Raw genomic sequence first — 55,875 nt, forward strand, 5'->3', positions numbered from 1 at the left:
CGGCATGTGACCATGCTGTCCATCGCTGGCGTGATCGGCGCCGGCCTGTTCGTCGGCTCCGGCCACGCCATCGCCCTGGCCGGCCCGGCCGTGCTGCTCGCCTATGCTGCCGCCGGTACCCTGGTGGTGCTGGTGATGCGCATGCTTGGCGAGATGGCCATCGCCTCGCCGGACACCGGTTCCTTCTCCACCTACGCCGACCGCGCCATCGGGCGCTGGGCCGGTTTCACCATCGGCTGGCTGTACTGGTGGTTCTGGGTCCTGGTGATCCCGCTGGAGGCCAACGCCGCGGCGGCCATCCTGCACGCCTGGTTCCCTGCCGTGGACCTGTGGGCCTTCTCCTTGGTCATCACCCTGGTGCTGACCGGCACCAACCTGTTCAGCGTGAAGAACTACGGCGAGTTCGAATTCTGGTTCGCCCTGCTCAAGGTGCTGGCGATCATCGGCTTCATCGTGGTCGGTTGCGTGGCCATGTTCGGCCTGGCGCCAGGTAGCCAGGTCAGCGGCGCCAGCCACCTGTTCGATACCCAGGGCTTCATGCCCAATGGCCTGGGCGCCGTGCTGGCGGCCATGCTGACGACCATGTTCTCGTTCATGGGGACCGAGATCGTCACCATCGCGGCGGCGGAGTCGAAGGACCCGGGCAAGCAGATCACCCGCGCCACCAACTCGGTGATCTGGCGTATCTGCCTGTTCTACCTGGTGTCGATCTTCCTGGTCGTGGCCCTGGTGCCGTGGAACGATCCGGCCCTGGCCGAGACCGGCTCCTACCAGACCGTGCTGAGCCGGATCGGCGTGCCCAACGCCAAGCTGATCGTCGACATCGTCGTGCTGATCGCCGTGACCAGCTGCCTGAACTCGGCGCTGTACACCTCCTCGCGCATGCTGTTCTCCCTGAGCAAGCGCGGCGACGCCCCGGCCCTGGCCCAGCGCACCACCAAGGCCGGCACCCCGCACTGGGCGGTGCTGCTGTCCACTGCCGCGGCCTTCCTGACCGTGTTCGCCAACTTCGTCGCCCCGGCGGCGGTGTTCGAGTTCCTGCTGGCCAGCTCCGGCGCCATCGCCTTGCTGGTGTACTTGGTGATCGCCGTGTCGCAACTGCGCATGCGCAGCCAGCGTGAGGCCCGTGGCGAGACGATCGCCTTCAGGATGTGGCTGTTCCCGGGGCTGACCTGGGCGGCCATCGCCTTCATCGTCGCCGTGCTGGCGGTGATGGCCTTGCGTGAGGATCATCGCGCCGAGATCATCGCCACTGCGCTGCTGAGCATTGGCGTGGTCGCGGCTGGCTTGCTGGTGCATCGCAAGCGCAAGGCCGAAGGCCAGGCGGCCGGGCAGGTGGCCTTGGACAACTGAGGTGGGCTGCTGTGAATGAAAAGGCCGCGTCCTGTGCAGGGCGCGGCCTTTTCATTGGGACCGCTTTATGCTCCTGTCGCGACGCAAGGCCGCTCCCGCAGGGCCTCTGCAACCCCCATCGTTCTTGATCGGCCCAGACCTGCGTGGGGCTCGCCGGCGATAGGGTTTCAGCCGAACTGCTTCTGCTGTTGCTGCTGCTTGGCCACCGCTTCGGAGGCTGCCACATAGGCTTCTTGGAACTCATCGCTTTCCAGCCAGGCCATGGTGGTGTCTTCGTCGGTGCCGTCGAGCCATTTGCGGTAGGCGGTGAAGACCATGACGATGTAGTCGGTGGCGTGCTCTTCCTTGTGGCCCTTGAGTACCAGCGCCAGCAGCGGGTCGACCAGGAATACCGAGATCATCGGCACCAGGCCGTTCTCCTGGGCTTCTTTCATCTTGTCGAACAGGCTGTTGTAGCTGCCCGAGTCCATGGCCTTGGTGAACACCTGCTCGACGCTGGCGCTCTCGCCGGTGCTGGCCTTGACCGCCTGGCCGCTGCGCACCATGCGGTTCTGCTTGGCCTTGGCGGCGGCGCGCTTGGCGCGTTTCTGTTGCTTGGTGTTGGAGGCCATGGGGTAGATCCTTGGGGGTGTCTGGAAAATGCGCGTATTGAAGCGTAGTTGCCGAAGAAACCCAAGCGTTGGCCGATTGGGGCCGCTGTGCGGCCCATCGCTGGCAAGCCAGCTCCCACAGGGAGCGCGCTACTCTCAAGAGCAGCGGCGAGCCTGTGGGAGCGGCCTTGTGTCGAGAAAGGGCTGCGCAGCAGACCTGGGGTTCAACTGGCCTGCGGTGCCGGCTCATCCTCCTCGAACCCCCGCGAAGCCCGCCCCACTAGCAGTGGGTCGGGTGCATGGGCCACGCTGTGGTCCTTGCCCGGATAGTCCAGCGAATGCAGGAAGTGGCGGATGCAGTTGATCCGCGCGCGCTTCTTGTCGTCGGACTTGATCACCGTCCAGGGCGCGTCGGCGGTGTCGGTGTGGAAGAACATGGCCTCCTTGGCCGCGGTGTAGTCCTCCCACCTGTCCAGCGACTTGATGTCGATGGGCGAGAGCTTCCAGTGCTTGAGCGGGTCGTCGCGGCGGGAGATGAAGCGGCGCAGTTGCTCCTCGCGGTTCACCGAGAACCAGTACTTGAACAGCAGGATGCCGCTGTTGCACAGCATGCGCTCCAGCTCCGGGGCCTGGCGCATGAACTCCAGGTACTGCAGCGGCGTGCAGAAGTCCATCACCCGCTCGACGCCGGCGCGGTTGTACCAGGAGCGGTCGAAGAACACCATTTCGCCAGCCGTGGGCAGGTGCTGGATGTAGCGCTGGAAGTACCACTGGCCCTTTTCCTGCTCGGAGGGCTTTTCCAGGGCGACGATCCGCGCGCCACGCGGGTTCAGGTGTTCCATGAAGCGCTTGATCGTGCCGCCCTTGCCCGCCGCGTCGCGGCCTTCGAAGAGGATGACCACGCGCTGGCCGGTTTCCTTCACCCAGCTCTGCACCTTGAGCAGCTCGATCTGCAGGTTGTGCTTGGCCTTCTCGTAGTCCTGGCGGCGCAGGCGGGTGCGGTATGGGTAGTTGGCCGGCAGGCGCGCCGAGGTGCTGTCCTCGCTGCTGCCGTGGCGGGCGGTGGCCACTTCCAGGGCGGCGGGTTGCTGGCTGATGGCGCTGATGGTCGGCTCGGGCTTGATCCTGGCGGCGGGCTTGCGCGGGCGTGAGGGGCGGCGGCGAGGGATCGAGGCGATGCCTGGGCTGGCGTCCTGGGCGGGCGTGGGGGAGAGCAGGGGCGTGGAGTCGTCGCTCATGGAAGTCCCTTCGGGTCGATTCGAGTGTCCACCCGATATGCTAGGACTCGCTGATTGATGGCTTTTTGATGTCGGTCAATGCTGGGCTGATCGTCCGGGCCAGGGGCCGCTTCGCACCCCATCGCTGGCAAGCCAGCTCCCACAGAGGGCGCTTGCGCCGACTGACAGGCACAAAAAAACCCTGGATCTTTCGATCCAGGGTTTCGGTATTTGGTGCCCAGAGACGGAATCGAACCGCCGACACGGGGATTTTCAATCCCCTGCTCTACCGACTGAGCTATCTGGGCAACGGGGCGCATTAAAAGGGTTTTTCAGGATCACGTCAACGACTTTTTGAAAATTTTTTAAATTAATTCCGTCGCTTACGTTTCCGAGGCTCATTCGCTGGGGGGAACGTAGCCTTCGGCCTTGGCGTAGTCTTCGCCGGAGAAGAACTTGTCCATCTCCGCCTGGAGGAACTTGCGGTCCTCGGCGTTCATCATGTTCAGGCGCTTTTCGTTGATCAGCATGGTCTGGTGCTTCTGCCATTCGTCCCAGGCCTGCCTTGAGATGTTGTCGAAGATGTCCTGGCCCTTGGCGCCGGGGTAGGGCGGGCGCTCAAGGCCGGGCAGTTCTTCTTTGTACTTGCGGCACATCACGGTGCGGGTCATCGGGGCTCTCCTGCAATCAATTCGTCGGCCGCGCGTTTGAGCAGTTTCTTGACCGGGGCAGCCAGGCCCAGGCGCGGCGGGGTGGCCAGGTTATACCAGAGCCAGTCGGGCTCGGCCACGTGCGAGCCAGCCGGGTCGACGCGCACCAGCCAGGGCTCGATGGCCAGCTGGAAATGGCTGAAGGTGTGGGTCAGGCCTTCCAGGGCGTGGCTGGCGGTCATGCGCAGGCCATGCTGGTAGGCCAGGTCGTCGAGCTGCTCCAGGCTGTCCAGCTCCGGCAGGCTCCACAGGCCACCCCACAGGCCGCTGGAGGGGCGGCGGTAGAGCAGGATGGCGCCTTGCTGGTTGGCCAGGATCGGCATCAGCGTGCGGCGCTGGGGCAGGGCCTTGCGCGGCTTGGGCTCGGGGTAGTGGGTTTCCTGGCCGAGCAGGTGCGCCTGGCAACCTTGCTGCAGCGGGCAGATCAGGCAACTGGGCTTGCTGCGGGTGCACAGCGTCGCCCCCAGGTCCATCATCGCCTGGGTGTAGTGGTTGACCCGGGTCATCGGCGTGAAGCGCTCGGCATTGGCCCACAGGGCATTGGCCACCTTCGGCTCGCCCGGGTAGCCGGCCTGGGCGGTATAGCGGGCCAGCACGCGCTTGACGTTGCCGTCGAGGATCGGTGCACGAATGCCCATGCTGATGCTGGCGATGGCGCCAGCGGTGGAGCGGCCGATGCCGGGCAGCTCGGTGAGCTGCTCGACGCTGCGTGGGAATTCGCCGCCGTGCTTTTCGACCACGATCTTCGCCGCCTTCTGCAGGTTGCGTGCGCGGGTGTAGTAGCCCAGGCCCGTCCACAGGTGCAGTACCTCGTCCTCTGGTGCCTCGGCCAGGGCCCGTACTGTGGGCAGGGCCTGCATGAAACGGTCGAAATAGTTGAGCACGGTGCTGACCTGGGTCTGCTGCAGCATGATTTCCGAGACCCAGACACGGTAGGGGGTGATGCCCTGTTGCCAGGGCAGGTCGTGGCGGCCGTGCTGGTCGTACCAGTCCAGCACGGCGCTGGAGAACTGCTCGGGACTCATCGTTTGAACAGCCCCTTGAGTGCCTCTTTGACTTCCGGGCTCACCTTGTCACCGAGCTTTTCGTCGAGCTTGTCATCCAGTTTCTCCTTCAGGCGATTGCCGGCCAGCTTGGCGGCGACCTTGCCCAGGCCGTCCTGGTCCAGGCGGCAGGCCTTGGCACCCAGCTCCAGCGGGCCGCGACAGCGCAGCGGCAGTTCGACGCCAACGTAGCGCTCGTTGACCTGGCAGGCCGGGTCAGGCATGGCGCGCTGGTCGCCTTCGACGATCACGCCGATGTTGTAGTCCATGCCCAGCACGCGCAGGTCGACGTCACCATGGCCGTTGACGGCCAGGCCGGGGATGCGCGCCTTCAGGTCCGGGTTGCTGGCCACGCCGTTGCGTATCACCAGGCTGCCGCGCAGTTCCTGGAAGGGCGTGTCCTTGCCGCGCGGCTCGCCGCTGAGCGTCTTGCGGTTGAGGGTGGCGATGGCCTGGCACAGTTGCTGTTCCAGGTTGGCGTTGACCAGCACGCCATCGTTGATGGTGAAGCTGGCTTTGCCGTTGAGGGTATCGACCAGGGCCTTCTGGCTGTTGCCGGTGGCGGTCAGGTCGCTGGAGAGGGTCAGCAGGCCCTTGACCGGCGGGGCCTGGTCCGGGCTTTCGCGCTTGATGAAGTGCTCCACCGGCACGCGAGTGATCTTCGTGTTGACGCCGATCTGTGGTACGGCCGGGCGTACATCGACGGTGCCCTTGGCCTCGAAGCTGCCGTTGTACAGGCTGCCGCGCAGGGTCTGGAGGGTCACCAGGCCGCCCTGGCCGCTGGCCTTGAGCTGGGCGTCGGCGATCGGCAGCTTGTCCAGCGTCAGGGCGCCGAACGACAGGTCGGCCTGCAGGTCGAGTGCGCGCAGGCGGTCCACCGGCAGCAGCTTGTCGTTGCTCCAGGCCACCTGGGTCGGGGCGTTGGGTAGCGGGGTGGTGCCAGTCACCGCGCGGGCTTCCTGCTGCTTGACCTCGGCCTGGCGGGCGGCCGTGGCGCCCTTGGCCTCCTCGCTCTTGGCCGGGAAGTAGCGATCGGCGTCGAACTTGTCGGCTTTCAGGCGCAGGCGCAAGGCCTGCTTGGCGACGTCTTCGACGGCCACGCGGCCGCTGAAGGTGCTGTCGTCCAGTTTCACCGCCAGGTCTTCCAGGGCCAGGCTGTTCGGGTTGCCCTGCAGGCGGCTGACCAGCTCCAGCTTGCCGAACGCGGCCGGGTCGGCGGTGGCCGGCAGCGGGTGGCCGATGCTGTCGAGGAAGGTGCGCAGGTCGAACTGGGCCACGGACAGGCCACCGCTCAGTTGCGGGGTCTTGTCCAGGTCGCGCAGGTTCAGTTCGCCCAGGGCGCGCAGCTGGTTGGCCGACAGCTTCAGGCCGTTCCACGAGGCGACGTTGGCTGCCAGGTCGACCAGCAACTGGCCCTGGGCGGCGAAGGTCATGGTCTTGCCGGCCAGCGGCTCGCCCGAGGTCTCGCCGGAAAGGCGCATGTCCTCGAAGTTGTAGCGCTTGAGCCGACGGTCGAAGCGCAGTTCGCCGGTCAGCTCGGTGCGGGCCTTGAGGTTCGGTTGGCTGGCGCTCAGGAAGGCGCTGGCCTTGAGCGGGATGTTCACGCCCTCGCGCACCGCGCCGGTGCTCAGCTGGATGCTTTCGGCGCTGAAGCTCTGGCCGCTGCGGGCATCGGTGTACTGCACCCGGGCGTTGTTCACGGTCAGGCTGTCGATGTCCAACTTGACCTGGCGCTCGTTGGCACCTTGCTGGCTGGCCGGGGGCTCGCTGGCGGTGGGCTCGGCGGGCTTGGCGCCGCTGCTGGCGCTCTGCTCGGGCAGGGGCTTGCCGATGTCTTCCCAGTTGCCGTGGCCCTGTTCGTCGCGGGTCAACGTCAGGTTCAGGCCCTCGACGCGCACGTCGCTCATCTGCACTTCGCGGCGCAGCAGGGGCAGTACGCGCACCGACAGGCCGAGCATCTGCAGGTCGGCGAACGGCGCCTTGGGGTTGTTCAGCGTGGCGACGCTGGCGTCATGCAGCTCCAGGCCCAGCCACGGGAACAGGCTCCAGCCGATTTCACCGTTGAGGGTCAGCTCGACGTGGGCCTTGTCGCGGGCCAGCTGGCGAATCTCGTCTTTATAGTCGTTGGGATCGAAGAGGTGGGTCAGGGCGAAGCCCAGCGCCACGATGATCAGCAGCAACCCGAGAAGCCCCAGCCCCAGGATTTTGCCGAACGCTTTCATGGGCGAGTCCTTGTAGTCCGATTTTGAAATTCAAGCGGCAAAGTATAGCGCCGCGGCGATGGCTCCTGCGTATCAGACAAGCGATACAGGGCATTTCTTACGAATGTTGAAGAAGGCGCCGATGGTTTGGCCAGTACAGGTTTGACCTCATCCACTACCGCAGTTCCTTGGACGGGGCGGCGGGCGCAAAAATGGCCTGGCGCTGCCATATGTCATCCGCGTTCCAAGCCGGCGCGTTCTGGGCCTATAATGGCAGCCTTTTCGCCCAATGATTTTGCGGAGCTGGTGATGGTCGAACGTAAGGCTTCCGTCGAGCGCAATACCCTGGAAACCCAGGTAAAGGCCTCGATCAACCTCGATGGCAGTGGCAAGGCCCGATTCGATATCGGTGTGCCTTTCCTTGAACACATGCTCGACCAGATCGCCCGGCATGGGCTGATCGACCTGGACATCGAGTGCAAGGGCGACCTGCATATCGACGACCACCACACCGTGGAAGACGTCGGCATCACCCTCGGCCAGGCCTTCGCCAAGGCCATCGGCGACAAGAAGGGCATCCGCCGCTACGGCCATGCCTACGTGCCGCTGGACGAAGCGCTGTCGCGCGTGGTCATCGACTTCTCCGGCCGCCCGGGGCTGCAGATGCATGTGCCGTACACCCGTGCCAGCGTCGGTGGCTTCGACGTCGACCTGTTCCAGGAGTTCTTCCAGGGCTTTGTCAACCACGCCCTGGTGACCCTGCACATCGACAACCTGCGTGGCCACAACACCCACCACCAGATCGAGACGGTGTTCAAGGCCTTCGGCCGCGCCCTGCGCATGGCCGTCGAGCTGGACGAGCGCATGGCCGGGCAGATGCCTTCGACCAAGGGATGCCTGTAATGCAGACAGTCGCCGTTATCGACTATGGCATGGGCAACCTGCACTCGGTGGCCAAGGCCCTGGAGCATGTCGGCGCCGGCAAGGTGCTGATCACCAGCGACGCCGCGGTGATCCGCGAGGCCGACCGGGTGGTGTTCCCCGGCGTCGGCGCGATCCGTGACTGCATGGCCGAAATCCGTCGCCTGGGCTTCGATGGTCTGGTCCGCGAGGTCAGCCAGGACCGTCCATTCCTCGGCATCTGCGTCGGCATGCAGGCGCTGCTCGAGCACAGCGAGGAGAACGACGGCGTCGATTGCATCGGCCTGTTCCCCGGCCAGGTGCGCTTCTTCGGCAAAGGCCTGCAGGAAGACGGCGAGCACCTGAAGGTGCCGCACATGGGCTGGAACGAGGTCAGCCAGGCCATCGACCACCCCCTGTGGCACGATATCCCCGACCGGGCCCGTTTCTACTTCGTGCACAGCTACTACATCAATGCCGGCAAGCCGGGCCAGGTGGTCGGCCGCGGCCACTACGGCGTCGACTTCGCGGCGGCGCTGGCCGATGGCCCGCGCTTCGCCGTGCAGTTCCACCCGGAGAAGAGCCATACCCATGGCCTGCAGTTGCTGCAGAACTTCATCGCCTGGGACGGGCGCTGGTAGATGAGCAGGTCGCGGACCAAGGCGCCGGTCCTCACCCTGGCCCCCGAGCAGGAGCGCGAGGCCCTCGACACCTTGAAGCGGTTCCTGGAGGACCGCTTCGAGCTGCAACTGGGCTCATTCGAAGTGGCCGAGGTTCTCGAACTGTTCAGCAAGGAAATTGCACCCCATCACTACAACAGGGCGATTGCCGATGTTCAGCTGCACCTCAAGGAGCGGTTCGAGAGCATCGAAAGCGACCTATGGGCGTTGGAAAAAAGCTGAAAGCCGCAAGCTAAAGCCTGATCGCCTATCGAACAACCACCGCGCATTGCTTGCAGCTTGTGGCTTGCCGCTTGCCGCTTGAATTGATGAAGGAAAGAGCATGCTGATTATCCCCGCTATCGATCTCAAGGATGGTGCCTGCGTACGCTTGCGCCAAGGTCGCATGGAAGACTCCACCGTATTCTCCGACGACCCGGTGAGCATGGCCGCCAAATGGGTCGAGGGGGGCTGCCGTCGCCTGCACCTGGTCGACCTCAATGGCGCCTTCGAAGGCCAGCCGGTCAATGGCGAGGTGGTCACCGCCATCGCCAAGCGCTACCCACAGCTGCCGATCCAGATCGGCGGCGGTATCCGCTCGCTGGAAACCATCGAGCACTACGTCAAGGCCGGCGTCAGCTACGTGATCATCGGTACCAAGGCGGTCAAGCAGCCAGCGTTCGTCGCCGAAGCGTGCAAGGCCTTCCCGGGCAAGGTCATCGTCGGCCTGGACGCCAAGGACGGTTTCGTCGCCACCGACGGCTGGGCCGAGGTCAGCTCGGTGCAGGTCATCGACCTGGCCAAGCGTTTCGAGGCCGATGGCGTTTCGGCGATCGTCTACACCGACATCGCCAAGGACGGCATGATGCAGGGCTGCAACGTGCCCTTCACCAAGGCCCTGGCCGAAGCCACGTCGATCCCGGTGATCGCCTCGGGCGGCATCCACAACCTGGGCGACATCAAGGCCCTGCTGGACGCCAAGGCGCCGGGCATCATCGGCGCTATCACCGGCCGTGCCATCTACGAAGGCACCCTCGACGTCGCCGAGGCCCAGGCCTTCTGCGACAACTATTGACAGGAGCGGCAAGCTGCAAGCGGCAAGATAAAGGCAGTACGCGGTCCGGCCTTTCTCTTGCCGCTTGAAGCTTGCAGCTGCTCCCCAGGAGTCCCCCATGGCTTTAGCTAAACGCATCATCCCTTGCCTGGACGTGGACAACGGCCGGGTGGTCAAGGGCGTCAAGTTCGAGAACATCCGCGATGCCGGCGACCCGGTGGAGATCGCCCGGCGCTACGACGAGCAGGGTGCCGACGAGATCACCTTCCTCGACATCACCGCCAGCGTCGATGGCCGAGACACCACGCTGCATACCGTCGAGCGCATGGCCAGCCAGGTGTTCATCCCGCTGACCGTGGGCGGTGGCGTGCGTACCGTGCAGGACATCCGCAACCTGCTCAACGCCGGTGCCGACAAGGTCTCGATCAATACCGCCGCGGTGTTCAACCCCGAGTTCGTCGGCGAGGCGGCCGAGCGCTTCGGCTCCCAGTGCATCGTCGTCGCCATCGACGCCAAGAAGGTCAGCGGCCCCGACGAGACGCCGCGCTGGGAGATCTTCACCCACGGCGGGCGCAAGCCGACCGGCCTGGATGCGGTGGCCTGGGCGAAGAAGATGGAAGGCCTGGGGGCGGGCGAGATCCTGCTCACCAGCATGGATCAGGATGGCATGAAGAGCGGCTTCGACCTGGGCGTGACCCGCGCCATCAGCGATGCCGTGGGCATCCCGGTGATCGCCTCGGGCGGCGTGGGCAACCTGCAGCACCTGGCTGACGGGATCCTGGAAGGGCATGCCAGCGCGGTGCTGGCGGCGAGCATCTTCCACTTCGGCGAATACACCGTGCCCGAGGCCAAGGCCTACATGGCGGCGCGGGGAATCGTCGTTCGCTGATTCTGCGCGTGGGGCTTTGAACCCTGGGGCTGCAAAGCAGCCCCAGGGTTCACGATCAGCCGAGATTCTTGCCTAGCAACGCGTGATACAGCTCGCTGTCGCCAAGAATCCCCACCACCTTGTCGTTCTCTTGCAGCACCAGCTTGTTACCGGTCTGGTAGCGGATCTGCAGGGCTTCGCGCATGCCGATGTCGGCACTCACCAGGGTCGGCTTGCGCGCCAGCGTCTCCACATCCTGCCCTGGCGCCCAGTTCTGCAGGTCCAGGCCATTCTGGCCCTGGCGGGCACGTTTGATCGAACCGCCTTCGCCCAGGTCGAGCCAGGAGTCCACGCCCGGGTCCAGGCACACCGAACCGTTGATCCGCTTGCACTTGTCCAGGGTGCGCATCAGGCTGCGCCCGCACAGCACGTTGAGCGGGTTGGTGTGGGCAACGAAGGTGCGCACGTAGTCGTCCGCCGGGTTCAGGACGATGTCTTCGGGCTTGCTGTACTGGATGATGCGGCCGTCCTTCATGATGGCGATGCGGCTGCCCAGCTTGAGTGCCTCGTCCAGGTCGTGGCTGACGAACACGATGGTCTTGCTCAGCTTGCGCTGCAGCTCCAGCAGCTCGTCCTGCAGGCCCTGACGGATCAGCGGGTCGAGGGCCGAGAAGGGTTCGTCCATCAGCAGGATGTCGGCATCCATGGCCAGCGCCCGGGCCAGGCCCACGCGCTGCTGCATGCCGCCGGAGAGCTCGTCGGGCTTCTTGTTGCGCCACTGGGTCAGACCCACCAGCTCGAGCTTCTCGTCCACCAGCTTGCGCCGTTCCTTTTCCGGGCGCCCCTGCATCTCCAGGCCAAAGCTGATGTTCTCGCGCACGGTCAGCCAGGGCATCAGGGCGAACTTCTGGAACACCATGGCGATGCGCTTGGTGCGCATCATCTTCAGCTCGGCCGGGGTGCAGTGTGCGATGTCGATATGGTTGCCTTCATGCTCGACGAACAACTTGCCACGGCTGACGGTGTTCAGGCCGTTGATGCAACGCAGCAGGCTCGACTTGCCCGAGCCGGACAGGCCCATGAGCACGCAGATCTCGCCCTTGTCGATGTCCAGGTTGGCCTTTTCCACACCGACCACCAGGCCGGTCTTCTTGAGGATCTGCTCGCGGGTCTGGCCTTGGTCGAGCAGGGCGAGGGCCTCGCGAGGCTTGTTGGAGAAGATGACGTCGACGTCTTCGAAACGAATGATGCTCATGCTTCACCCCTTGCCGGCAGCTCCGGTTGCTTGCAGATACGGTCGAGCATGATCGCCAGCAGTACGATCGCCAGGCCCGCTTCGAAGCCCAGCGAGATATCGGCGGTGTTCAATGCGTTGACCACGGGTTTGCCCAGGCCGTCCGCGCCCACCAGGGCGGCGATCACCACCATCGACAGCGACAGCATGATGCACTGGGTGACGCCAGCGGCGATGCTCGGCATCGCGTGTGGCAGTTCGATGCGGGTCAGCAACTGGCGCCGGGAGCAGCCGAAGGCCTTGCCGGCGTCCATCAGCTCCTGGGGTACGTCGCAGATCCCCAGGTAGGTCAGGCGGATCGGCGCGGCGATGGCGAACACCACCGTGGAGATCAGCCCCGGTACCACGCCCAGGCCGAACAGGGTCAGGGTCGGGATCAGGTAGACGAAGGTGGGCACCGTCTGCATCAGGTCGAGGATCGGCCGCATGCCGGTGTAGAACCACGGCTTGTGCGCCGCGAGGATGCCCAGCGGCACGCCGATGGCCACGCAGACCACGGTGGCGAAGGTCACCTGCGCCAGGGTCTCCATGGTTTCCTGCCAGTAGCCCAGGTTGAAGATCAGCAGGAACGAGAAGGCAACGAACGCGGTGAGGGCCCATTTGCGCTGGATCAGGTGCGCCAGGGCGGCGAACAGGGCGATGAGAACGTAGGGGTTGAACCAGGTCAGGGCACTGGTGACGCCATGGATCATGAACTCCAGGCCTTGGGCGATGGCGTCGAAGTAATCTGCGCCGTTCTGGGTCAGCCATTCGACGAACGACGCGATGTATTGTCCCAGGGGTATTTTCTGTTCGATAAGCATGATAGCGAGCTTCCACCTGCAAAGATTGAAATCAGTCCGGGGCGGGCACGGTCCTGCCCCGAGGTAGTGCCTACTGCTATTGCATCCATTACTGCTACTGCGTCAGCTTGGCCTTTACCGCCTCCAGCCCCGGTTCGCCGTCCACGGTCGTCACCCCGGCCAGCCAGGTGTCGAGCACTTGCGGGTTGTTCTTCAGCCACGCCTTGGCGGCCGCCTCGGGTTTCATCTTGTCGTCCAGGACGTTGCCCATCAGCGTGCTTTCCATGTCCAAGGTGAACGACAGGTTCTTCAGCAACTGGCCAACGTTGCTGCATTCTTGCGCGTAGCCCTTGCGGGTATTGGTCAGCACCGTCGCCTTGCCGTACTCGGGGCCGAAGAAATCGTCGCCGCCGGAGAGGTACTGCATCTTGAAGCGCTTGTTCATCGGGTGCGGTTCCCAGCCGAGGAACACCACGGCATCACCGCGCTTCTGCGCCCGGTCGACCTGCGACAGCATGCCGGCCTCGCTGGACTGCACCAGCTTGAAACCGGCGTCCTTCAGGCCGAAGGCGTTCTGGTCGATCATGTTCTGGATGGTGCGGTTGCCGTCGTTGCCCGGCTCGATGCCATAGATCTTGCCGCCCAGTTCGCGCTTGAACTTGACGATGTCGGCGAAATCCTTGAGGCCTTTGTCGTACAGCGCCTGGGGCACCGCCAGGGTGTACTTGGCGTTCTCCAGGTTGGCGCGCAGCGTCTCGACGGTGCCGGCGTCGCGGTACTGCTTGATGTCGTTCTCCATGGTCGGCATCCAGTTGCCGAGGAACACGTCGAGGTCCTTGCCGGCGGCCAGCGACTTGTAGGTCACCGGTACCGAGATCATCGTGGTGTGGGTCTTGTAGCCCAGGGCTTCGAGCACGACGCTGGTCACCGCGGTGGTCACGGTGATGTCGGTCCAGCCGACATCGGAGAACCTTACCGTTCGGCACTGCTCGGGTTCGGCGGCCTGGGCCAGCAGCGGAGCGGACAGCAACGCGGCCAGCAACAGCGAGGGTGAAGCTTTCATGAATGGACTCCTGTGATTTTATCTTCGGGTTCGCGCGGGGCGCCGGACGTTCTCGGGGTCCGGTCGACCAGGCCTGCAGAGGGCAGGTTGCGAGGCCGTGCAATACGAGTCGCTTTCGATAATCCCCCAGTGCTCGGCAATCGCCTACTGGTGGGGTCGTAACCAGTACAGGACGGGTCGCATCCAGTAAGGGCGATGTCGCATATGGGGTCTTCCACCCGTTCCCCCGTCTTTTTGCGTCATCCGAGCGCCTGGAAGCGTCGGTCGGTGACCGGGCCAGGGCGGCGCTGCCGGACAAAATGGCGTCGGTTGCAGACGCCGGGAGGTGGGGCAAAAGCCCGATGATGCGAGCATTCACGGCGTTCAGCCTAGCAGCTGTGCGACCTCACGCCTGGCGTGGGGAGACAAGCCCATCAAGAGGTGATTCGACAATGGCCATCAGCGTGTTCGACCTGTTCAAGATCGGTGTCGGGCCTTCCAGCTCCCACACCGTCGGCCCCATGCGCGCCGCCGCCCTGTTCGTCCAGGGCCTGCGCGAGCGCGGCGAGCTGGAGCGGGTAAGGCGGGTCGAGGTGCGGCTGTACGGCTCGCTGTCGGCCACCGGCACCGGCCACGGCACCGACAACGCCACCATCATGGGCCTGATGGGCGAATGGCCCGACGCCATCGACCCCACGGTGATCGCCCCGCGTATCGCCGAGCTGCGCGAAACCAGCACGCTGCTGCTGGATGGCCGCCTGCCCATCGCGTTCGTCTGGGCCCGCGACATGCTGCTGCTCGACGAGAACCTGCCCTATCACCCGAACGCCATGACCCTGGTCGCCGAAGGCGAGCAGGGCGAGCTGCACCGTGACACTTACTACTCGGTCGGCGGCGGCTTCGTGGTCGATGCCGCCCAGGCCGCCAGCGGCGTGCTGGATGCCGACCAGACGGTGCTGCCCTACGATTTCAACAGTGCCGCCGAGCTGCTGCGGCTGTGCAAGCAAAACGACATGCGCGTGTCGCAATTGATGATGGAGAACGAAAAGGCCTGGCGCAGCGAGCAAGAGATCCGCGCCGGCCTGCTCAAGCTCTGGCACGCCATGCAGGAATGCGTGAACAACGGCCTCAAGTACGAGGGTACGCTGCCCGGCGGGCTCAATGTGCGCCGGCGCGCGGCCAAGCTGCACCGCAGCCTGCAGGAGCTGGGCAAGCCCAACGTGATCGGCTCGACCATGAGTGCCATGGAGTGGGTCAACCTGTTCGCCCTGGCGGTCAACGAAGAGAACGCCGCCGGCGGGCGCATGGTCACCGCGCCCACCAATGGCGCGGCCGGCATCATCCCGGCGGTGTTGCACTACTACATGCGCTTCTCCGATGCGGTGGACGAATCCAACGTGGTGGAGTTCTTCCTCGGCGCGGCGGCGGTGGGCATCCTGTGCAAGAAGAACGCCTCGATCTCCGGCGCCGAAGTCGGTTGCCAGGGCGAGGTCGGTTCGGCCTGCGCCATGGCCGCCGCGGGCCTGGCCGAGGTGCTCGGGGCGACCCCGGCGCAGTTGGAGAACGCCGCCGAGATCGCCCTGGAACACAACCTGGGGCTGACCTGCGACCCGGTCGGCGGCCTGGTCCAGGTGCCGTGCATCGAGCGCAACGCCATCGCCGCGGTCAAGGCGATCAACGCGGTGCAGATGGCCCTGCGTGGCGACGGCGAGCACTTCATCTCCCTCGACCAGGTGATTCGCACCATGCGCGACACCGGTGCCGACATGCACGACAAGTACAAGGAAACCTCGCGCGGTGGCCTGGCGGTCAGCGCCATCGAGTGCTGATGCGCCGTTTTCGCCCGTTCCAGGCCGCTGTGCCACCTGTTGGCGCAGCGGCCGACACCCACCGGCCGTCGGCTGTCGCTACCAGAGGTGTCGTTGTCGGTGACACTCAAGTATGTCGCTTCTGGGCATCTTTCCCACAAGTGCTACCGAATTGCTCAGCAGTTACACGCAAAGGCGCTGGCGCGCCTGTTTGCGTTTACCTACCACCTCGCCAGAAAAGCTCTACACGTCGCATGACGACGTCGTTTTTGAGTTTTTTTGGATAGCCGTTCAATTTCAGGCACGGCGTTTGCGTCGAGATTGGCAAAGCCCCTGCATCCGAATCGGGGCCATTACAAGAAACAGTGCCCGCCTGAGGCACACCCTGCATTTGTGTGAGGAGAAATCGCGATGACGTCGTACACCTCCGGGAATCCAACCCAGAACCGCACAGCCCCCCAGTCCATCGGCTTTCTCCTGCTGGACAACTTCACCCTCATTTCCCTGGCGTCCGCGGTCGAGCCCCTGCGTATGGCCAACCAGTTGTCCGGCCGCGAGCTGTACCGCTGGCACACCCTGACGGTCGATGGCGGCCAGGTCTGGGCCAGCGATGGCCTGCAGATCACCCCCGATGCGGCCATGCACAGCGCGCCGCCGATGGATACCGTGATCGTCTGCGGTGGCGTCGGCATCCAGCGCTCGGTGACCCGTGAGCACGTCACCTGGCTGCAGGCCCAGGCCCGCCAGTCGCGCCGCCTGGGTGCGGTGTGCACCGGCAGCTGGGCGCTGGCCTGTGCAGGCCTGCTCGACGGTTTCGACTGCAGCGTGCACTGGGAATGCCTGGCGGCCATGCAGGAGGCCTTCCCGCGGGTCAACATGAGCACCCGTCTGTTCACCCTCGACCGCAACCGCTTCACCAGTTCCGGCGGTACCGCGCCGCTGGACATGATGCTGCACCTGATCAGCCGCGACCATGGCCGCGAACTGTCGGCGGCGATCTCCGAGATGTTCGTCTACGAGCGCATCCGCAACGAACAGGATCATCAGCGCGTACCGCTCAAGCACATGCTCGGCACCAACCAGCCGAAGCTGCAGGAGATCGTTGCGCTGATGGAGGCCAACCTGGAGGAGCCGATCGACCTGGACGAGCTGGCCGTGTACGTCTCGGTGTCGCGGCGCCAGCTCGAGCGCCTGTTCCAGAAGTACCTGCACTGCTCGCCGTCGCGCTACTACCTGAAGCTGCGGCTGATCCGTGCGCGTCAGTTGCTCAAGCAGACGCCCATGTCGATCATCGAGGTGGCGTCGGTGTGTGGGTTCGTGTCCACGCCGCACTTCTCCAAGTGCTACCGCGAATACTTCGGCATTCCGCCGCGTGACGAGCGTGTCGGCTCCAATACCGCGCAACAGGTGGCGATGATGCCGATCCCGCAGGCCATGGCCCTGTCGCCCCATGGTGGGCCGCTGGGGGCACTGAGCCAGGCGCGCAACGAGTCGACGTTTGCCAGTGTGAGGCTCTGAGCTGTTGGGGCCGCCAATCAGGCTAATGCTGTTCACTTAAGCAATTGGGGCCGCCTTGCGGCCCTTCGCGGGCAAGCCCGCTCCCACAAGTACGCTGCAAATGCACGACCCTGTGGGAGCGGGCTTGCCCGCGAAGGGCTGCAAGGCAGCCCCAATCGGTGTCACATCGGACTTAAGTGAACAGCATTAGCCAATCAGGCGCGTTTGTTGAACTGCGCCAACGCCGGCAACAGCTGCTTGTCGATGGCCTGGCGCACGGCCGGGAGGATGGTGGCGCTGCCGGTGTACATCTGCTCGACCATGCCGCGCAGGGCCCGGGCATTGGGTTCGGTCAGGCCGCGCACGGCGACCTCGCAGGCCTGTTCGGCACTGGCCCCGGCCGGCATCTCGAAGCCCAGGGCGCGCAGTTGGCCCAGCAGGTCGTCCTGATCGATCAAATCCGCATGCATCATGGCTGTTGTCCCTTTTATCGCTAAGAGAGTGCTGCTGTGATTCACGACCGATTCTGTGTCCACGGCGACATGCCCGCAAGGGCAGTGTGTCGCAATGGCTGCTTTGGCTAAGAACAGGTCGTTCCCGGCTAAATCGACGGCCCGCAGAGGCCGCACACTGGCGTCATTCACGGCAACGGAGGGTTTGGTCACCCTCGCTCATGCAAAGTGGATGTTGCTCGCTCTTGGCCCCGGATGCTCACGGCTTTCCGGGGTTATTTTTTTCTGCGGTACATACCTTCGGGGCCGCTGTGCGCGCCTTTCGCGACACAGCGGCCCCAACTGGCATCGGTCAACCAGGCAAGCGCATCACGCGCCCGACGAACTCGGCAGGCGGCAGGTCTCGTTGTGCCTCCCGCAACCCTTGCAGCAACGCCACGCTGCGCTCGCCAAACGGCGCCGACTTCGGCCCCGCCAGGTCCACATGCAGCAGCATCTGCTCGCTGGCCGCCAACGCCTCGTCGAACCCTGCCCGGTGCAGGCTGTGGTACACATGCAGGCGCTTCTTGTCGAAGCCGACGATCTGCGTCTGCACCCACACCTCGGTGCCGAGCTTCACCTCATGCAGGTAGTTGATGTGCGCCTCCAGGGTGAACAGCGAATGGCCGCTCTGCCCACGGCTGTCGGCATCCAGGCCGATGCGCTCCATCAGCGCATCGGTGGCGTAGCTGAAGATCAGCAGGTAATAGGCATCGCGCAGATGGCCGTTGTAGTCGACCCAGCCCTCTTGGACTGGAGTGCGGTAGGTGGTCAGTGCTGGCATCAGGTGCTCCTCAATCGCCGAAGGCCATGCCGTGCTGGGCCTTGCTGTGCTTCACCGCCTCCAGTACCGCCAGCAGGGTGTCGTCACGGTAGCGCTCCAGCGCGGCGATGCTGTGCTCGCCCAACTGCTCGGCGGTGCCCTCGACCACATCGTCGATCAGCTTGTCGGTCAGTTCCGGGGCCGGCAGGTAGGTCCAGGGCAGCTTGAGCGCCGGGCCGAACTGCGACATGAAGTGACGCATGCCAGCATCGCCACCGGCGAGGGTGTAGGTCAGGAAGGTGCCCATGAACGACCAGCGCAGGCCGGCGCCGAAGCGGATCGCGTCGTCGATCTCGCCCGTGCTGGCCACACCATCGTTGACCAGGTGCAGGGCCTCGCGCCACAGCGCTTCGAGCAGGCGGTCGGCGATGAAGCCGGGAACCTCCTTGCGCACGTGCAGCGGGCGCATGCCCAGCGCGGTGTAGATGGTCTTCGCGGCTTCGATGGCCTCGGGGGCGGTGCGCTGGCCGCCGACGATCTCCACCAGCGGCAGCAGGTACACCGGGTTGAACGGGTGGCCTACCACGCAGCGCTCGGGGTGGGTGGACGACTCGTAGAACTCGCTCGGCAGCAGCCCCGAGGTGCTGGAACCGATGATCGCGTTGGGTTTGGCCGCGGCACTGATCCTGGCATGCAGGTCGAGCTTGAGGTCCAGGCGCTCCGGGGCGCTTTCCTGGATGAAGTCAGCGTCGCGCACGCACGCCTCGATGGTGCTGACGAACGTCAGCCGGTCCTGCGCCGCGCCGGGCGCCAGGCCTTGTTTCTCAAGGGCTGGCCAGGCATTGGCGATGCGCTTGCGCAGGGCCTGCTCGGCGCCGGGGGCCGGGTCCCAGGCGACCACGTCCAGGCCGTGGGCCAGGGCGCGGGCGACCCAGCCGCTGCCGATGACGCCGCTACCCAGGGCGGCGAAGGTCTTGATCTCGGTGATGTAAGGCATGTCGAACGGCTCCTGAATTAGCGGCGCTTGAGGTTCATCTTTTCCCGGCCTTCTGCCGGGCTGAGGACACGGCCGCCCATGCGGGTGATGATTTCCGCCGCGCGTTCGACCAACTGGCCGTTGCTGGCCAGCACGCCACGGTCCAGGTACAGGTTGTCTTCCAGCCCCACCCGTACGTTGCCGCCGAGCAGCACGGCCTGGGCCGCCATGGGCATCTGCATGCGGCCGATGCCGAAGCCGGCCCAGGTCACACCGGCGGGCAGGTTGTCGACCATGGCCTTCATGGTGGTGGTGTCCGCCGGCGCGCCCCACGGGATGCCCAGGCACAGCTGGAACAGCGGGTCGTCCAGCAGGCCTTCCTTCATCATCTGCTTGGCGAACCACAGGTGGCCGGTGTCGAAGATTTCCAGCTCGGCCTTCACGCCCAGCTCGGTGATGCGCTTGGCGCCGGCACGCAGTTGGCTCGGGGTGGAGACGTAGATGGCGTTGCCGTCGCCGAAGTTGAGGGTGCCGCAGTCGAGGGTGCAGATCTCTGGCAGCAGCGCCTCCACGTGGGCCAGGCGCTCCAGTGGGCCGATCAGGTCGGTGCCTGGGCCGAAGGCCATGGGTGTTTCGCCAGGGCCGATCTCCAGATCGCCGCCCATGCCGGCGGTGAGGTTGACGATCACGTCCACGTCGGCCTCGCGGATGCGCTCCATCACTTCGCGGTACAGCGCCACGTCGCGGCTGAAACGGCCGGTCTCGGGGTCGCGGACGTGGCAATGGACCACGGTGGCGCCGGCCTTGGCGGCTTCCACGGCGGATTCGGCGATCTGCTTGGGCGTGACAGGGACGAGGTGGCTCTTGGCGACCGTGTCGCCGGCGCCGGTGAGGGCACAGGTGATGATGACGTCGTGGTTCATGGTGTGTTCCTTGTGGTGTCGGTGGTGGCCCAATCGCCGGCAAGCCGGCTCCCACAGGGCGTGGTGAGCCCTGGTGCGTGGAGCGCCTGGGGGAGCTGGCTTGCCGGCGATGAGGCCGGGTCAGTTGGCGGTGAGCTTGAGGTTCTCAGCCGCGGGCTTGCCATCGAAGGTGGTCACGCCTTGCAGCCAGCGCGCCTTGTCCTCGGGGTGGTCCTTGAGCCACTGGCGGGCCGACTCCAGCGGGTCCTTGTGGTCGAGCAGCGGCTGCATCATGCGGCTCTCGTCCTCGGCGCTGAAGCTCAGGTTGGCCAGCAGGCGGTGGGCGTTGGGGCAACGTTCGGCATAGTCCGGCGCGGTGACGGTCCACACCGTGGCACGGCCTTCGTCGGGGCCCAGGGCATCCTGGCTGCCATCGAGGTAGGTCATGTCGATGTTGACGTTCATCGGGTGCGGCGCCCAACCGAAGAACACCACCGCCTGCTTGCGCCGTACGGCCCGGTCGACCGCGGCGAGCATGCCGGCCTCGCTGGACTCGACCAGCTGGAACTTGCCCAGGCCGAACTGGTTCTTGGCGATCATGGCCTTGATCTGGGTGTTGGCCCCGGAGCCAGGCTCGATGCCGTAGATCTTGCGGCCCAGTTCCTTCTCGAACTTGTGGATGTCGGCGAAGCTCTTCAGGCCCTTGTCGGCGAGGTACTTCGGCACCGCCAGGGTGGCCCGGGCGTCGTCCAGGCTGGGTTTGTCGAGGACCTTGACCTGCCCGGCCTGGATGAACGGGGTGATGGTCTGGGTCATGATCGGGTTCCAGTAGCCCAGGAACATGTCCAGGCGCTTGTCGCGGATCCCGGCGAAGATGATCTGCTGCGAGGCGCTGGTCTGCTTGGTCTGGTAACCCAGGCCATCGAGCAGGACCTGGGCCATGGCGCTGGTGGCGATGACATCGGTCCAGTTGACCACGCCCAGGCGTACGTTCTTGCAAACGGCGGGCTCGGCGGCGAACAGGGGCGTGGCAAGGGTGCTGCTCAGGGCGAGGGACAACAGGCTGCGGCGGATCAAGCTGTGCATGGTGGCTCTCCAACGGCAGTGCATATTGTTATGGGATCGGCCTCTGTGGGCCGTGTGAACACGCTACGCTGCTGGCAGGGTGGAAAATCGCACCCTGACGACCAACAATTGCACACAAGCGACCACTTCTGCCGTGGAACATATCAATGCCGCAAACCATCCACTTCCTGCTGTTGCCGGGCTTCTCGGCCATGGGCTTCATTTCGGCGCTGGAGCCCTTGCGCGTGGCCAACCGTTTTCGCGGGCCGCTGTACCGCTGGCGAGTGCTGAGCCTGGAGGGTGACGCGGTGCAGGCGAGCAATGGCATGTCGGTGAACGTCGACGGCGCCCTGGGCGAGGGCGAGCGGGGCAGTATGCTGCTGGTGGTGGCCGGCTTCGAGCCGTTGGCCTGCTACGGCCCTGTGCTGCAACAGGCGCTGCGCCGTCTCGACCATGAGGGGGTGATCCTTGGCGGTATCGATACCGGCGCGGTGGTGCTGGCCGAGGCCGGCCTGCTCGACGGGTATCGGGCGACCCTGCACTGGGAGGCGCTGGAGGCTTTCAAGGAGCGCTACCCGCGCCTGCAGGCGACCCAGGAGCTGTTCGAGATCGACCGCCGGCGCATCACCTGCGCCGGCGGCACCGCCTCCATCGACCTGATGCTCGACCTGATCGCCCAGGGCCATGGCAGCGAACTGGCGGTGCAAGTGTCGGAGCAGTTCGTGCTCGGGCGCATCCGCCCGCGCCAGGACCACCAGCGCATGCAAATCGCCTCGCGCTACGGCATCAGCAACAAGAAGCTGGTGCGGGTGATCGGCGAGATGGAGCGCAACACCGAGCAGCCGCTCAATACCCAGGTGCTGGCCGAGGCCGTGCAGGTCACCCGGCGGCAACTGGAGCGGCTGTTCCGCCTGCATCTGGACGACACGCCCAGCGGCTTCTATCTGCGCCTGCGGTTGGACAAGGCGCGGCAGTTGCTGCGCCAGACCGACATGAGCGTGCTGGAGGTGGGGGTGGCCTGTGGGTTCGAGTCGGCGTCGTATTTCACCCGTTGCTACCGGGCACGCTTCGAGCGCTGTCCCAGGGAGGATCGGCGGCAAGCCGGCGATGGGGCGCGAAGCGGCCCCAAATGACAGTTGGGCGCGCCGTCGAGATCATGGCTGGCCAATGGACTGCAGGTACTCCGATCGCTCATCGCTACGCTGGGCGATACAGGTGTTCCAGGCCGCCTCGAACGCCTGGCTGCCAGGCTTCCCTGCAAAGGTCTCGACTTTGCAGTCGGCATCGCGCAGCTGCACCCAGAGTTTTTCGGCAGCGTCCATTCGCTCGATCAGCGCCGTGGCCTGGCCGACTTCGTCCGCATACTGGTCGCGGATGCGCTGGACCAGTTCGTCATAGGCCGCCTTCAGCTCCCGCTCGGCGGTGTGCTTGTTGAAGGCGGCGCAGGCATAGCCCTGCTGATCGGTCTCGACGTTGTCGCAGGGCGTGCTTTCCTCCTCGCCGGCCTGGGCACCCAGGGCCACGCTCAGCAACACCAGCCATGCCATTGATTTCATCCGTTTTCTCCTTAAACAGGCTGACGAATCGCAGGCGATTCTCGCTCAGCCTGCGACGCTGCGGTAGCTCCCGACGCAAATGTTCATGAATGGCCAAAAACGACGGTTGTCGAGAGTCGCTCTCATCGCCACACGCCGTGCCAGAGCGCGCCCTGTCGCCCATTGACGCTTTCGGCAAACCCCCTGTCGTTTTTGCACCGGGGCGCCTCGGGCGGCAGGCATATGCTGGCCCCAAAGCGCCGGCACAAGGTTCGGCGTGGCCCAAGTCAATAAAAGGGGACAGCCTGATGAGCCCAGCCGAACTTCACGCCGACAGCATCGTCATCGATGGCCTGATCATCGCCAAATGGAACCGCGAGCTGTTCGAGGACATGCGCAAGGGTGGCCTGACCGCGGCCAACTGCACGGTATCGGTCTGGGAGGGCTTCAAGGCCACCGTCGACAACATCGCCGCCAGCCAGAAGCTGATCCGCGAGAACAGCGACCTGGTCATGCCGGTGCGCACCACCGCCGACATCCGCAAGGCCAAGGAGCTGGGCAAGACCGGCATCCTCTTCGGCTTCCAGAACGCCCACGCCTTCGAAGACCAGATCGGCTACGTCGACGTGTTCAAGCAGCTGGGCGTGGGCATCGTGCAGATGTGCTACAACACCCAGAACCTGGTGGGCACCGGCTGCTACGAGCGCGACGGCGGCCTGTCGGGCTTCGGTCGCGAGATCGTCGCCGAGATGAACCGCGTCGGCATCATGTGCGACCTGTCCCACGTCGGCTCCAAGACCAGCGAGGAAGTCATCCTCGAGTCGAAGAAGCCGGTCTGCTATTCCCATTGCCTGCCCTCGGGCCTGAAGGAGCACCCGCGCAACAAGTCGGACGAAGAGCTGAAGTTCATCGCCGACCACGGCGGCTTCGTCGGCGTGACCATGTTCGCGCCGTTCCTGGCCAAGGGCATCGACTCGACCATCGACGACTACGCCGAGGCCATCGAGTACACCATGAACATCGTCGGTGAGGACGCCATCGGCATCGGCACCGACTTCACCCAGGGCCACGGCCAGGACTTCTTCGAGTACCTGACCCACGACAAGGGTTACGCCCGTCGCCTGACCAATTTCGGGAAGATCATCAACCCGCTGGGGATCCGCACTGTCGGCGAGTTCCCCAACCTCACCGAGACCCTGCTCAAGCGCGGCCACTCCGAACGGGTGGTGCGCAAGATCATGGGTGAGAACTGGGTGAATGTCCTCAAGGACGTCTGGGGCGAGTAAGCCGCTCTCCAAGCCTGAAAAGCCCCGGCCAGCAACGCCGGGGCATCCAACAAAAATTTTTATGGAGTTGAGTTTCCATGGCCAAGATCGCCCCGCAATTGCCAATCGAAGTCGACAGCGAGACCGGTGTCTGGACCACCGATGCCCTGCCGATGCTCTACGTGCCACGGCATTTCTTCGTCAACAACCACATGGGCATCGAGGAAGTGCTGGGCGCTGACGCCTACGCCGAGATCCTCTACAAGGCCGGCTACAAGTCGGCCTGGCACTGGTGCGAAAAAGAAGCCGAATGCCATGGCCTGGAAGGCGTGGCGGTGTTCGAGCACTACATGAAGCGCCTGTCCCAGCGCGGCTGGGGCCTGTTCGAGATCCAGGACATCGACCTGGACAAGGGCACCGCCAGCGTCAAGCTCAAGCATTCGGCGTTCGTCTACGTCTACGGCAAGGTCGGCCGCAAGGTCGACTACATGTTCACCGGCTGGTTCGCCGGTGCCATGGACCAGATCCTGGCTGCCCGTGGCAGTTCCATCCGCACCGTGGCCGAACAGGTCTACGGCGGGTCGGAAGAAGGCCACGACGACGGCCTGTTCATCGTCAAGCCGCTGTAAGCCGGAGAGAGCGTCATGGCATTCGAAGCAATGTTCCAGCCGATCCAGATCGGCAAGCTGACCATCCGCAACCGCGTGCTCAGCACCGCGCACGCCGAGGTCTACGCCACCGACGGCGGCATGACCACCGAGCGCTACGTCAAGTACTACGAAGAGAAGGCCAAGGGCGGCATCGGCCTGGCCATCTGCGGCGGTTCGTCGGTGGTGGCCATCGACAGCCCACAGGAGTGGTGGTCGTCGGTGAACCTGTCGACCGACCGGATCATCCCGCACTTCCAGAACCTGGCCGACGCCATGCACAAGCATGGCGCCAAGATCATGATCCAGATTACCCACATGGGCCGGCGCTCGCGCTGGGACGGCTTCAACTGGCCGACCCTGATGTCGCCGTCGGGCATCCGCGAACCCGTGCACCGTGCCACCTGCAAGACCATCGAGGTGGAGGAGATCTGGCGGGTCATCGGCAACTACGCCCAGGCCGCGCGCCGGGCGAAGGAAGGCGGCCTGGACGGCGTCGAGCTGTCGGCGGTGCACCAGCACATGATCGACCAGTTCTGGAGCCCACGGGTCAACAAGCGTACCGACGAATGGGGCGGCAGCTTCGAAGGCCGCATGAAGTTCGGCCTGGAAGTGCTCAAGGCGGTGCGCGCCGAGGTCGGTGACGACTTCTGCGTGGGCATGCGCATCTGCGGCGACGAATTCCACCCCGATGGCCTGAGCCACGAGGACATGAAGGAGATCGCCAAGTACTACGACGCCACCGGCATGCTCGACTTCATCGGCGTGGTCGGCTCGGGCTGCGACACCCACAACACCCTGGCCAACGTCATCCCCAACATGAGCTACCCGCCGGAGCCGTTCCTGCACCTGGCTGCCGGCATCAAGGAAGTGGTCAAGGTCCCGGTGCTGCACGCGCAGAACATCAAGGACCCGAACCAGGCCACGCGCATCCTCGAAGGCGGCTACGTGGACATGGTCGGCATGACCCGCGCGCACATGGCCGACCCGCACCTGATCGCCAAGATCAAGATGGGCCAGGTCGACCAGATCAAGCAATGCGTCGGTGCCAACTACTGCATCGACCGCCAGTACCAGGGCCTGGATGTGCTGTGCATCCAGAACGCCGCGACCTCCCGTGAATACATGGGCGTGCCGCACATCATCGAGAAGTCCACCGGGCCCAAGCGCAAGGTGGTGGTGGTCGGCGCCGGCCCTGCCGGCATGGAGGCGGCCCGCGTGGCGGCCGAGCGCGGCCACGACGTCACCGTGTTCGAGAAGAAGGAGCAGATCGGCGGGCAGATCACCATCGCCGCCAAGGCACCGCAGCGTGACCAGATCGCCGGCATCACCCGCTGGTACCAGCTGGAGTTCGCCCGCCTGAAGGTCGACCTGCGCCTGGGCACCGCGGCGGATGCGCAGACCATCATGGACCTGCGCCCGGACATCGTCGTGCTGGCGGTGGGCGGCCATCCGTTCGTCGAGCAGAACGAGCACTGGGGCGCCGCCGAAGGGCTGGTGGTCAGCAGCTGGGACATCCTCGACGGCAAGGTCGCGCCGGGCAAGAGCGTGCTGGTGTACGACACCATCTGCGAGTTCACCGGCATGTCCACGGCGGACTTTCTGGCCGACAAGGGCTGCCAGGTGGAGATCGTCACCGACGACATCAAGCCGGGTGTGGCCATGGGCGGCACCACCTTCCCGACCTACTACCGCAGCCTCTATCCGAAAGAGGTGATCATGACCGGCGACATGATGCTGGAAAAGGTCTACCGCGAGGGCGACAAGGTGATCGCGGTGCTGGAGAACGAGTACACCGGCGCCAAGGAAGAGCGCGTGCTCGACCAGGTGGTGGTGGAAAACGGCGTGCGGCCGGACGAGGAACTCTACTACGCGCTCAAGGACGGCTCGCGCAACAAGGGCCAGATCGACATCGAGGCGTTGTTCGCCATCCAGCCGCAGCCGATCCTCAGCCAGCCGGGCGAGGGCTACCTGCTGTACCGCATCGGCGACTGCGTGGCCCAGCGTAACGTGCATGCGGCGATCTATGACGCCTTGCGCCTGTGCAAGGATTTCTAGGCTAGCTGCAAGTTTCGAGCGGCAAGCGGCAAGCAGAAGCAGTCCTCATCGCTTCTGCTTGCGGCCATCGCTCCGAGAGTTGCTTGGAAACGATTCTGCGTAACAGCGATGAGCCAGCCGTTGTAAGCAGCCAGCAAGAGCGACTCGGCTTTTTCTTGCGGCTTGCAGCTTGCAGCTCGCAGCTCAAAGGTGCCTAGCGATGTTGAACACCCTTCTACCCATCCTGCTGTTCGCCGCCCTTGGCCTGGCGGTGCTCGGCGCCCTGCGCCGGGTGCGCATGTGGCGGCGTGGCCGGCCGTCCAAGGTCAACCTGATCGGCGGCCTGCTGGCCATGCCGCGACGCTACCTGGTGGACCTGCACCATGTGGTCGAGCGCGACAAGTACATGTCCAAGACCCACGTGGCCACGGCGGGCGGCTTCGTCCTGTCGGCGGTGCTGGCGATCCTGGTGCACGGCTTCGGCCTGCAGAGCAAGATCCTCGGTTACGCCCTGCTGGTGGCCACGGTGATCATGTTCAGTGGCGCCATCTTCGTCTTCAAGCGGCGCCTGGACCCGCCTTCGCGGCTGTCCAAGGGCCCCTGGATGCGCCTGCCCAAGAGCCTGCTGGTGTTCGCCGCGAGCTTCTTCGTCGCCACCTTGCCGGTGGCCGGCATCCTGCCCGAGGGCACGGGCGGCTGGCTGCTGGTGGCGCTGCTCGGCGTGGGCGTGCTGTGGGGCGTGTCGGAGCTGTTCTTCGGCATGACCTGGGGTGGGCCGATGAAGCACGCCTTCGCCGGCGCCCTGCACCTGGCCTGGCACCGCCGCGCCGAGCGCTTCGGCGGTGGCCGCTCCACCGGCCTCAAACCGCTGGACCTGGAAGACCCGAATGCGCCCCTGGGCGTGGAAAAACCGGTGGACTTCACCTGGAACCAGCTGCTGGGCTTCGACGCCTGCGTGCAGTGCGGCAAGTGCGAGGCCATGTGCCCGGCGTTCGCCGCCGGCCAGCCGCTGAACCCGAAGAAGCTGATCCAGGACATGGTCATCGGCCTGGCCGGTGGCACCGACGCCACCTTCGCCGGCAGCCCCTACCCGGGCAAGCCGATCGGCGAGCATGGCGGCCATCCGCACCAGCCGATCGTCAATGGCCTGGTCGATGCCGAGACCCTGTGGTCGTGCACCACCTGCCGCGCCTGCGTCGAGGAGTGCCCGATGATGATCGAGCACGTCGATGCCATCGTCGACATGCGCCGCCACCTCACCCTGGAGAAGGGCGCGACCCCGAACAAGGGCGCCGAGGTGCTGGACAACCTGATCGCCACCGACAACCCCGGCGGTTTCAACCCTGGCGGGCGGATGAACTGGGCGGCCGACCTCAACCTCCAGCTGCTGTCCGAGGTGAAGAACACCGAGGTACTGTTCTGGGTCGGCGATGGTGCCTTCGACATGCGCAACCAGCGCACCCTGCGCGCCTTCGTCAAGGTGCTCAAGGCCTCTGGCGTGGACTTCGCCGTGCTCGGCCTGGAGGAGCGCGACAGCGGTGACGTGGCGCGCCGTCTGGGCGATGAGGCGACCTTCCAGCAATTGGCCCGGCGCAACATCCAGACGCTGAGCAAGTACCGCTTCCAGCGCATCGTCACCTGCGACCCGCACAGCTTCCATGTGCTGAAGAACGAATACGGCGCCCTGGGCGGCGAGTACCAGGTGCAGCACCACAGCACCTACATCGCCGAGCTGATCGCCGCCAACAAGCTCAACCTGGGCCAGCACAAGGGGGGCAGCGTCACCTACCACGACCCGTGCTACCTGGGCCGCTACAACGGCGAATACGAAGCCCCGCGCGAGGTGCTCAAGGCCTTGGGCATCGAGGTCCGCGAGATGCAGCGCTCGGGCTTGCGCTCCCGCTGCTGCGGCGGTGGCGGCGGTGCGCCGATCACCGACATACCGGGCAAGCAGCGTATCCCCGACATGCGCATGGACGACATCCGCGAGACCGAGGCAGAGCTGGTGGCGGTGGGTTGCCCGCAATGCACGGCGATGCTCGAAGGCGTGGTCGAACCCCGCCCGCAGATCAAGGACCTGGCCGAGTTGGTGGCCGACGTGCTGATCGAAGACGACACCCCGGCGACCAAGCCCCAGGTGGCCAAACGTGAACCTGCGGAGGTGCACTGATGAGCGACATCATCCGCCGCGACCCTCGTGCCGAGTGGATCGCACGTAACCGCCTGCACCCGCTGCATGCGGCGATGCAGACCCAGCAGACTAGCTGGATGGGGCCCAACGGCCTCATCCGCAAGAACCCTCATGCGATCGCCGCTGGCTTCATCGGCCCCAGCGGCATCAAGCGCATCGACCGCAGCGGCGCCCAGCAGGGCACCAGCGGTGGGGCGCGGCGCAGTGCTGGTGCCCAGGTGCAACTGCCATTGCACCAGGTCGCGGAGCCGGCGTTCTACATCGCCGTGGTGCCGGACATGGTCGGCGGCCGTCTGGGCAGCCACGACCGCGACCTGCTCGGGCTTGCCCACAGCCTGGCGGGCAGCGACGGCGCGGTGCTGGCTATCGTCTTCGGCGAGCACAAGGAGAGCAACTTTTCCACAGCCGGTGTCGATCGCCTGCTGGTCATCGAGGGCGAGGCGTTCGAAGGTTATGCACCGGAGCAACTGGTGCAGGGCCTGCGCGCTGTGGATAACCAGTTCTCGCCACGTCACTGGCTGTTGCCCGACAGCCGCACCGGTGGTGGCGAACTCGGTCGGCGCCTGGCCGCCGCGCTCGGCGAGCGCCCGGCGACGCGGGTCTGGCAGGTCAAGGACGGCCAGTGCATCGGCCGCGCCGGGGCCGGCCAGCAAGACCTGCAACGTGGCTTGGCGCGGTTGATCCTGGCCGCCGCCGAGTGCGCCGAGCCGGTCAGCGAAACCCGCCACGAGGCACTGCCGGTGGAGTTGTCCACAAGCGTGGCCCGCAGCCTGTCGCGCATCGAGGACCTTGGCCCGGTGGCCGTGGACCCGGCAGCCATCGCCATGGCCGAGGCCGAGTTCATCGTCTCCGGCGGCAACGGGGTCAAGGACTGGGCGCTTTTCCACAAGGCAACCGCTGCGCTCGGCGCCACCGAGGGGGCGTCGCGGGTGGCGGTGGACGACGGTTTCATGCCGCGTAACCGCCAGGTCGGCGCCACGGGTACCTGGGTGACCGCACGGGTCTACGTGGCTGTGGGTATCTCTGGCGCGATCCAGCACCTGCAAGGTATCGGCGCCTGCGACAAGGTGGTGGCAGTGAACATGGACCCAGGCTGCGACATGATCAAACGGGCCGACCTGTCGGTGATTGGCGACAGCTCGGCGATTCTCCAGGCGCTGATCGAGGCTGTGGACAACTACCGCAGCGCCAGCCAGCGCGACGCGGCATAAGGGCACGAGCATGAGTACGAAAGTCATCAGCCTGGTCTCCATCGGCGCCCACCCCAGCTCCGGCCGCACCCGCCGTGCCGAGCAGGATGCCCGTGCGGTGGAGCTGGGCCTGCAACTGGCTGGGGATAACCTGCAGGTGGTACATGCCGGCGATCCCCGGGAAGAGGCCCTGCGTGCCTACCTGGGCATGGGGCTGGATCACCTGGACGTGCTGGAGCAGCCAGCGGGCGCCGATGTGCTGGGCGTGCTCGGTGATTACCTGCGCGAGGCGGGCGCCCAGTTGGTACTGACCGGCAGCCAGGCGGAAACTGGCGAAGGGTCGGGCATGCTGCCGTTCCTCCTGGCCGAGAAGCTGGGTTGGCCACTGGTGGTCGGGCTGGCGGAGGTGGAATCCATCGACAACGGCACTGCGCAGGTATTGCAGGCGCTGCCCCGTGGCCAGCGGCGCCGGTTGAAGGTACGCCTGCCCTTGCTGGCGACTGTGGATAACGCCGCGCCCAAGCCGCGCCAGAGCGCCTTCGGCCCAGCCCGGCGCGGCGTGCTGGCGGCGCGCAATGTCGAGGTGGTGGAGGACGAGCTGCTGGCTGACGCCGAGCTGCAACCGGCCCGGCCACGGCCCAAGCGGCTCAAGGTGATCAAGGCCAAGAGCGGTGCCGACCGCATGAAGGCTGCCACGGCCAAGGCCAGTGGCGGGGGCGGCAAGGTGCTCAAGGACGTTTCTCCACAGGAGGGCGCCGAGGCCATCCTGAAGTTGCTGGTGGAGGAGGGGGTGTTGCGCTAGCCATCCATCCGAACGACCCGAAGCCCGCCCTGCAGGTTATGCAGGGCGGGCTTTTTTACACACCGAATCTGTTCGCCAACCTGTTGATAAAATGTTTGCGCTTCGCTGTAGGCCGCGTGGTTACTGGATTTCAGAGGTTTGTTCAAAATATGATCAGGCCTTGGCTGGGGCGCTCCGTGTCGTTTTGATGTCGACCCGGGGAATATTCCAGGATGTTGCCCACAATCGCTGTTGGTCGCTCTGTGGATAATCTGTTTGGTATACGCTGTAGCCCGCGAATTCATTGGTCTGTATGAAAATGATCAATAAATGATCAATTGACCCTGGAATACCCTTCGGGTGGCCTGCGACAAGGCCTTTGGAGGATTATCCACAAGTCTCGGCGAAGGCTGCCTTATCTTGCTCACAAAGTCTGTTGGTCGGTCTGTGGACAAGATGTTCGGTAATCGCTGTAGGCCAAGTAATCAAAGGCTTACAGCGTTTTGGTCAAAAAGTGATCGACACTTGGCAGTGGCAAGCTGGAGGTTTTTTCACAAATACTGTGCGTCAGCTTGTGGATAAAATGTTGGCCCTTGCCTGCAGGCCTTGGCAGCTCTGGGCTGTATTGAACCTGATCAATAAATGATCGGTCTGGTGAGGCCATGATGCCCGAGGCAAAAAAAAGAGCAGCCTCCCGACTGCCCTCTTTCACTATCCGGCGCCTTACTGCGTCTTCACTTCCTTCAGGTACGGTGCCGGCTCCGCGCCGAGGTTGTTGAGCATCTGCTGGCTGTACCAGTCGATGAAGTTGACCACCCCGAACTCATAGGTCTTGGAGTACGGCCCCGGCTGGTAGGCGGTGGAATTGATGCCACGCTGGTTTTCCTCGGCCAGGCGACGGTCCTGGTCGTTGGTGGCGTCCCACACCTGGCGCATGCGCTCGGGGTCGTAGTCGACACCTTCGACCGCATCCTTGTGCACCAGCCACTTGGTGGTGACCATCGACTCCTGGGCACTGATCGGCCACACGGTGAAGACGATCATGTGGTCGCCCATGCAGTGGTTCCACGAGTGCGGCAGGTGCAGGATGCGCATCGAGCCCAGGTCCGGGTTCTTGATGCGGCCCATCAGCTTCTGGCAGGCCTGCTTGCCGTCCATGGTCATCGACACCGTGCCCTTGAGCAGCGGCATGCGTACGATGCGGTTGCGCAGACCATGGCTCTTGTGCAGGTACGGGATCTTCTCGGCTTCCCAGGCAGCGGCGCAGGCGGCGACGTGGTCCTTGAACGCCTGGTCGGCGCGGGGGTCGTTGGTGTCGTCCCACTCCAGCAGGGTCTTGAGCAGCTCAGGGTGCGAGCCGTTGCAGTGGTAGCACTCGCGGTTGTTCTCCAGCACCAGCTTCCAGTTGGCTTTTTCCATCAAGGTGGTCTGCACCGCCACCTTGGCGTTCTCCATGTCGTACGGCTCCATGTAGTGCTCGAGGGTGGCGAGGAAGTCGTCGATGGGTGGCGGGTTCTCCGACAGGCTGATGAAGATGTAGCCGCCGGCAGTCTTCACGTTGACCGGCTTGAGGCCGTACTGGGACATGTCGAAGTCGACACCCATCTCGGTGCCGGCGAACAGCAGGCGGCCGTCGAGCTCGTAGGTCCACTGGTGGTACGGGCAGACCAGTTTGGCCACCTTGCCCTTGTCGCTGACGCACAGGCGCGAGCCCCGGTGGCGGCAGACGTTGTGGAAGGCATGCACTTTGCCCTCGGCACCCCGCACCACGATGATCGGGTTCTTGCCGATCTGCAGGGTCAGGTAATTGCCCTTGGCGGGAATCTCGCAGGTCATGCCGGCGATCAGCCACTCCTTGTGGAAGATCTCCTGCATGTCGATCTGGAACAGACGCTCGTCGGTGTAGAAAGGCTGGGGGAGCGAGAAGGTGCGCTCGCGGGTCTGCAGCATCTCGGCGGTGGCCTTGCGTGCTGCTTCCAGTGGATCGCCCAGGCTCAGGGTTGCGGTGACGTCCATCGTTTGGTCCTCAGGGCCGAGTACGGCCGGCGAAAGGTGGCTAATCGTTGTTGTTGTGCCGCAAGGCTGTCGTGCAAGAACAGCAGGTTCATTTGCGGTGGAGTGTGCGTTCGAAGCGGTGGGCAACCATATCCATGGGCGACATGGCCGAATCGAATTCCGACGCGCCAGCCCTTGTATCGCGGGGCTGGTCGCGATAAGCACGCCGATGTCGCTGATGGGAATGTACTTCGTCACCGGCTTGCGCATTATCGGAGCCATGAAGGCCGGTAGTCGGCCGCTGGAGATGAACATGTCCGATACCTTCCTCAATCCGGTCACCACCCAGACCTGGGCCAATGGCCGCCACGTCGTGCGCTGCGTCAAGGTCATCCAGGAGACCTGGGACGTGCGCACCTTCTGCTTCATGGCCGACCAGCCGATCATGTTCTTCTTCAAGCCGGGGCAGTTCGTCACTCTGGAGCTGGAGATCGATGGCCGGCAGGTGATGCGCTCCTACACCATCTCCAGTGCGCCCTCGGTGCCCTACAGCTTCTCCATCACGGTCAAGCGCGTGCCGGGCGGCCAGGTCTCCAACTGGCTGCACGAAAACATGCACGAAGGTTTCGAACTGGCGGTGCACGGGCCGGTGGGCCTGTTCAACGCCATCGACTTCCCGGCGCCGAAGGTGCTGTACCTGTCCGGCGGTGTCGGCATCACCCCGGTGATGTCGATGGCCCGCTGGTTCTACGACACCAACGGCAACGTCGACATGGTCTTCGTGCATAGCGCCCGTTCGCCGAAAGACATCATCTATCACCGCGAGCTGGAGCAGATGGCGTCGCGGATCCCCAATTTCAGCCTGCACATCATCTGCGAGAAGCACGGCCTGGGCGAGCCTTGGGCGGGCTACCGTGGCTACCTCAACCAGCGGCTGATGGAACTGATCGCCCCGGACTACCTGGAGCGCGAGATCTTCTGCTGTGGCCCGACGCCCTACATGAATGCCGTCAAGCGCATGCTCGAGGGCGTGGGCTTCGACATGCGCAACTACCACGAGGAGTCGTTCGGCGCGACCCCGCCAGAAGCCAAGGCCGACGCGGTGGAGCATGCCGAGCAGGCCGCCGAGGCGGCCGAGGAGATGGATGTCGCCGACCTCAACCTGGTGGAGTTCATCGGCAGCGAGAAGAGCATCCGCGTCGCGCCGGGCGAGACGGTGCATGCGGCGGCGGCGAAGGTCGGGTTGATGATTCCCAAGGCATGCGGCATGGGCATCTGCGGTACCTGCAAGGTGCTCAAGCTCGGCGGCGAGGTGGAGATGGAGCACAACGGCGGCATCACCGAGGAGGACGAAGCCGAAGGCTACATCCTGTCGTGCTGCAGTGTGCCTAAGGGGGATGTGCGGATCGACTATTGAGCGGCAAGCTACAAGCTGCAAGAGAAAAGCAGGCCGGTGCAGGGCCTAATGCTGTTCACTTAAGTCTGATGTGGCATCGATTGGGGCTGCCTTGCAGCCCTTCGCGGGCAAGCCCGCTCCCACAAGTACGCTGCAAACCTCAAGGAATGCACGATCCTGTGGGAGCGGGCTTGCCCGCGAAGGGCCGCAAGGCGGCCCCAATTGCTTAAGTGAACGGCATTAGGCGCAGGGCCTGCTTTTTTCTTGCAGCTTGCCGCTGCTTTTCCTGACGGGCGGTTGACTCAGGTCGGAACAAGGCGGGGCAGGACCTGTCAATCTGCCCAGGCTAAAGCCTTTCATTTCCGATATTTAATGGCGGGGGTGCGCAGTTTTCTTTATCGTGTGCGCCCTTTGCAACAACCTGAGACAAACCCCCATGTTGGAAGCCTCCCTGAATCAACTCGAGCAACTGGTCAACGACCTGGTGCACAAGAACGCCCAACTGGCCGAGCAGAACGCCGCGCTCAGCCAGGAACTGGCCCAGGCCAAGGAAGAGAACGACAGCCTGCAGCTGTCGCTGATGGAGCAGGAAGAGAAGCACGGCGCCACCGCCGCGCGTATCCAGGCCCTGGTGGAGCGCGCCAGCGCAGGTGTCGTCAACGCATGAGACTGCAAGCGCAGCCGATCAATGTCGTGTCGATCCTCGGCAACGACTATTCGATCAAGGCGCCAGAAGGCCAGGAAGAGACCCTGGCGCAAGCCGTGCGGATGCTCAACGTTTCGCTGGCCGAAACCAAGCGTCAATACCCCACCCTGATCGGTGACAAGCTGCTGGTGCTGGCAGCCCTGAACCTGTGCTCCCGGCAGATCGAACTGCAGCGCGAGCACCAGCAGACCCTCGAACGCACCCAGGCGCAGATCGACGCCACGGTCGATGCCATCGCCCGAACCATCGGCGACCAATAAGCCTTTTGGGGCTGCTTTGCAGCCCATCGCCGGCAAGCCGGCTCCCAGACCGCGCCGCTCTTGAGATCGGCGCCGATACCCCTGTGGGAGCGGCCTTGCGTGGCGAAAGGGGCGCGCAGCGCCCCCAATAGGTTTCAATGCATTGTCCAGGATCACTGGAATAATTGAATACGTAAGTGTATACACTTTTCCCCAGGCGTATTGCGCCACGCTTATTTTCCTGGGGAGGAAGGGCATGCGGATCTGGCGGCGGAGTATCCAGTGGCAGTTGATTGCGAGCATGGGCGCGGCCTTGCTGGCGAGCATCCTGGTGGTAGTGGCGGTGTATACCGCGGCGGTGAATCGCCTGACCGAGCGTTACCTGGTCGATACGGCCCTGCCGGCCAGCATCGAGGCGATTCGCAACGACATCGAGCGCATGCTCGGCCAGCCACTGGTGGCGGCGGCGGACATCGCCGGCAACACCTTGCTGCGCGACTGGCTGGCCGCTGGCGAGAACCCGGCCGAGCTACCCCGCTTCATCGAGTACCTCGAGGCCGCCAGGCAGCGTAACCAGGCTTTCACCGCGCTGTTCGCCGCCACCGGCACTGGTCACTACTACAGCGAGAAGGGCCTGGACCGTACCCTGAGCCGCGACAACCCCAAGGACAGCTGGTTCTACGGCTACATCGACAGTGGCGCCGAGCGGCTGATCAACATCGATGTCGATGGCGCCACGGGTGAAGTGGCGCTGTTCATCGACTACCGCGTGGAAAAGGACGGCCAACTGGTCGGTGTGGCCGGCATGGGGCTGCGCCTGACCGAGCTGTCGCAACTGATCCGCGACTTCAGTTTCGGCGAACACGGCCGGGTGCTCCTGGTGCGCAACGATGGTCTGATCCAGGTCCATCCCCAGCATGAATTCAGCGGCAAGCGCCAGTTGCGCGAACAGCTTGGCGCGGAAGCGGCCAAGGCCGTCCTTGCGGGCGGCGAGGGCCTGCGCAGCGCCCGGTTCAGCCGCGATGGCGAAGACTACCTGGCCCTGGCCCTGCCCCTGCGCGACCTGAACTGGACTTTGGTGGCCGAGGTGCCAGAGGCGCAGATCTACGCCCAGATGCGCGAAGCGGTGTGGTTGACCAGCCTGATCGGCGGGGCCGTGGCCCTGGTCTCGCTGCTGCTGGTGGTGCTGCTGGCGCGCGGGTTGGTGCGGCCGATCCGCCAGGTGACGGCGGCACTGGTGCAGATCGGTAGCGGGGCGGGTGACCTCAGCCACCGCCTGGACGATTCGCGCCAGGATGAACTGGGCGACCTGGCCCGTGGTTTCAACCGTTTCCTCGACAGCCAGCGGGCCTTGATCGGCGAGGTGCTGCGCACCACCGAACGCTTGCACCGCTCGGTGGAGCAGGTGACCTTGGTGGTGGACAACACCGCCGAGCGCTCCGGTCGCCAGCAGGCAATGACCGAGATGGTCGCCACCGCCGTGCACGAGATGGGCCTGACCGTGCAGGACATCGCGCAGAACGCCGGCAATGCCGCCCAGGCCTCGCAGGCGGCGCGCGACGAGGCGTTGCAGGCCCGTGAGGTGGTGAGCCGCTCGATCGACAACATCGAGGGTATGTCCGGGGAGATCGGCCGGGCAGCAGCGGCGGTTGGCCAGTTGGCCGACGAAGTCGCCTCGATCGATGAGGTCTTGGCGGTGATCCGCAGTATTTCAGAGCAAACCAACCTGCTGGCGCTCAACGCTGCCATCGAGGCGGCGCGGGCCGGGGAGATGGGGCGCGGTTTCGCGGTGGTGGCCGATGAGGTGCGCACGCTGGCGCGGCGTACCCAGGTGTCTACCGATGAAGTGCAGCAGATGATCCAGCGGCTCAAGCAGGGCGCCGGCAGCGCGGTGGCCTCGATGCAGGCCGGGCAGCAGGCCACCGGCAGTGGCGTGGAGGCCAGCCAGCGTACCGGAGCCTCACTCGGGGCGATCACCGATCAGGTCGAGCACATCAGCGACATGAACGACCAGGTGGCCACGGCGACCGAGGAGCAGTCGGCGGTGACCGAGGAGATCAACCGTACCGTGCAGGGGATTTCCGACCTGGCGCGGGAGACGGCGGCCGAAGTGCAAGCGTGCCGGGAACAGTGCCAGGCGTTGCGCGGGCTGGCCGATGACCTGGCGCGGCAGATGGGTGGGTTCAGGCTCTGAGGCCCTGGGGCCGCTTTGCGGCCTTGTGTCGCGAAAGGAGTGCGAAGCCCTCCCGGCCATTGATCAGGCGCCGAAGACCGCGCGGATATCCGCCGCCAGCTCCCGCACCCGCGCCTCCTGGGTATCCCACGAGCACATGAACCGCGCCCCACCGCTGCCGATGAAGGTATAGAAGCGCCAGCCCTTGGCCCGCAGGGCCTCCAGCGCCGGCTCCGGCATTTGCAGGAACACCCCGTTGGCTTCCACCGGGAACATCAGCTCCACATCCGGCAGGTCACTCACCAGCGCGGCGAGCAACTGCGCGCAATGATTGGCATGCACGCCATGGCGCAACCAGGCGCCATCCTCCAGCAGCCCGACCCAGGGCGCGGAGAGGAAACGCATCTTCGACGCCAGTTGCCCCGCCTGCTTGCAGCGGTAGTCGAAATCGTCGGCCAGGGCACGGTTGAAGAACAGGATCGCCTCGCCCACCGCCATGCCGTTCTTGGTGCCGCCGAAGCACAGCACGTCGACGCCGGCCTTCCAGGTCAGCTCCGCCGGCGAGCAGCCCAGGAAGGCGCAGGCATTGGAGAAGCGCGCACCGTCCATGTGCAGGTTCAGGCCCAGCGCCTTGCAGGTGCTGCTGATCGCCTTGAGCTCGTCGGGGCGGTAGACCGTGCCCACCTCGGTGGCCTGGGTGATGGTCACCACGCGCGGCTTGGGGTAGTGGATGTCCTGGCGCTTGAGCGCCACCTCGCGAATCGAGTCCGGGATCAGCTTGCCCTCGACGCTGCGCGCGGTGAGCAGCTTGGAGCCGTTGGAGAAGAACTCCGGCGCGCCGCATTCGTCGGTCTCGACGTGGGCCGTCTCGGAGCAGATCACGCTGTGGTAGCTCTGGCACAGGGAGGCCAGGGCCAGGGAGTTGGCTGCCGTGCCGTTGAAGGCGAAGAACACCTCGCAGTCGGTTTCGAACAGTTGGCGGAAATGGTCGGCGGCGCGCTCGGTCCATTGGTCGTCGCCATAGGCGCGCTCGTGGCCGCGGTTGGCCTTTTCCATCGCGGCCCAGGCTTCGGGGCAGATGCCGGAATAGTTGTCGCTGGCGAATTGTTGGCTGTTGTCTGTCATGACACCTGTCCTGTGAACGACGCAGACCAGCACTCTAAACCATCGCTTCGGAAGATGCCTATACAAGCTGGTCCCTGGTGGTGCCAGGCCTGCCCGCGAAGAAGATTGCACGGGGCGGGGCCATCGCACAGGCCGGTGGCGAATGTCGTAAACGCGCCATTGCAAGGCGTGCGCAGGCATCTGGGTCCCCCGTCCCGGTCATAACATCGCCGCAAAGGGTGAGAAGACCCTCATCAGACAAGAAACGATCGCTGCCAGGAGACAACAAGATGTTCAGCAAGCAAGACCAGATCCAGGGTTACGACGACGCACTGCTGGCGGCGATGAATGCCGAAGAACAGCGCCAGGAAGATCACATCGAGCTGATCGCCTCGGAGAACTACACCAGCAAGCGCGTGATGCAGGCCCAGGGCAGCGGCCTGACCAACAAATACGCCGAAGGCTACCCGGGCAAGCGCTACTACGGTGGCTGCGAGCACGTCGACAAGGTCGAGCAACTGGCCATCGACCGCGCCAAGCAACTGTTCGGTGCCGACTACGCCAACGTCCAGCCGCACTCCGGCTCCTCGGCCAACGCCGCGGTGTACCTGGCCCTGCTGCAGGCCGGCGACACCATCCTGGGCATGAGCCTGGCCCACGGCGGCCACCTGACCCACGGCGCCAAGGTGTCTTCCTCGGGCAAGCTGTACAACGCCGTGCAGTACGGTATCGATACCAACACCGGCCTGATCGACTACGACGAAGTCGAGCGCCTGGCCGTCGAGCACAAGCCGAAGATGATCGTCGCCGGCTTCTCCGCCTACTCCAAGACCCTCGACTTCCCGCGCTTCCGTGAAATCGCCGACAAGGTCGGGGCGCTGCTGTTCGTCGACATGGCCCACGTCGCCGGCCTGGTCGCCGCTGGCCTGTACCCCAACCCGATCCCGTTCGCCGACGTGGTCACCACCACCACCCACAAGACCCTGCGTGGCCCGCGAGGCGGCCTGATCCTGGCGCGCAAGAACGAAGAGATCGAGAAGAAGCTCAACGCTGCCGTGTTCCCGGGCGCCCAGGGCGGCCCGCTGATGCACGTCATCGCCGCCAAGGCCGTGTGCTTCAAGGAAGCCCTGGAGCCTGAATTCAAGGCCTACCAGCAGCAGGTCATCGACAACGCCCAGGCCATGGCCCAGGTCTTCGTCGAGCGCGGCTACGACGTGGTTTCCGGCGGCACCGACAACCACCTGTTCCTGGTCAGCCTGATCCGCCAGGGCCTGACCGGTAAGGACGCCGACGCCGCCCTCGGCCGCGCCCACATCACCGTCAACAAGAACGCCGTGCCCAACGACCCGCAGTCGCCGTTCGTCACCTCGGGCCTGCGCATCGGCACCCCGGCCGTCACCACCCGTGGCTTCAAGGTCGCCCAGTGCGTGGCCCTGGCCGGCTGGATCTGCGACGTGCTGGACAACCTGGGCGACGCCGACGTCGAAGCCGATGTCGCCAAGAACGTCGCGGCCCTGTGCGCCGACTTCCCGGTCTACCGCTGAGTGGAGTAACCAACCATGCAACGTTATTCAGGCTTCGGCCTCTTCAAGCACTCCCTCAGCCACCACGAGAACTGGCAGCGCATGTGGCGCACGCCAACGCCTAAGAAGGTCTACGACGTGGTCATCGTCGGCGGTGGCGGCCATGGCCTGGCCACGGCCTACTACCTGGCCAAGGAGCACGGCATCACCAACGTGGCCGTGGTCGAGAAAGGCTGGCTGGGCGGCGGCAACACCGCCCGCAACACCACCATCGTGCGTTCCAACTACCTGTGGGACGAGTCGGCGCACCTGTACGAGCACGCCATGAAGCTGTGGGAGGGCCTGTCCCAGGACCTCAACTACAACGTGATGTTCTCCCAGCGTGGGGTCTACAACCTGTGCCACACCCTGCAGGACATGCGTGACTCCGAGCGCCGGGTCAGTGCCAACCGCCTCAACGGCGTGGACGGCGAACTGCTGAACACCGCCCAGGTGGCGGCAGAGATCCCGTACCTGGATTGCTCGAAGAACACCCGCTACCCGATCCTCGGCGCCACCGTGCAGCGCCGTGGCGGCGTGGCCCGCCACGACGCCGTGGCCTGGGGCTTCGCCCGTGCCGCCGACGCCCTGGGCGTGGACCTGATCCAGCAGACCGAGGTCATTGGTTTCCGTAAGGAAAACGGCGCGGTGATCGGCGTGGAAACCAACAAGGGCTTCATCGGCGCCAAGCGCGTCGGTGTGGTCACCGCCGGTAACTCCGGGCACATGGCGCGCCTGGCAGGCTTTCGCCTGCCGCTCGAATCGCACCCGCTGCAGGCGCTGGTGTCCGAGCCGATCAAGCCGATCATCGACAGCGTGATCATGTCCAACGCCGTCCACGGCTACATCAGCCAGTCGGACAAGGGCGACCTGGTCATCGGCGCCGGTATCGACGGCTGGGTCGGCTACGGCCAGCGCGGCTCCTACCCGATCATCGAGCACACCCTGCAGGCGATCGTCGAGATGTTCCCGAACCTCTCGCGCGTACGCATGAACCGGCAGTGGGGCGGCATCGTCGACACCACCCCGGACGCCTGCCCAATCATCTCCAAGACCCCGGTCAAGAACATGTTCTTCAACTGCGGTTGGGGCACGGGCGGCTTCAAGGCCACCCCGGGCTCGGGCAACGTCTTCGCCGCGAGCCTGGCCAAGGGCGAGATGCACCCGCTGGCCGCACCTTTCTCCATCGACCGTTTCTACAACGGCGCGCTGATCGACGAACACGGCGCTGCGGCCGTCGCCCACTAATCGGAGACAATCGTCATGTTGCAAATCTTCTGTCCCCACTGCGGCGAGCTGCGCTCCGAAGAAGAGTTCCACGCCTCTGGCCAGGCGCACATCGCCCGCCCGCTGGACCCGGCCGCTTGCTCCGACGAGGAGTGGGGCACCTACATGTTCTTCCGTGACAACCCGCGCGGCATCCACCACGAGCTGTGGGACCACGTCGCCGGTTGCCGCCAGTACTTCAACGTCACCCGTGACACCGTGACCTACGAGATCCTGGAAACCTACAAGATCGGCGAGCAGCCGCAGGTGACCGCCAGCGGCAAGCCGAGCAACGCACCGTCGACCGTCAAAGGCCAAGGGGAAAAAGTATGAGCCAGACCTATCGCCTCGCCAGCGGCGGTCGCATCGATCGCAGCAAGGTCCTGAACTTCACCTTCAACGGCAAGACCTACCAGGGCTATGCCGGTGACACCTTGGCCGCCGCATTGCTGGCCAACGGTGTCGACATCGTCGGCCGCAGCTTCAAGTACTCGCGTCCGCGCGGCATCATCGCCGCCGGTACCGAAGAGCCGAACGCCATCCTGCAGGTCGGCTCCAGCGAAGCCACCCAGATCCCCAACGTGCGTGCCACCCAACAGGCACTGTACGCAGGCCTGGTGGCCACCAGCACCAACGGCTGGCCGAACGTCAACAACGACGTCATGGGCATCATCGGCAAGGTCGGCGGCAGCATGATGCCGCCCGGGTTCTACTACAAGACCTTCATGTATCCCAAGTCGTTCTGGATGACCTACGAGAAGTACATCCGCAAGGCGGCAGGCCTGGGCCGTGCGCCGCTGCAGAACGATCCGGACAGCTACGACTACATGAACCAGCACTGCGACGTGCTGATCGTCGGTGCTGGCCCTGCCGGCCTGGCTGCCGCCCTGGCCGCGGCACGCAGCGGTGCCCGCGTGATCCTCGCCGACGAACAGGAAGAGTTCGGTGGCAGCCTGCTCGACAGCCGCGAGACCCTCGACGGCAAGCCTGCGGCCGAATGGGTGGCTGCGGTGGTCGCCGAGCTGGAAGGCCTGCCGGAAGTGACCCTGCTGCCGCGTGCCACGGTCAACGGTTACCACGACCACAACTTCCTGACCATCCACGAGCGCCTGACCGACCACCTCGGCGACCGCGCCCCGATCGGCCAGGTACGCCACCGTGTGCATCGCGTTCGCGCCAAGCGCGTGGTGCTGGCCGCCGGCGCCCACGAGCGTCCGCTGGTGTATGGCAACAACGATGTGCCGGGCAACATGCTGGCAGGCGCCGTTTCCACCTACGTGCGCCGCTATGGCGTGGCCCCGGGCCGCAAGCTGGTGCTGTCGACCAACAACGACCACGCCTACCGCGCCGCCCTGGACTGGCACGACGCCGGCCTGCAGGTGGTCGCCATCGCCGACGCCCGCCATAACCCACGTGGCTCGCTGGTCGAGGAAGCGCGTGCCAAGGGTATCCGCATCCTGACCTCCAGTGCGGTGATCGAGGCCCGTGGCAGCAAGCACGTGACCGGCGCCCGCGTGGCCGCCATCGACGTGCAGGCGCACAAGGTCACAAGCCCAGGCGAAGTGCTCGAGTGCGACCTGATCGCCACCTCCGGCGGCTACAGCCCTATTGTCCACCTGGCTTCGCACCTGGGCGGCCGCCCGGTGTGGCGTGAAGACATCCTCGGCTTCGTGCCGGGCGATGCACCGCAGAAACGTGTGTGTGTCGGCGGCGTCAATGGCGTCTACGCACTCGGCGACGTGATCGCCGATGGTTTCGAGGGTGGTGTCCAGGCGGCGACCGAGGCCGGCTTCAAGGCCACCGTCGGCACCCTGCCAAAAACCGTGGCGCGCAAGGAAGAGGCCACCGTGGCGCTGTTCCAGGTGCCCCACGACAAGGGCACCAACCGTGCGCCCAAGCAGTTCGTCGACCAGCAGAACGACGTTACCGCCGCCGGTATCGAGCTGGCCACCCGCGAAGGCTTCGAGTCGGTCGAGCACGTCAAGCGCTACACCGCGCTGGGCTTCGGTACCGACCAGGGCAAGCTGGGCAACATCAACGGCCTGGCCATCGCCGCCCGTTCGCTGGGCATCAGCATCCCGGAAATGGGTACCACCATGTTCCGCCCCAACTACACGCCGGTGACCTTCGGCGCGGTAGCGGGCCGGCACTGCGGCCACCTGTTCGAGCCTGTGCGCTTCACCGCCCTGCATGCCTGGCACGTGAAAAACGGCGCCGAGTTCGAGGACGTCGGCCAGTGGAAGCGTCCGTGGTACTTCCCCAAGCCGGGCGAGGACATCCACGCCGCCGTGGCCCGCGAGTGCAAGGCCGTGCGTGACAGCGTCGGCCTGCTCGACGCCTCGACCCTGGGCAAGATCGACATCCAGGGCCCGGATGCCCGCGAGTTCCTCAACCGCGTGTACACCAACGCCTGGACCAAGCTCGACGTGGGCAAGGCCCGCTACGGCCTGATGTGCAAGGAAGACGGCATGGTCTTCGACGACGGCGTGACCGCCTGCGTCGGCGACAACCACTTCATCATGACCACCACCACCGGCGGCGCGGCTCGCGTGCTGCAGTGGCTGGAGCTGTACCACCAGACCGAATGGCCGGAACTGAAGGTGTACTTCACCTCGGTCACCGACCACTGGGCGACCATGACCCTGTCCGGCCCCAACAGCCGCAAGCTGCTGGCCGAGCTGACCGACATCGACCTGGACAAGGAAGCCTTCCCGTTCATGAGCTGGAAGGAAGGCCTGGTCGGCGGCGTGCCGGCGCGGGTGTTCCGTATCTCGTTCACCGGTGAGCTGTCGTACGAGATCAACGTGCAAGCCAACTACGCCATGGGCGTGCTGGAGCAGATCGTCGAGGCGGGCAAACAGTACAACCTGACCCCGTACGGCACCGAGACCATGCACGTGCTGCGGGCCGAGAAGGGCTTCATCATCGTTGGCCAGGACACCGACGGCTCGATGACCCCGGACGACCTCAACATGAGCTGGTGCGTCGGGCGCAACAAGCCGTTCTCCTGGATCGGCCTGCGCGGCATGAACCGCGAGGACTGCGTGCGCGAGAACCGCAAGCAACTGGTGGGCCTCAAGCCGGTCGACCCGAACGTGTGGCTGCCCGAGGGTGCCCAGTTGGTGTTCGATCCGAAGCAGCCGATCCCGATGGACATGGTCGGCCACGTCACCTCCAGCTACAAGGCCAACTCCCTGGGCTATTCGTTCGCCATGGGCGTGGTCAAGGGCGGCCTCAAGCGCATGGGCGAGCGGGTGTACTCGCCGCAGGCAGACGGCAGCGTGATCGAGGCGGAGATCGTGTCTTCGGTGTTCTTCGATCCGAAGGGTGAGCGGCAGAACGTTTGACTCCGAGCCCTGTGGTGAGCCTGCTGGCCCCATCGCCGGCAAGCCGGCTCCCACAGGATCGATGCAGGCCGAGGGGCGATGCTGTACCTGTGGGCGCTGGCGTGCCAGCGATAGGGCCAGAACATCCACCTCAGAGGCTCATCGTTTCGACGAACAAGAATTCAAGGCAGGTAAGAAATGAGCGCTATCAACGTCTTCCAGCAAAACCCCGGCGCCGACGCGCGGGCCGAGTCGCCACTGCACCACGCCGACCTGGCCAGCCTGGTCGGCAAGGGCCGCAAGAACGCAGGCGTGACCCTGCGCGAGAAGAAATTCCTCGGCCACCTGACCATTCGTGGCGATGGCCACGACCCGGCCTTCGCCAGCGGTGTGCACAAGGCCCTGGGCCTGGAGCTGCCGGTGGCCCTGACCGTGGTCGCCAACGAGCAGATGTCGTTGCAGTGGATGGGCCCGGACGAGTGGCTGCTGATCGTTCCCGGCGGCCAGGAGTTCGCCGTCGAGCAGAAACTGCGCGCAGCCCTCGAGGGCCAGCATGTCCAGGTGGTCAACGTCAGCGGCGGGCAGACCCTGCTCGAGCTGCGCGGTCCCAATGTGCGCGAGGTGCTGATGAAGTCCACCAGCTATGATGTGCACCCGAACAACTTCCCGGTCGGCAAGGCCGTCGGCACCGTGTTCGCCAAGTCGCAACTGGTGATCCGCCGCACAGCCGAAGACACCTGGGAGCTGGTGATCCGCCGCAGCTTCGCCGACTACTGGTGGCTGTGGCTGCAGGACGCTTCGGCCGAGTACGGCCTGGCGATCGAGGCATAAGGAGAATACGCATGAGTCGGGCACCGGACACCTGGATCCTCACCGCCGACTGCCCGAGCATGCTCGGCACCGTCGACGTGGTCACCCGCTACCTCTTCGAGCAGCGTTGCTACGTCACGGAGCATCACTCCTTCGACGACCGGCTGTCGGGGCGGTTCTTCATCCGCGTCGAGTTCCGCCAGCCGGACGACTTCGACGAGGCCGGTTTCCGTGCAGGCCTTGCCGAGCGCAGCGATGCGTTCGGCATGACGTTCGAGCTGACCGCGCCGAATCACCGCCCCAAGGTGGTGATCATGGTGTCCAAGGCTGACCATTGCCTGAACGACCTGCTGTACCGCCAGCGCATCGGCCAGCTGGCCATGGACGTGGTCGCGGTGATCTCCAACCACCCCGACCTCGAGCCCCTGGCCCACTGGCACAAGATTCCCTATTACCACTTCGCCCTCGACCCCAAGGACAAGCCCGCCCAGGAGCGCAAGGTGCTCCAGGTGATCGAGGAGACTGGCGCCGAGCTGGTGATCCTCGCCCGCTACATGCAGGTGCTTTCGCCCGAGCTGTGCCGGCGCCTGGATGGCTGGGCGATCAACATCCACCACTCCCTGCTGCCGGGCTTCAAGGGTGCCAAGCCCTACCACCAGGCTTACAACAAGGGCGTGAAGATGGTCGGCGCCACCGCCCACTACATCAACAACGACCTCGACGAAGGGCCGATCATCGCCCAGGGCGTCGAGACCGTGGACCACAGCCACTACCCCGAGGATTTGATCGCCAAGGGGCGGGACATCGAATGCCTGACCCTGGCGCGGGCGGTGGGCTATCACATCGAGCGGCGGGTGTTCCTGAACGCCAATCGGACCGTGGTGCTGTAGTGGGAGGTGGGGTCAATTACCAGCTTCGCCATATCCTCGGCTACGCGCCGGCGTGTTACTGACGGATATTGTCCCGGGACTGATTTGGCGGGGGCGTGATCTTACGCTCCGCCAGATTGAACGTGTTCAGATAAGCGCGCACAGGATCGGGTGCTGTTTCGATTCTCGCGGCTATCTGGCTTTCCAACCGCTGACGTGCTTCCAGCGGCCGGATGCCAGGCGTGGTCCCTTCGGTGAGGGGGGCCAGCCCCTCGAATTCTTTCGAATTCATGAACCGACCAAGATTGCGCATGGACCTTTGAGCAATGAGCGGTTCCAGCTCTGGTATGGCGACCGCCAAGCGTTGAATGTCATTCCCGGGGAGGCGGTCCATTACATTGAAGAATAAGTTTTCTTCATGTGAGGCTAGCTGTTGAGGAATGTTTATTTTTCTTTGTTGGCTGCGAGGTCTTGGCGATGGCCTGGGTGGCGTCCGGTGTCCGCGATTCCGAATGGGGACGCCCACGTGCCCAGTTGGATCATTCCTGTTCACGGGGTCGCCATTGCAGTAGCTATATGAATTTACACCCCCTTTGCCGAAAGGGCTGTATGTATCGGCGGAGAGGAAACGCATCAATCTTGGGCTGTAGGCCCGATGTCCATTGCCCAGTAAATACGTTTCTGACCAACGGTCCAACCACTCGCCATTGAAAGCAGCCAATCTTGGTTCGGCTCTAGAAAATGCACAGTGTCCGTGGGGTGCATAGACCATCGTCGTTGTGGCGTGTGGCCCTAGGTATTGCAACACGGAAGTACTGGCATCTATTGCCAGCAGCGCTGTCTCTTGCGTCACGTTAGGGTGTCGAAGCGCTAATGGAAAATCGGGCGTTCTGAAAAATGAGTATTGATGCACCTGGCTGAGGATGAGTGCAAGCGAGTTCCTCTGATAAAAAATGAGTTCGGTTACTTCAGCGCTCATTCCTCAGGCCTCCGGCAAAGCACGATGTACGTTAGCACCAGTATTCGATCTGGCACCTTGCCCGACAACTGGTAGAAATGATGGGTATGCCCACTGATGAGCCGCTTGTCATCGTCCCATGGGCTCAACTCCCCTGTCGAAATCGCCAAAAGACCGGTGAGAACGCCAAGCGCCTGTGGCTTTCCAAAACCTGGCCCGAGGGAGGCTTGCCCTGCAATCCGGCGCGTCCGCATCGTCGATCAAGCGCTGCGGGGGTTCAGTCTCGGTCGATGAGCAGAGGAACTCCACACGCTTGTGGTGCGCAGATGACGGCATCTCCTTGAATGCCAGGCTCTGCATGCGTCAGCGTCAACGAGCTGTGACCAAGCTTAGAGGCGCCTCCATGACATGCTGCGATGCGCTGCCGTAAACAGGCAAACCCCTGTCGCTTCCAGTCACCGCGATACTCCCTATCAGGCCCACAATTCCTCCATTCCAGTAACACATGCCGCCCAAGGATGGCGGCGCTTTCCACCACCGCTGCATAAATACAAATCAAGCGAGGTAAGAGCATGTCTGGTAATCGTGGAGTGGTGTATCTCGGCGCCGGCAAGGTCGAGGTACAGAAGATCGACTACCCCAAAATGCAGGACCCACGCGGCAAGAAGATCGAGCACGGCGTGATCCTCAAGGTGGTCTCCACCAATATCTGCGGCTCCGACCAGCACATGGTCCGTGGCCGCACCACCGCCCAGGTCGGCCTGGTCCTCGGCCACGAGATCACTGGTGAGGTGATCGAGAAGGGCCGTGACGTGGAACACTTGCAGATCGGCGACCTGGTCTCCGTGCCATTCAACGTGGCCTGCGGCCGTTGCCGCTCCTGCAAGGAAATGCACACCGGCGTTTGCCTGACTGTCAACCCGGCCCGCGCTGGCGGCGCCTACGGCTATGTCGACATGGGCGACTGGACCGGTGGCCAGGCCGAGTACGTGCTGGTGCCGTACGCCGACTTCAACCTGCTGAAGCTGCCAAACCGCGACAAGGCCATGGAGAAGATCCGTGACCTGACCTGCCTCTCCGACATCCTGCCCACTGGCTACCACGGCGCCGTCACGGCGGGCGTTGGCCCGGGCAGCACCGTGTACGTCGCCGGTGCCGGCCCGGTCGGCCTGGCGGCCGCTGCCTCGGCTCGCCTGCTGGGCGCGGCCTGCGTCATCGTTGGCGACCTGAACCCGGCCCGCCTGGCCCATGCCAAGGCCCAGGGGTTCGAGGTGGTCGACCTGTCCAAGGACACCCCGCTGCACGAGCAGATCGCCGACCTGCTGGGCGAGCCGGAAGTGGACTGCGCGGTCGATGCCGTGGGCTTCGAAGCTCGTGGCCATGGCCATGAAGGTGCCAAGCACGAGGCGCCGGCTACCGTGCTCAACTCGCTGATGCAGGTGACCCGCGTGGCCGGCAAGATCGGTATTCCGGGGCTGTACGTCACCGAAGACCCGGGCGCGGTGGATGCGGCGGCCAAGATCGGCTCGCTGAGCATTCGCTTTGGTCTGGGTTGGGCGAAGTCGCATAGCTTCCACACTGGGCAAACCCCGGTGATGAAGTACAACCGCCAGCTGATGCAGGCGATCATGTGGGATCGCATCAATATCGCCGAGGTGGTCGGGGTGCAGGTGATCAGCCTGGATCAGGCACCGGAAGGGTATGGCGAGTTCGATGCGGGTGTGCCGAAGAAGTTTGTGATCGATCCGCACAAGACGTTCAGCGCGGCTTGATCACAACAAGCATGAAGGAGCCCCGTTTCGGGGCTCTTTTGCATCCGAGCCATAGGAAGCATCTCGAATGCAAGGGATTATCGAGGCCGCGGTACGATCTGCCTTGAGAACGTCCGCTCTCTCAGGGTGGGTTTCAAACTCTCCGGATTAGCTTTTGCATTTTTTGCTGCAGGGTAAGGGTTTCTTCATTAGCGTTCATATAAAGAACTCTAGGATGGTGTCTAGCCATAAAATCGGTCATTTTTTTGTCGATCCGTTTACCGGCACGCTGCACCCCAAGGCGCTTGGCATTCAGCAGGTCGGTACGTGAAAGCGGGCGTATAGCGCTAAACATCGACTCATGCTCAGCATCAGGGGGGATGTTCGAAATCCAGCGAGCGATGTCCGGGTCGGACTGACCAGTCGCTAATCGTTCGGGGTTGTTTGTTGAGAAGCGGCTTCCTGTTCTAGAAGGCGAATGTTGAGGTAATGATGGGGGAGTCGTACTGGAGGTAGTGGTGTTTGATTCTAGGCTGGCGTTATAGCCGGAACTGCCGCCACCGAGGCTGTTTGAGCTTCTTGAGTGTATTAAGGTTTGTCTGTTTTCAGGGAAAGACGAGCGATTCGTGTTAGCTGTGGCCGGTCTTGGCGTTCTCATTCCAAGTCTGTTACCGATGCCTTTGAAAAACCTTATCAGTACACCTGAATGGCCACTCGGGTCGCTCCGATTAATCGGGTCCCCCTGACAATAAGCATACGTATTCAGGTCGCCCTGGCCAAAAGGGCTCCAACTGTCAGGGCTATAAAATCGCATCAAAATGGGGCTGAACGCTCGATACCCTGAACCTAGAAAATAATTTTGCGTTTGAAGCTCCAGGCTCTCGCCGTTGAAGCCAATCAGCGTTCGAAGCGACGGTAGAGACGAGGCGTAACCATAGGCGGAATAGGCATGGGTTTCGTTAGTGTCGGCGTTTTCCACCTGAAGCACGGAGCCCTTATCGTCAGTTATCAGAAGGCCTGTGTTTGTGAGGGTGTCTGTGTGCTGCTCCGCAAGTGGTACGGAGCCACGCAATATGGTGCGGCTTGTTGCACCTTGCTTCACGCTCATTAGCTCGCCTCCCCGATAGAAATACAGGGAGCTACTAGTGTTGTTTTCGGCCACTGGTCAATCCCTCCATGTGGATGAGTCGTTTGATAATCGGTAGGCACATGTCGAGACCTCAGTTTCTGGGTTCTAGGCTAGCCGTCACAACTGACAAAATTGCTAGGTTTGCTTGGTGAGTACTCTGATTTCTGGTGTCAGATTGCGAAAGTTCTGATGCGTAGCTGCTGGTCATTCTCTTTCCTGGGAAATACCCTACGCATCCTGTCGATGCTCATCTGATTGCCCCGGGTAATCCTGCCCTCTACGCTCGCCGGGTCGCTGAAAGGTTCAGCGATCGGGGTGTGGAAACCCTGGTAATCATCGATCGACATGCCGTTATGGCAGTTGTGCGCGGGAGGCCGTTTGGCCTGCCGGGTTGCTCGATGACCGGTTTTCCACCCCGCGTACAGCTGCCGCCTTTCGTGTGGAAACGATGGTGGTGGCGTTCACCCATCCATTCATCGAGTCCGACTATGAAAAAACTCGTCCCCGACCCACCCCACACCTTCGATCTGCCCAAGGGCACATCCCTCTCCCGCGCCATCAACGACGGTATCGTTCCGATGGAGTTCGTGCTGATGAACGTCAGCCACTACTTGATGTTCGCCTACAGCGACAGCCGTCGTGCCCTTGAGCGCATCGAGGATGAAGAAACCCGGCAGTTATTGGCGCACGGCTTGCGGGCCATGCAGATTGCCTGGGGGCAGGCGGAGGCGCTGGCATTGGCGGTCGAGGGGCGCAGCAGTCCTCGATAGCTGGCCTGGAACAAAGCCCGATGTCGCCAGTCGAATGCCTCGTTTCCCGGCCATTCCGGCCGACGAGGTCCTTCCCGATGAAAGCATTCACCCTGGCAACCCTGATGACCCTGGCCGCAAGCCCGGCGTTCGCCTTCAACCTCAGCGATGCGGCCAATGCCGTGTCGGCGATGCAGAGCCAGCAGCAGGGCCAGGTGCAGGCGCCCGAGGCGTCGGCCAACCTGCTCAATACCCTGGGCAGCGAACTGAAGATCACCCCCGAACAGGCGGTGGGCGGGGCGGGTGCCATGCTGGGCCTGGCGCGCAACAACCTGAGCGACGCCGACTACGGCCAACTGACCAAGGCCGTGCCCGGTCTGGACCTGCTCGCTGGCGCCAACGCCCTGGGTGGGCTGAACGGCCTGGGTGAGTTGCTGGGCAAGAACAGCGAGAGCCAACCGGCGCTGAGCAATGCCTTGGGCAATGTCGAGAACCGCAACGACCTGGACAATGCCTTCAAGGCGCTGGGCATGGATACCGGCATGATCGGCCAGTTCGCCCCGCTGATCCTCCAGTACCTGGGCCAGCAGGGCATCGCCGGGTCGTTGTTGCAGAACCTGGGCAGCCTGTGGGCGACCCCGGCACCGTTGGCTCAACCCTCGGTCTGAAGGCCCCACACGCGCACCCTGTAAGCGCGTGTGCGGCGTTGGATCACGCGCTTTCCGAGAAGTCCACCAAGCGTACTGGGCGGCGGAAGCCGGCGGTCAGTACGGCCAGGTAAGCCAACCCCAGGGCGAACCAGCACAGGCCGATCACCAGGGTCAGCGCCGACAGGCTGGTCCACAGCCACAAGGTCAGGCTCAGGCCGACCAGCGGTACCAGGCCATAGCGCAGCAGGCCCTTGAGGTTGCGCTGGCTGGCATCGTGCATCAGGTGGGTTTTCACCACCGCCAGGTTCACCGCCGAGAACGCCACCAGCGCGCCGAAGCTGATCAGCGAGGCCAGGGTGGCCAGGTCGATCACCAGCGCCAGCAGGGAGAACGCCGACACCAGCAGGATGGCGAACACCGGCGTACCGAAGCGTGGCGACAGATAGCCGAAGCTGCGCTTGGGCAGCACCTTGTCGCGGCCCATGGTGAACAGGATGCGCGACACCGCCGCTTGAGAGGCCAGTGCCGAGCCCAGGCTGCCAGCGACGAACGCGGCGGTGAAGAAGTTGGCCAGGAACTGCCCGCCTGCCTTGAACATCACCTCGTTGGCCGCCGCATCGGTATTGGCGAAGGTGCTGCCTGGCAGCACCAGCTGGCTGATGTAGGCCAGCACGGTGAACAGCAAGCCGGCAAACAGGGTGGTGAGGATGATCGCCCGCGGTACATCGCGGCGGGCGTCGCGGCACTCTTCGGCCAGGGTCGAGACCGCGTCGAAGCCCAGGAACGACAGGCACAGCACCGCTGCACCGGCCATCAGGGAACCGAAGCCTCGTGCGCTGCCATCGCCCACCAGCGGCGCGAGGAAGTCGACGGGCTGGCCGCTGCCCAGCGTCTGCCAGGACAGCGCCACGAACACCCCGATGAACACGATCTGCGCGCCGACGATCAGGTTGCTGGCCTTGGCCACCGAGTGGATGCCGATCACGTTGAGCACCGTCACCAGGGCGATCGAGGCCAGGACGATCGTCCATGCCGGGATGGCCGGGAAGGCGATGTTGAGGAACAGGCCGATGAGCAGGTAGTTGATCATCGGGATGAACAGGTAGTCGAGCAGCAACGACCAGCCTGCGAGAAAGCCGACATTGGGGCCGAAGGCGAGGTTGGTGTAGGAGTACGCCGAGCCCGCGACGGGGAAGCGCTTGACCATGAAGCTGTAGGACGTGGCGGTGAACAGCATCGCCAGCAGGGTGACGAGGTAGGCGCCGGCCGTGCGGCCGCCGGTGATTTCGGTGACGATGCCGTAGGTGGTGAAGATGGTCAGCGGGACCATGTACACCAGGCCGAAGAACACCAGGGCGGGCAGGCCCAGGACACGGCGGAGTTGGGCGGGTGCTGCCTCGGCAGCATTGCAAGGTTGATTTGCCATCGATCGATCCGGGCGTTTTGTAGTTGTTGATCGATTTTTATCCAGGTTGGAGGGTGATGACAAACAAAGATTTGTTTATCTCAATTATTAATGTGGATTTTAATCGGGCATCCGTGATGTTTTTTTGCGGGCCCATTCGCGCCGAACCGCCGCGAATGGGCCGTGCCAGGCAACGAAGACCTCAGCCCATCTGCGCCCGCAATGCCTCGATCCGCTGGTCCTTGTCCAGCCACAGCTGGTTCACCCAGTCCTGCACGGTCTGGCGAAACGCCGGGTCGTTCTCATAGTCGCCATTGCACAGCGCCGGATCCAGCTCGCGCACGCGGATGTCGATGATTACCCGGCTGATGTTGCCGCAGAGCAGGTCCCAGAACCCGGGGGCCTTGTCGCCGGGGTAGACGATGGTGACGTCCAGCAGGGCATCGAGCTGTTCGCCCAGCGCCGCCAGCACGAAGGCCACGCCGCCGGCCTTGGGCTTGAGCAGGTGGCGGTAGGGCGATTGCTGTGCTTCGCGCTTGGCTTCGGTGAAGCGGGTGCCTTCCAGGTAGTTGACCACGGTCACCGGCTGGCGCTTGAACAGCTCGCAGGCAGCCTTGGTGATCTCCAGGTCCTTGCCCTTGAGCTCCGGGTGCTTGTCCAGGAAGGCCTTGCTGTAGCGCTTCATGAACGGGTAGTCCAGCGCCCACCAGGCCAGGCCCAGCAGCGGCACCCAGATCAGTTCCTTCTTGAGGAAGAACTTGAAGAACGGCACCCGGCGGTTGAGGCTCTCGATCAAGGCGGGGATGTCGACCCAGCTCTGGTGGTTGCTCACGCACAGGTAGGAGGTGTCCTGGCGCAGTGTCTCGATGCCACGGATATCCCATTGGGTGGGGATGCACAGGGCGAAGATCGCCTTGTCGATTTCCGACCAGGTTTCGGCGATCCACATCACCGCCCAGGAGGCGTAGTCGCGGCCACGGCCCGGCAGTACCAGTTTGAGCAGGGCGAAGACCATCAGCGGGCCGATCAGCACCAGGGTGTTGAGCAGCAGCAGCAGGGTCGTGAGGATGCCGGTCAGCAGGCGACGCATAAGGGAACTCTTGTTGTGGGAATTAAGCGGGTGGCAATGATAAGCACGGCTTGGTCCTACGCCAAATTCGTTATGTAGCGGCAAGCTTCAAGCTGCAAGAAAAAGCGGGGCGGTGGGGGCTAATGCCGTTCACTTAAGCAATTGGGGCCGCTTTGCGGCCCTTCGCGGGCAAGCCCGCTCCCACAAGTACGCTGCAAGCCTCAAGGAATGCACGATCCTGTGGGAGCGGGCTTGCCCGCGAAGGGCTGCAAGGCAGCCCCTATCGATGTCACATCAGACTTAAGTGAACAGCATTAGGCGGTGGGGGCTGTGCTATCTGCCTTTACTTGCACTTCGTAGCTGGAGGAAACCTATCCTGCCCGAGTAGTCTAACCACTGTCCTCACTCAAGGAAGCGTAATCCGTGAAACCATTGCTTGCCCTGTTGTCACTGCTTGCACTGCCGGTCATGGCGGCTGAGCCGACTCTTTACGGCCGCTATGAGTACATCACCCTGCCGGAGATTGGCGAAACATTGAAGGCCAAGATGGATACTGGCGCCCTGACGGCTTCGTTGTCGGCCAGGGATATCGAGCGCTTTACCCGTGATGGCGAGCAATGGGTGCGTTTTCGCCTGGCGACCAAGGATGCCGATGGCAAGGTCTACGAGCACAAGCTGGCGCGTATCAGCAAGATCAAGGCCCGCTCCGACGAAGAGGACGACGAAGGCGAGACGCTGGAGGCTGCGCGCCGGCCGGTGGTCGAGCTGGAGCTGTGCCTGGGCGAGGTGAAGCGCACGGTGGAGGTCAACCTGGCTGACCGGAGTAACTTCAACTATCCACTGCTGATTGGCGCCAAGGCGCTGCGTGAGTTCAAGGCGGCGGTGAACCCGGCACGCAAGTTCACCGCAGGCAAGCCGGACTGCTGATTGGCCATTTGGGCCGCTTCGCGCCCCTTTCCGACCGGTATCGGGCCTGCCTGCGACAGCGCCTGTCAGGCCATCGGCACGGTAGCGACCATCGACGGTCGCTTGGCCACCTCGGCATACCAAGCTGCCAGCCCCGGTTGCCGCTCGCGCCAGCCGAACTGCGGCTGGCGCAGGTCCAGGTAGCCCAGCGCGCAGGCCACGCCGATAGCCGCGATATCGAAGGTCGAGGCCAGCTCGGCCAGGTGCGCCTGTTCCAGGTCGGCCAGGCTGCGGCGGATCTTGCCGGCCTGGGCCTGGACCCAGCCGTCCCAGCGCTTGTCCTCGGGGCGCAGGAAGGTCTCGTAGCGGGTCGAGACCGCCGCATCCATGATCGCATCGGCCTGCGACGCCAGCGTCAGCCGGCGCCAGCGCGCCGAACCCTCGCGGGGGACCAGCGGGTTGCCGACGTGCTGCAGGTCGAGGTACTCGCAAATCACCCGGCTATCATGCAGCACGGTGCCGTCCTCCAGGCGCAGGGCCGGGATCTTGCCGATCGGGTTGCCCTGGTTGAGCTGCTCGTCGCCGTTCACCGGGCTGATGTTGACCGCCTGCAAGGTCACGCGGTCGAGCTGCCCGGTTTCGTGCAGCACGACCATCACCTTGCGTACGAACGGCGAGAGCGGCGAGTGGAACAGGGTCATGGTCGCCATATGGCTGCCCTCAGTTGCCTTGCAGGCTGGGTGGCAGGCATACGCCAGTGCCACCGATGCCGCAGTAGCCGTCGGGGTTCTTGGCCAGGTACTGCTGGTGGTAGGCCTCGGCGAAGTACACGGTCGGCGCCTCGGCGATCTCGGTGGTGATCTCGCCGAAACCGGCCTTGGTCAGCTCGGCCTGGAACGCCTCGCGGCTGGCCTTGGCCTGCTCCAACTGCTCGGGGCTGGTGCAGTAGAT

Annotated in this window: 51 protein-coding genes, 1 tRNA gene and 1 pseudogene (2 of these 53 cut by a window edge); 30 read left to right on the forward strand and 23 right to left on the reverse strand. The window is 64.4% G+C overall.

Annotation, left to right across the window (positions count from 1 at the left end):
- Window positions 1–1,353, forward strand: the 3' portion of a protein-coding gene (gene gabP / locus ABFA30_RS06095) for a GABA permease (protein WP_225786558.1). Its footprint begins 48 nt before the window's first position; the window shows 1,353 of its 1,401 coding nt (coding positions 49–1,401); its start codon lies beyond the left edge, outside the window; the stop codon is at window positions 1,351–1,353.
- A 167-nt stretch (window positions 1,354–1,520) separates the two neighbouring features.
- On the opposite strand, the gene ABFA30_RS06100 is transcribed toward gabP, so the two are convergent.
- From ABFA30_RS06100 to ABFA30_RS06125, 6 genes are all read right to left on the reverse strand, one after another.
- Window positions 1,521–1,964 (reverse strand): hypothetical protein, encoded by a 444-nt coding sequence (locus tag ABFA30_RS06100; protein ID WP_225786557.1) that lies wholly within the window; start codon window positions 1,962–1,964, stop codon window positions 1,521–1,523.
- 203 nt (window positions 1,965–2,167) lie between these two features.
- A complete protein-coding gene (gene ppk2, locus ABFA30_RS06105) occupies window positions 2,168–3,181 on the reverse strand; it encodes a polyphosphate kinase 2 (RefSeq protein ID WP_253081640.1) in 1,014 nt (337 codons plus the stop codon).
- A gap of 211 nt (window positions 3,182–3,392) precedes the next feature.
- Window positions 3,393–3,468, reverse strand: a tRNA-Phe gene (locus ABFA30_RS06110).
- 90 nt (window positions 3,469–3,558) lie between these two features.
- Entirely contained in the window at window positions 3,559–3,831 is a 273-nt protein-coding gene (locus ABFA30_RS06115) for an oxidative damage protection protein (protein WP_225786555.1), read from the reverse strand.
- Entirely contained in the window at window positions 3,828–4,895 is a 1,068-nt protein-coding gene (mutY, locus tag ABFA30_RS06120; protein ID WP_253090699.1) for an A/G-specific adenine glycosylase, read from the reverse strand. Before mutY ends, ABFA30_RS06115 begins: the two co-directional genes overlap by 4 nt.
- Complete coding sequence (locus ABFA30_RS06125) at window positions 4,892–7,135, reverse strand: AsmA family protein (protein ID WP_225786553.1); 2,244 nt, start codon at window positions 7,133–7,135, stop codon at window positions 4,892–4,894. Before ABFA30_RS06125 ends, mutY begins: the two co-directional genes overlap by 4 nt.
- Window positions 7,136–7,423: 288 nt before the next feature.
- Between ABFA30_RS06125 and hisB the strand changes: the two genes are divergently transcribed.
- The 5 genes from hisB (at window position 7,424) to hisF (ending at window position 10,616) form a co-directional block, all read left to right on the forward strand.
- Window positions 7,424–8,017, forward strand: a complete 594-nt coding sequence (hisB, locus tag ABFA30_RS06130; protein ID WP_225786552.1) for an imidazoleglycerol-phosphate dehydratase HisB — start codon at window positions 7,424–7,426, stop codon at window positions 8,015–8,017.
- Complete coding sequence (gene hisH / locus ABFA30_RS06135; RefSeq protein WP_225786551.1) at window positions 8,017–8,655, forward strand: imidazole glycerol phosphate synthase subunit HisH; 639 nt, start codon at window positions 8,017–8,019, stop codon at window positions 8,653–8,655. Before hisB ends, hisH begins: the two co-directional genes overlap by 1 nt.
- Complete coding sequence (locus tag ABFA30_RS06140; RefSeq protein WP_410045238.1) at window positions 8,656–8,916, forward strand: DUF2164 domain-containing protein; 261 nt, start codon at window positions 8,656–8,658, stop codon at window positions 8,914–8,916.
- Between the two features lie 100 nt (window positions 8,917–9,016).
- Window positions 9,017–9,748, forward strand: coding sequence for a 1-(5-phosphoribosyl)-5-[(5-phosphoribosylamino)methylideneamino]imidazole-4-carboxamide isomerase (hisA, locus tag ABFA30_RS06145; protein ID WP_253081642.1), 732 nt, complete (start codon window positions 9,017–9,019; stop codon window positions 9,746–9,748).
- Between the two features lie 97 nt (window positions 9,749–9,845).
- Window positions 9,846–10,616 carry an imidazole glycerol phosphate synthase subunit HisF gene (gene hisF, locus ABFA30_RS06150; RefSeq protein ID WP_225786548.1) on the forward strand — a complete coding sequence of 257 codons (771 nt, stop codon included), beginning with the start codon at window positions 9,846–9,848 and terminating at the stop codon, window positions 10,614–10,616.
- A 55-nt stretch (window positions 10,617–10,671) separates the two neighbouring features.
- On the opposite strand, the gene choV is transcribed toward hisF, so the two are convergent.
- The 3 genes from choV to ABFA30_RS06165 form a co-directional block, all read right to left on the reverse strand.
- Window positions 10,672–11,850 (reverse strand): choline ABC transporter ATP-binding protein, encoded by a 1,179-nt coding sequence (gene choV, locus ABFA30_RS06155; RefSeq protein WP_225786547.1) that lies wholly within the window; start codon window positions 11,848–11,850, stop codon window positions 10,672–10,674.
- Complete coding sequence (gene choW, locus ABFA30_RS06160) at window positions 11,847–12,692, reverse strand: choline ABC transporter permease subunit (RefSeq protein ID WP_262923779.1); 846 nt, start codon at window positions 12,690–12,692, stop codon at window positions 11,847–11,849. Before choW ends, choV begins: the two co-directional genes overlap by 4 nt.
- Window positions 12,693–12,786: 94 nt before the next feature.
- Window positions 12,787–13,734 carry a choline ABC transporter substrate-binding protein gene (locus ABFA30_RS06165; RefSeq protein WP_253090701.1) on the reverse strand — a complete coding sequence of 316 codons (948 nt, stop codon included), beginning with the start codon at window positions 13,732–13,734 and terminating at the stop codon, window positions 12,787–12,789.
- A gap of 431 nt (window positions 13,735–14,165) precedes the next feature.
- Here ABFA30_RS06165 and ABFA30_RS06170 point away from each other — a divergent pair, with 431 nt between their 5' ends.
- Both ABFA30_RS06170 and ABFA30_RS06175 read left to right on the forward strand, forming a co-directional pair.
- On the forward strand, window positions 14,166–15,542 hold the full coding sequence (locus tag ABFA30_RS06170; RefSeq protein ID WP_410045239.1) for an L-serine ammonia-lyase: 1,377 nt from the start codon (window positions 14,166–14,168) through the stop codon (window positions 15,540–15,542).
- A gap of 390 nt (window positions 15,543–15,932) precedes the next feature.
- Window positions 15,933–17,039, forward strand: a complete 1,107-nt coding sequence (locus ABFA30_RS06175; protein WP_225786544.1) for a GlxA family transcriptional regulator — start codon at window positions 15,933–15,935, stop codon at window positions 17,037–17,039.
- Between the two features lie 194 nt (window positions 17,040–17,233).
- Here ABFA30_RS06175 and ABFA30_RS06180 read toward each other — a convergent pair whose 3' ends face one another.
- The 5 genes from ABFA30_RS06180 to ABFA30_RS06200 all read right to left on the reverse strand — a co-directional run bounded on the left by ABFA30_RS06180 (window position 17,234) and on the right by ABFA30_RS06200 (window position 21,236).
- The gene (locus tag ABFA30_RS06180; RefSeq protein WP_225786543.1) at window positions 17,234–17,491 is read right to left on the reverse strand and encodes a hypothetical protein; all 258 of its coding nucleotides are present in this window, start codon (window positions 17,489–17,491) and stop codon (window positions 17,234–17,236) included.
- A 331-nt stretch (window positions 17,492–17,822) separates the two neighbouring features.
- The gene (locus ABFA30_RS06185; protein ID WP_225786542.1) at window positions 17,823–18,293 is read right to left on the reverse strand and encodes a thioesterase family protein; all 471 of its coding nucleotides are present in this window, start codon (window positions 18,291–18,293) and stop codon (window positions 17,823–17,825) included.
- A 10-nt stretch (window positions 18,294–18,303) separates the two neighbouring features.
- Window positions 18,304–19,269 (reverse strand): L-carnitine dehydrogenase, encoded by a 966-nt coding sequence (locus ABFA30_RS06190; protein WP_253081698.1) that lies wholly within the window; start codon window positions 19,267–19,269, stop codon window positions 18,304–18,306.
- A 17-nt stretch (window positions 19,270–19,286) separates the two neighbouring features.
- Entirely contained in the window at window positions 19,287–20,171 is an 885-nt protein-coding gene (locus ABFA30_RS06195; RefSeq protein WP_225786540.1) for a 3-keto-5-aminohexanoate cleavage protein, read from the reverse strand.
- Window positions 20,172–20,291: 120 nt separating this feature from the next.
- The gene (locus ABFA30_RS06200) at window positions 20,292–21,236 is read right to left on the reverse strand and encodes a choline ABC transporter substrate-binding protein (protein WP_225786539.1); all 945 of its coding nucleotides are present in this window, start codon (window positions 21,234–21,236) and stop codon (window positions 20,292–20,294) included.
- A 146-nt stretch (window positions 21,237–21,382) separates the two neighbouring features.
- Between ABFA30_RS06200 and ABFA30_RS06205 the strand changes: the two genes are divergently transcribed.
- On the forward strand, window positions 21,383–22,348 hold the full coding sequence (locus tag ABFA30_RS06205) for a GlxA family transcriptional regulator (RefSeq protein WP_253081699.1): 966 nt from the start codon (window positions 21,383–21,385) through the stop codon (window positions 22,346–22,348).
- A gap of 21 nt (window positions 22,349–22,369) precedes the next feature.
- Here ABFA30_RS06205 and ABFA30_RS06210 read toward each other — a convergent pair whose 3' ends face one another.
- Entirely contained in the window at window positions 22,370–22,771 is a 402-nt protein-coding gene (locus ABFA30_RS06210; protein ID WP_253081700.1) for a lysozyme inhibitor LprI family protein, read from the reverse strand.
- A gap of 287 nt (window positions 22,772–23,058) precedes the next feature.
- Here ABFA30_RS06210 and ABFA30_RS06215 point away from each other — a divergent pair, with 287 nt between their 5' ends.
- From ABFA30_RS06215 to ABFA30_RS06240, 6 genes are all read left to right on the forward strand, one after another.
- Complete coding sequence (locus ABFA30_RS06215) at window positions 23,059–24,036, forward strand: dipeptidase (RefSeq protein WP_087501964.1); 978 nt, start codon at window positions 23,059–23,061, stop codon at window positions 24,034–24,036.
- Window positions 24,037–24,113: 77 nt separating this feature from the next.
- A complete protein-coding gene (locus ABFA30_RS06220; RefSeq protein WP_225786536.1) occupies window positions 24,114–24,644 on the forward strand; it encodes a DUF5943 domain-containing protein in 531 nt (176 codons plus the stop codon).
- A gap of 15 nt (window positions 24,645–24,659) precedes the next feature.
- Window positions 24,660–26,720, forward strand: coding sequence for a dimethylglycine demethylation protein DgcA (dgcA, locus tag ABFA30_RS06225; RefSeq protein ID WP_410045240.1), 2,061 nt, complete (start codon window positions 24,660–24,662; stop codon window positions 26,718–26,720).
- Between the two features lie 199 nt (window positions 26,721–26,919).
- On the forward strand, window positions 26,920–28,869 hold the full coding sequence (gene dgcB, locus ABFA30_RS06230) for a dimethylglycine demethylation protein DgcB (RefSeq protein ID WP_225786534.1): 1,950 nt from the start codon (window positions 26,920–26,922) through the stop codon (window positions 28,867–28,869).
- Complete coding sequence (locus tag ABFA30_RS06235) at window positions 28,869–30,101, forward strand: electron transfer flavoprotein subunit alpha/FixB family protein (RefSeq protein ID WP_253081701.1); 1,233 nt, start codon at window positions 28,869–28,871, stop codon at window positions 30,099–30,101. Before dgcB ends, ABFA30_RS06235 begins: the two co-directional genes overlap by 1 nt.
- Before the next feature lie 10 nt (window positions 30,102–30,111).
- Window positions 30,112–30,882 carry an electron transfer flavoprotein subunit beta/FixA family protein gene (locus ABFA30_RS06240; protein ID WP_225786532.1) on the forward strand — a complete coding sequence of 257 codons (771 nt, stop codon included), beginning with the start codon at window positions 30,112–30,114 and terminating at the stop codon, window positions 30,880–30,882.
- A gap of 702 nt (window positions 30,883–31,584) precedes the next feature.
- Here ABFA30_RS06240 and gbcA read toward each other — a convergent pair.
- Entirely contained in the window at window positions 31,585–32,877 is a 1,293-nt protein-coding gene (gene gbcA, locus ABFA30_RS06245; protein WP_368816518.1) for a glycine-betaine demethylase subunit GbcA, read from the reverse strand.
- A 292-nt stretch (window positions 32,878–33,169) separates the two neighbouring features.
- Here gbcA and gbcB point away from each other — a divergent pair, with 292 nt between their 5' ends.
- From gbcB to ABFA30_RS06270, 5 genes and pseudogenes are all read left to right on the forward strand, one after another.
- Window positions 33,170–34,273 (forward strand): glycine-betaine demethylase subunit GbcB, encoded by a 1,104-nt coding sequence (gene gbcB, locus ABFA30_RS06250; protein WP_225786530.1) that lies wholly within the window; start codon window positions 33,170–33,172, stop codon window positions 34,271–34,273.
- Window positions 34,274–34,688: 415 nt separating this feature from the next.
- On the forward strand, window positions 34,689–34,919 hold the full coding sequence (locus ABFA30_RS06255) for a hypothetical protein (protein ID WP_225786529.1): 231 nt from the start codon (window positions 34,689–34,691) through the stop codon (window positions 34,917–34,919).
- Complete coding sequence (locus ABFA30_RS06260) at window positions 34,916–35,218, forward strand: cell division protein ZapA (protein ID WP_225786528.1); 303 nt, start codon at window positions 34,916–34,918, stop codon at window positions 35,216–35,218. The genes ABFA30_RS06255 and ABFA30_RS06260 overlap by 4 nt, the downstream gene beginning before the upstream one ends.
- A gap of 280 nt (window positions 35,219–35,498) precedes the next feature.
- A pseudogene (locus ABFA30_RS06265) lies at window positions 35,499–36,527 on the forward strand (cache domain-containing protein); the annotation flags it as partial.
- A gap of 135 nt (window positions 36,528–36,662) precedes the next feature.
- Window positions 36,663–37,391 (forward strand): methyl-accepting chemotaxis protein, encoded by a 729-nt coding sequence (locus ABFA30_RS06270; RefSeq protein ID WP_410046031.1) that lies wholly within the window; start codon window positions 36,663–36,665, stop codon window positions 37,389–37,391.
- Window positions 37,392–37,454: 63 nt separating this feature from the next.
- Here the strand turns inward: ABFA30_RS06270 and ABFA30_RS06275 are convergent, their stop codons facing one another.
- Window positions 37,455–38,495, reverse strand: a complete 1,041-nt coding sequence (locus ABFA30_RS06275; protein ID WP_410045241.1) for a low specificity L-threonine aldolase — start codon at window positions 38,493–38,495, stop codon at window positions 37,455–37,457.
- 269 nt (window positions 38,496–38,764) lie between these two features.
- Here ABFA30_RS06275 and ABFA30_RS06280 point away from each other — a divergent pair, with 269 nt between their 5' ends.
- From ABFA30_RS06280 to purU, 6 genes are all read left to right on the forward strand, one after another.
- Complete coding sequence (locus ABFA30_RS06280) at window positions 38,765–40,018, forward strand: serine hydroxymethyltransferase (protein ID WP_410045242.1); 1,254 nt, start codon at window positions 38,765–38,767, stop codon at window positions 40,016–40,018.
- Between the two features lie 15 nt (window positions 40,019–40,033).
- Window positions 40,034–41,284, forward strand: a complete 1,251-nt coding sequence (locus ABFA30_RS06285; RefSeq protein ID WP_225786523.1) for a sarcosine oxidase subunit beta family protein — start codon at window positions 40,034–40,036, stop codon at window positions 41,282–41,284.
- A 15-nt stretch (window positions 41,285–41,299) separates the two neighbouring features.
- Entirely contained in the window at window positions 41,300–41,635 is a 336-nt protein-coding gene (locus tag ABFA30_RS06290; RefSeq protein WP_225786522.1) for a sarcosine oxidase subunit delta, read from the forward strand.
- Window positions 41,632–44,649 (forward strand): sarcosine oxidase subunit alpha, encoded by a 3,018-nt coding sequence (locus ABFA30_RS06295; RefSeq protein WP_225786521.1) that lies wholly within the window; start codon window positions 41,632–41,634, stop codon window positions 44,647–44,649. Before ABFA30_RS06290 ends, ABFA30_RS06295 begins: the two co-directional genes overlap by 4 nt.
- Window positions 44,650–44,826: 177 nt before the next feature.
- Window positions 44,827–45,459 carry a sarcosine oxidase subunit gamma gene (locus tag ABFA30_RS06300; RefSeq protein ID WP_225786520.1) on the forward strand — a complete coding sequence of 211 codons (633 nt, stop codon included), beginning with the start codon at window positions 44,827–44,829 and terminating at the stop codon, window positions 45,457–45,459.
- Between the two features lie 11 nt (window positions 45,460–45,470).
- Complete coding sequence (gene purU, locus ABFA30_RS06305; RefSeq protein ID WP_225786519.1) at window positions 45,471–46,328, forward strand: formyltetrahydrofolate deformylase; 858 nt, start codon at window positions 45,471–45,473, stop codon at window positions 46,326–46,328.
- Window positions 46,329–46,383: 55 nt separating this feature from the next.
- On the opposite strand, the gene ABFA30_RS06310 is transcribed toward purU, so the two are convergent.
- Window positions 46,384–47,286 carry an RHS repeat-associated core domain-containing protein gene (locus ABFA30_RS06310; RefSeq protein WP_410045243.1) on the reverse strand — a complete coding sequence of 301 codons (903 nt, stop codon included), beginning with the start codon at window positions 47,284–47,286 and terminating at the stop codon, window positions 46,384–46,386.
- 551 nt (window positions 47,287–47,837) lie between these two features.
- On the opposite strand from ABFA30_RS06310, the gene fdhA reads away from it, so the two are divergent.
- Window positions 47,838–49,037, forward strand: coding sequence for a formaldehyde dehydrogenase, glutathione-independent (gene fdhA / locus ABFA30_RS06315; protein WP_225786518.1), 1,200 nt, complete (start codon window positions 47,838–47,840; stop codon window positions 49,035–49,037).
- 133 nt (window positions 49,038–49,170) lie between these two features.
- On the opposite strand, the gene ABFA30_RS06320 is transcribed toward fdhA, so the two are convergent.
- Window positions 49,171–50,124: an RHS repeat-associated core domain-containing protein gene (locus ABFA30_RS06320; protein ID WP_410045244.1), complete on the reverse strand. Its 954-nt coding sequence runs from the start codon at window positions 50,122–50,124 to the stop codon at window positions 49,171–49,173.
- Between the two features lie 509 nt (window positions 50,125–50,633).
- On the opposite strand from ABFA30_RS06320, the gene ABFA30_RS06325 reads away from it, so the two are divergent.
- Window positions 50,634–50,915 (forward strand): hypothetical protein, encoded by a 282-nt coding sequence (locus ABFA30_RS06325; protein ID WP_410045245.1) that lies wholly within the window; start codon window positions 50,634–50,636, stop codon window positions 50,913–50,915.
- Between the two features lie 77 nt (window positions 50,916–50,992).
- A complete protein-coding gene (locus ABFA30_RS06330; protein ID WP_225786515.1) occupies window positions 50,993–51,562 on the forward strand; it encodes a DUF2780 domain-containing protein in 570 nt (189 codons plus the stop codon).
- A 43-nt stretch (window positions 51,563–51,605) separates the two neighbouring features.
- On the opposite strand, the gene ABFA30_RS06335 is transcribed toward ABFA30_RS06330, so the two are convergent.
- The gene (locus ABFA30_RS06335; RefSeq protein ID WP_225786514.1) at window positions 51,606–52,970 is read right to left on the reverse strand and encodes an APC family permease; all 1,365 of its coding nucleotides are present in this window, start codon (window positions 52,968–52,970) and stop codon (window positions 51,606–51,608) included.
- 181 nt (window positions 52,971–53,151) lie between these two features.
- Window positions 53,152–54,039: an acyltransferase gene (locus ABFA30_RS06340; RefSeq protein WP_225786513.1), complete on the reverse strand. Its 888-nt coding sequence runs from the start codon at window positions 54,037–54,039 to the stop codon at window positions 53,152–53,154.
- Window positions 54,040–54,441: 402 nt separating this feature from the next.
- Here ABFA30_RS06340 and ABFA30_RS06345 point away from each other — a divergent pair, with 402 nt between their 5' ends.
- The gene (locus tag ABFA30_RS06345) at window positions 54,442–54,945 is read left to right on the forward strand and encodes an ATP-dependent zinc protease (protein ID WP_225786512.1); all 504 of its coding nucleotides are present in this window, start codon (window positions 54,442–54,444) and stop codon (window positions 54,943–54,945) included.
- Between the two features lie 65 nt (window positions 54,946–55,010).
- Here ABFA30_RS06345 and ABFA30_RS06350 read toward each other — a convergent pair whose 3' ends face one another.
- Together ABFA30_RS06350 and msrA are read right to left on the reverse strand one after the other, a co-directional pair.
- The gene (locus ABFA30_RS06350) at window positions 55,011–55,634 is read right to left on the reverse strand and encodes a glutathione S-transferase (protein WP_225786511.1); all 624 of its coding nucleotides are present in this window, start codon (window positions 55,632–55,634) and stop codon (window positions 55,011–55,013) included.
- A gap of 10 nt (window positions 55,635–55,644) precedes the next feature.
- A protein-coding gene (gene msrA / locus ABFA30_RS06355) for a peptide-methionine (S)-S-oxide reductase MsrA (protein WP_225786510.1) crosses the window boundary here: on the reverse strand, window positions 55,645–55,875 show its 3' portion. The gene runs 435 nt beyond the window's last position; 231 of the gene's 666 nt are visible here — the last part of the coding sequence; its start codon lies off the right edge, out of view; the stop codon is at window positions 55,645–55,647.

Source organism: Pseudomonas sp. HLMP (assembly GCF_046365545.1).
Classification (GTDB): Bacteria; Pseudomonadota; Gammaproteobacteria; order Pseudomonadales; family Pseudomonadaceae; genus Aquipseudomonas; species Aquipseudomonas guariconensis_B.

Bases quoted from the DNA above. Each gene is read 5' to 3' on its own strand.
- ABFA30_RS06100 (WP_225786557.1), bottom strand. From the start codon at position 1,964: ATGGCCTCCAACACCAAGCAACAGAAACGCGCCAAGCGCGCCGCCGCC.
- ppk2 (WP_253081640.1), bottom strand. From the start codon at position 3,181: ATGAGCGACGACTCCACGCCCCTGCTCTCCCCCACGCCCGCCCAGGAC.
- ABFA30_RS06115 (WP_225786555.1), bottom strand. From the start codon at position 3,831: ATGACCCGCACCGTGATGTGCCGCAAGTACAAAGAAGAACTGCCCGGC.
- mutY (WP_253090699.1), bottom strand. From the start codon at position 4,895: ATGAGTCCCGAGCAGTTCTCCAGCGCCGTGCTGGACTGGTACGACCAG.
- ABFA30_RS06125 (WP_225786553.1), bottom strand. From the start codon at position 7,135: ATGAAAGCGTTCGGCAAAATCCTGGGGCTGGGGCTTCTCGGGTTGCTG.
- hisB (WP_225786552.1), top strand. From the start codon at position 7,424: ATGGTCGAACGTAAGGCTTCCGTCGAGCGCAATACCCTGGAAACCCAG.
- hisH (WP_225786551.1), top strand. From the start codon at position 8,017: ATGCAGACAGTCGCCGTTATCGACTATGGCATGGGCAACCTGCACTCG.
- ABFA30_RS06140 (WP_410045238.1), top strand. From the start codon at position 8,656: ATGAGCAGGTCGCGGACCAAGGCGCCGGTCCTCACCCTGGCCCCCGAG.
- hisA (WP_253081642.1), top strand. From the start codon at position 9,017: ATGCTGATTATCCCCGCTATCGATCTCAAGGATGGTGCCTGCGTACGC.
- hisF (WP_225786548.1), top strand. From the start codon at position 9,846: ATGGCTTTAGCTAAACGCATCATCCCTTGCCTGGACGTGGACAACGGC.
- choV (WP_225786547.1), bottom strand. From the start codon at position 11,850: ATGAGCATCATTCGTTTCGAAGACGTCGACGTCATCTTCTCCAACAAG.
- choW (WP_262923779.1), bottom strand. From the start codon at position 12,692: ATGCTTATCGAACAGAAAATACCCCTGGGACAATACATCGCGTCGTTC.
- ABFA30_RS06165 (WP_253090701.1), bottom strand. From the start codon at position 13,734: ATGAAAGCTTCACCCTCGCTGTTGCTGGCCGCGTTGCTGTCCGCTCCG.
- ABFA30_RS06170 (WP_410045239.1), top strand. From the start codon at position 14,166: ATGGCCATCAGCGTGTTCGACCTGTTCAAGATCGGTGTCGGGCCTTCC.
- ABFA30_RS06175 (WP_225786544.1), top strand. From the start codon at position 15,933: ATGACGTCGTACACCTCCGGGAATCCAACCCAGAACCGCACAGCCCCC.
- ABFA30_RS06180 (WP_225786543.1), bottom strand. From the start codon at position 17,491: ATGATGCATGCGGATTTGATCGATCAGGACGACCTGCTGGGCCAACTG.
- ABFA30_RS06185 (WP_225786542.1), bottom strand. From the start codon at position 18,293: ATGCCAGCACTGACCACCTACCGCACTCCAGTCCAAGAGGGCTGGGTC.
- ABFA30_RS06190 (WP_253081698.1), bottom strand. From the start codon at position 19,269: ATGCCTTACATCACCGAGATCAAGACCTTCGCCGCCCTGGGTAGCGGC.
- ABFA30_RS06195 (WP_225786540.1), bottom strand. From the start codon at position 20,171: ATGAACCACGACGTCATCATCACCTGTGCCCTCACCGGCGCCGGCGAC.
- ABFA30_RS06200 (WP_225786539.1), bottom strand. From the start codon at position 21,236: ATGCACAGCTTGATCCGCCGCAGCCTGTTGTCCCTCGCCCTGAGCAGC.
- ABFA30_RS06205 (WP_253081699.1), top strand. From the start codon at position 21,383: ATGCCGCAAACCATCCACTTCCTGCTGTTGCCGGGCTTCTCGGCCATG.
- ABFA30_RS06210 (WP_253081700.1), bottom strand. From the start codon at position 22,771: ATGAAATCAATGGCATGGCTGGTGTTGCTGAGCGTGGCCCTGGGTGCC.
- ABFA30_RS06215 (WP_087501964.1), top strand. From the start codon at position 23,059: ATGAGCCCAGCCGAACTTCACGCCGACAGCATCGTCATCGATGGCCTG.
- ABFA30_RS06220 (WP_225786536.1), top strand. From the start codon at position 24,114: ATGGCCAAGATCGCCCCGCAATTGCCAATCGAAGTCGACAGCGAGACC.
- dgcA (WP_410045240.1), top strand. From the start codon at position 24,660: ATGGCATTCGAAGCAATGTTCCAGCCGATCCAGATCGGCAAGCTGACC.
- dgcB (WP_225786534.1), top strand. From the start codon at position 26,920: ATGTTGAACACCCTTCTACCCATCCTGCTGTTCGCCGCCCTTGGCCTG.
- ABFA30_RS06235 (WP_253081701.1), top strand. From the start codon at position 28,869: ATGAGCGACATCATCCGCCGCGACCCTCGTGCCGAGTGGATCGCACGT.
- ABFA30_RS06240 (WP_225786532.1), top strand. From the start codon at position 30,112: ATGAGTACGAAAGTCATCAGCCTGGTCTCCATCGGCGCCCACCCCAGC.
- gbcA (WP_368816518.1), bottom strand. From the start codon at position 32,877: ATGGACGTCACCGCAACCCTGAGCCTGGGCGATCCACTGGAAGCAGCA.
- gbcB (WP_225786530.1), top strand. From the start codon at position 33,170: ATGTCCGATACCTTCCTCAATCCGGTCACCACCCAGACCTGGGCCAAT.
- ABFA30_RS06255 (WP_225786529.1), top strand. From the start codon at position 34,689: ATGTTGGAAGCCTCCCTGAATCAACTCGAGCAACTGGTCAACGACCTG.
- ABFA30_RS06260 (WP_225786528.1), top strand. From the start codon at position 34,916: ATGAGACTGCAAGCGCAGCCGATCAATGTCGTGTCGATCCTCGGCAAC.
- ABFA30_RS06270 (WP_410046031.1), top strand. From the start codon at position 36,663: ATGGTCGCCACCGCCGTGCACGAGATGGGCCTGACCGTGCAGGACATC.
- ABFA30_RS06275 (WP_410045241.1), bottom strand. From the start codon at position 38,495: ATGACAGACAACAGCCAACAATTCGCCAGCGACAACTATTCCGGCATC.
- ABFA30_RS06280 (WP_410045242.1), top strand. From the start codon at position 38,765: ATGTTCAGCAAGCAAGACCAGATCCAGGGTTACGACGACGCACTGCTG.
- ABFA30_RS06285 (WP_225786523.1), top strand. From the start codon at position 40,034: ATGCAACGTTATTCAGGCTTCGGCCTCTTCAAGCACTCCCTCAGCCAC.
- ABFA30_RS06290 (WP_225786522.1), top strand. From the start codon at position 41,300: ATGTTGCAAATCTTCTGTCCCCACTGCGGCGAGCTGCGCTCCGAAGAA.
- ABFA30_RS06295 (WP_225786521.1), top strand. From the start codon at position 41,632: ATGAGCCAGACCTATCGCCTCGCCAGCGGCGGTCGCATCGATCGCAGC.
- ABFA30_RS06300 (WP_225786520.1), top strand. From the start codon at position 44,827: ATGAGCGCTATCAACGTCTTCCAGCAAAACCCCGGCGCCGACGCGCGG.
- purU (WP_225786519.1), top strand. From the start codon at position 45,471: ATGAGTCGGGCACCGGACACCTGGATCCTCACCGCCGACTGCCCGAGC.
- ABFA30_RS06310 (WP_410045243.1), bottom strand. From the start codon at position 47,286: ATGAGCGCTGAAGTAACCGAACTCATTTTTTATCAGAGGAACTCGCTT.
- fdhA (WP_225786518.1), top strand. From the start codon at position 47,838: ATGTCTGGTAATCGTGGAGTGGTGTATCTCGGCGCCGGCAAGGTCGAG.
- ABFA30_RS06320 (WP_410045244.1), bottom strand. From the start codon at position 50,124: ATGAGCGTGAAGCAAGGTGCAACAAGCCGCACCATATTGCGTGGCTCC.
- ABFA30_RS06325 (WP_410045245.1), top strand. From the start codon at position 50,634: ATGAAAAAACTCGTCCCCGACCCACCCCACACCTTCGATCTGCCCAAG.
- ABFA30_RS06330 (WP_225786515.1), top strand. From the start codon at position 50,993: ATGAAAGCATTCACCCTGGCAACCCTGATGACCCTGGCCGCAAGCCCG.
- ABFA30_RS06335 (WP_225786514.1), bottom strand. From the start codon at position 52,970: ATGGCAAATCAACCTTGCAATGCTGCCGAGGCAGCACCCGCCCAACTC.
- ABFA30_RS06340 (WP_225786513.1), bottom strand. From the start codon at position 54,039: ATGCGTCGCCTGCTGACCGGCATCCTCACGACCCTGCTGCTGCTGCTC.
- ABFA30_RS06350 (WP_225786511.1), bottom strand. From the start codon at position 55,634: ATGGCGACCATGACCCTGTTCCACTCGCCGCTCTCGCCGTTCGTACGC.